66 protein-coding genes and 1 riboswitch (2 of these 67 running past the window's edge) are annotated in these 56674 nt (G+C 44.5%); of the genes, 55 read left to right on the top strand and 11 right to left on the bottom strand.

Annotated elements, in window-relative coordinates; all coding sequences use genetic code 11:
• The 5 genes from comGD to KXZ66_RS12975 form a co-directional block, all read left to right on the top strand.
• Positions 1–236 carry the 3' portion of a comG operon protein ComGD gene (gene comGD, locus KXZ66_RS12995; protein ID WP_021480021.1) on the top strand. The gene continues 196 nt to the left of window position 1, outside the view, so 236 of the gene's 432 nt are visible here — the last part of the coding sequence; its start codon lies off the left edge, out of view; its stop codon occupies positions 234–236.
• Positions 220–567: a ComG operon protein 5 gene (gene comGE / locus KXZ66_RS12990; RefSeq protein WP_021480020.1), complete on the top strand. Its 348-nt coding sequence runs from the start codon at positions 220–222 to the stop codon at positions 565–567. Before comGD ends, comGE begins: the two co-directional genes overlap by 17 nt.
• Positions 568–592: 25 nt before the next feature.
• Positions 593–976 (top strand): competence type IV pilus minor pilin ComGF, encoded by a 384-nt coding sequence (comGF, locus tag KXZ66_RS12985; RefSeq protein ID WP_031315212.1) that lies wholly within the window; start codon positions 593–595, stop codon positions 974–976.
• Positions 977–1351, top strand: coding sequence for a competence type IV pilus minor pilin ComGG (comGG, locus tag KXZ66_RS12980; RefSeq protein WP_021480019.1), 375 nt, complete (start codon positions 977–979; stop codon positions 1349–1351).
• A gap of 71 nt (positions 1352–1422) precedes the next feature.
• Positions 1423–1602 (top strand): YqzE family protein, encoded by a 180-nt coding sequence (locus KXZ66_RS12975; RefSeq protein ID WP_014480252.1) that lies wholly within the window; start codon positions 1423–1425, stop codon positions 1600–1602.
• Positions 1603–1643: 41 nt separating this feature from the next.
• Here the strand turns inward: KXZ66_RS12975 and KXZ66_RS12970 are convergent, their stop codons facing one another.
• Positions 1644–1970, bottom strand: a complete 327-nt coding sequence (locus tag KXZ66_RS12970) for a YqzG/YhdC family protein (RefSeq protein WP_021480018.1) — start codon at positions 1968–1970, stop codon at positions 1644–1646.
• Between the two features lie 270 nt (positions 1971–2240).
• On the opposite strand from KXZ66_RS12970, the gene tapA reads away from it, so the two are divergent.
• The 3 genes from tapA (at position 2241) to tasA (ending at position 4408) form a co-directional block, all read left to right on the top strand.
• Positions 2241–3002, top strand: a complete 762-nt coding sequence (gene tapA / locus KXZ66_RS12965) for an amyloid fiber anchoring/assembly protein TapA (RefSeq protein ID WP_077671431.1) — start codon at positions 2241–2243, stop codon at positions 3000–3002.
• A complete protein-coding gene (gene sipW, locus KXZ66_RS12960; RefSeq protein ID WP_003246088.1) occupies positions 2986–3558 on the top strand; it encodes a signal peptidase I SipW in 573 nt (190 codons plus the stop codon). The genes tapA and sipW overlap by 17 nt, the downstream gene beginning before the upstream one ends.
• A 64-nt stretch (positions 3559–3622) precedes the next feature.
• A complete protein-coding gene (gene tasA / locus KXZ66_RS12955; protein ID WP_014477324.1) occupies positions 3623–4408 on the top strand; it encodes a biofilm matrix protein TasA in 786 nt (261 codons plus the stop codon).
• A gap of 92 nt (positions 4409–4500) precedes the next feature.
• Here tasA and sinR read toward each other — a convergent pair whose 3' ends face one another.
• The 4 genes from sinR to KXZ66_RS12935 form a co-directional block, all read right to left on the bottom strand.
• Entirely contained in the window at positions 4501–4836 is a 336-nt protein-coding gene (gene sinR, locus KXZ66_RS12950) for a transcriptional regulator SinR (RefSeq protein WP_003226345.1), read from the bottom strand.
• A gap of 33 nt (positions 4837–4869) precedes the next feature.
• Complete coding sequence (sinI, locus tag KXZ66_RS12945) at positions 4870–5043, bottom strand: anti-repressor SinI (protein WP_014477323.1); 174 nt, start codon at positions 5041–5043, stop codon at positions 4870–4872.
• A gap of 183 nt (positions 5044–5226) precedes the next feature.
• Positions 5227–6021: a YqhG family protein gene (locus KXZ66_RS12940; protein ID WP_021480015.1), complete on the bottom strand. Its 795-nt coding sequence runs from the start codon at positions 6019–6021 to the stop codon at positions 5227–5229.
• Between the two features lie 20 nt (positions 6022–6041).
• Positions 6042–7715 carry a DEAD/DEAH box helicase gene (locus tag KXZ66_RS12935; protein ID WP_038829735.1) on the bottom strand — a complete coding sequence of 558 codons (1674 nt, stop codon included), beginning with the start codon at positions 7713–7715 and terminating at the stop codon, positions 6042–6044.
• A gap of 168 nt (positions 7716–7883) precedes the next feature.
• Positions 7884–7985: riboswitch (glycine riboswitch) on the top strand.
• Positions 7986–8156: 171 nt separating this feature from the next.
• Here KXZ66_RS12935 and gcvT point away from each other — a divergent pair.
• From gcvT to gcvPB, 3 genes are read left to right on the top strand one after another with little or no spacing between them, the layout of a single operon-like run.
• Positions 8157–9245, top strand: coding sequence for a glycine cleavage system aminomethyltransferase GcvT (gcvT, locus tag KXZ66_RS12930; protein WP_021480013.1), 1089 nt, complete (start codon positions 8157–8159; stop codon positions 9243–9245).
• Between the two features lie 29 nt (positions 9246–9274).
• Complete coding sequence (gene gcvPA, locus KXZ66_RS12925) at positions 9275–10621, top strand: aminomethyl-transferring glycine dehydrogenase subunit GcvPA (protein ID WP_021480012.1); 1347 nt, start codon at positions 9275–9277, stop codon at positions 10619–10621.
• A complete protein-coding gene (gene gcvPB / locus KXZ66_RS12920) occupies positions 10614–12080 on the top strand; it encodes an aminomethyl-transferring glycine dehydrogenase subunit GcvPB (RefSeq protein WP_021480011.1) in 1467 nt (488 codons plus the stop codon). The genes gcvPA and gcvPB overlap by 8 nt, the downstream gene beginning before the upstream one ends.
• 34 nt (positions 12081–12114) lie before the next feature.
• Here the strand turns inward: gcvPB and KXZ66_RS12915 are convergent, their stop codons facing one another.
• Positions 12115–12495 carry a rhodanese-like domain-containing protein gene (locus tag KXZ66_RS12915; protein ID WP_004398485.1) on the bottom strand — a complete coding sequence of 127 codons (381 nt, stop codon included), beginning with the start codon at positions 12493–12495 and terminating at the stop codon, positions 12115–12117.
• 190 nt (positions 12496–12685) lie between these two features.
• On the opposite strand from KXZ66_RS12915, the gene lipM reads away from it, so the two are divergent.
• The 3 genes from lipM (at position 12686) to KXZ66_RS12900 (ending at position 15051) form a co-directional block, all read left to right on the top strand.
• Positions 12686–13522, top strand: coding sequence for an octanoyltransferase LipM (gene lipM / locus KXZ66_RS12910; protein WP_047182867.1), 837 nt, complete (start codon positions 12686–12688; stop codon positions 13520–13522).
• 99 nt (positions 13523–13621) lie between these two features.
• A complete protein-coding gene (gene mntR, locus KXZ66_RS12905) occupies positions 13622–14050 on the top strand; it encodes a transcriptional regulator MntR (RefSeq protein WP_003236923.1) in 429 nt (142 codons plus the stop codon).
• 125 nt (positions 14051–14175) lie between these two features.
• Positions 14176–15051 (top strand): patatin-like phospholipase family protein, encoded by an 876-nt coding sequence (locus KXZ66_RS12900; protein WP_003230220.1) that lies wholly within the window; start codon positions 14176–14178, stop codon positions 15049–15051.
• On the opposite strand, the gene KXZ66_RS12895 is transcribed toward KXZ66_RS12900, so the two are convergent.
• Positions 15048–15443 carry an SA1362 family protein gene (locus KXZ66_RS12895; protein ID WP_003226367.1) on the bottom strand — a complete coding sequence of 132 codons (396 nt, stop codon included), beginning with the start codon at positions 15441–15443 and terminating at the stop codon, positions 15048–15050. The two genes, KXZ66_RS12900 and KXZ66_RS12895, sit on opposite strands and share 4 nt — an antisense overlap.
• A 39-nt stretch (positions 15444–15482) precedes the next feature.
• Positions 15483–16439 (bottom strand): DUF1385 domain-containing protein, encoded by a 957-nt coding sequence (locus KXZ66_RS12890; protein WP_032726146.1) that lies wholly within the window; start codon positions 16437–16439, stop codon positions 15483–15485.
• A 226-nt stretch (positions 16440–16665) separates the two neighbouring features.
• On the opposite strand from KXZ66_RS12890, the gene KXZ66_RS12885 reads away from it, so the two are divergent.
• The 27 genes from KXZ66_RS12885 to spo0A all read left to right on the top strand — a co-directional run bounded on the left by KXZ66_RS12885 (position 16666) and on the right by spo0A (position 39465).
• Positions 16666–17202 (top strand): YqhR family membrane protein, encoded by a 537-nt coding sequence (locus KXZ66_RS12885; protein WP_003230222.1) that lies wholly within the window; start codon positions 16666–16668, stop codon positions 17200–17202.
• Positions 17203–17288: 86 nt separating this feature from the next.
• Positions 17289–17735, top strand: coding sequence for a type II 3-dehydroquinate dehydratase (gene aroQ, locus KXZ66_RS12880; protein WP_003230223.1), 447 nt, complete (start codon positions 17289–17291; stop codon positions 17733–17735).
• Entirely contained in the window at positions 17732–18793 is a 1062-nt protein-coding gene (gene papA / locus KXZ66_RS12875) for an aminopeptidase PapA (RefSeq protein ID WP_014480240.1), read from the top strand. Before aroQ ends, papA begins: the two co-directional genes overlap by 4 nt.
• A 24-nt stretch (positions 18794–18817) precedes the next feature.
• Complete coding sequence (gene efp / locus KXZ66_RS12870) at positions 18818–19375, top strand: elongation factor P (protein WP_003226377.1); 558 nt, start codon at positions 18818–18820, stop codon at positions 19373–19375.
• 144 nt (positions 19376–19519) lie between these two features.
• Positions 19520–19801, top strand: coding sequence for a YqhV family protein (locus KXZ66_RS12865; RefSeq protein WP_004398639.1), 282 nt, complete (start codon positions 19520–19522; stop codon positions 19799–19801).
• A gap of 75 nt (positions 19802–19876) precedes the next feature.
• A complete protein-coding gene (gene spoIIIAA, locus KXZ66_RS12860) occupies positions 19877–20800 on the top strand; it encodes a stage III sporulation protein AA (protein ID WP_015714242.1) in 924 nt (307 codons plus the stop codon).
• Complete coding sequence (spoIIIAB, locus tag KXZ66_RS12855; protein ID WP_014477309.1) at positions 20794–21309, top strand: stage III sporulation protein SpoIIIAB; 516 nt, start codon at positions 20794–20796, stop codon at positions 21307–21309. The genes spoIIIAA and spoIIIAB overlap by 7 nt, the downstream gene beginning before the upstream one ends.
• 22 nt (positions 21310–21331) lie before the next feature.
• Complete coding sequence (gene spoIIIAC / locus KXZ66_RS12850; protein WP_003153142.1) at positions 21332–21538, top strand: stage III sporulation protein AC; 207 nt, start codon at positions 21332–21334, stop codon at positions 21536–21538.
• Between the two features lie 6 nt (positions 21539–21544).
• Entirely contained in the window at positions 21545–21946 is a 402-nt protein-coding gene (gene spoIIIAD / locus KXZ66_RS12845; protein WP_003230228.1) for a stage III sporulation protein AD, read from the top strand.
• Between the two features lie 18 nt (positions 21947–21964).
• On the top strand, positions 21965–23164 hold the full coding sequence (gene spoIIIAE / locus KXZ66_RS12840; RefSeq protein WP_151870176.1) for a stage III sporulation protein AE: 1200 nt from the start codon (positions 21965–21967) through the stop codon (positions 23162–23164).
• Positions 23165–23177: 13 nt separating this feature from the next.
• Positions 23178–23798: a stage III sporulation protein AF gene (gene spoIIIAF / locus KXZ66_RS12835; RefSeq protein WP_003230233.1), complete on the top strand. Its 621-nt coding sequence runs from the start codon at positions 23178–23180 to the stop codon at positions 23796–23798.
• The gene (gene spoIIIAG, locus KXZ66_RS12830) at positions 23791–24480 is read left to right on the top strand and encodes a stage III sporulation protein AG (protein WP_003230248.1); all 690 of its coding nucleotides are present in this window, start codon (positions 23791–23793) and stop codon (positions 24478–24480) included. The genes spoIIIAF and spoIIIAG overlap by 8 nt, the downstream gene beginning before the upstream one ends.
• Positions 24481–25137, top strand: a complete 657-nt coding sequence (gene spoIIIAH, locus KXZ66_RS12825; RefSeq protein ID WP_003230250.1) for a stage III sporulation ratchet engulfment protein SpoIIIAH — start codon at positions 24481–24483, stop codon at positions 25135–25137.
• A 155-nt stretch (positions 25138–25292) separates the two neighbouring features.
• Entirely contained in the window at positions 25293–25772 is a 480-nt protein-coding gene (gene accB, locus KXZ66_RS12820) for an acetyl-CoA carboxylase biotin carboxyl carrier protein (protein ID WP_003230252.1), read from the top strand.
• Positions 25773–25783: 11 nt separating this feature from the next.
• Positions 25784–27136, top strand: coding sequence for an acetyl-CoA carboxylase biotin carboxylase subunit (accC, locus tag KXZ66_RS12815; protein WP_003230253.1), 1353 nt, complete (start codon positions 25784–25786; stop codon positions 27134–27136).
• Positions 27137–27156: 20 nt separating this feature from the next.
• A complete protein-coding gene (gene yqhY, locus KXZ66_RS12810) occupies positions 27157–27564 on the top strand; it encodes a fatty acid biosynthesis protein YqhY (protein ID WP_003230254.1) in 408 nt (135 codons plus the stop codon).
• A gap of 263 nt (positions 27565–27827) precedes the next feature.
• On the top strand, positions 27828–28223 hold the full coding sequence (gene nusB / locus KXZ66_RS12805; RefSeq protein ID WP_003230256.1) for a transcription antitermination factor NusB: 396 nt from the start codon (positions 27828–27830) through the stop codon (positions 28221–28223).
• 11 nt (positions 28224–28234) lie between these two features.
• The gene (folD, locus tag KXZ66_RS12800) at positions 28235–29086 is read left to right on the top strand and encodes a bifunctional methylenetetrahydrofolate dehydrogenase/methenyltetrahydrofolate cyclohydrolase FolD (RefSeq protein ID WP_003230259.1); all 852 of its coding nucleotides are present in this window, start codon (positions 28235–28237) and stop codon (positions 29084–29086) included.
• Positions 29087–29223: 137 nt separating this feature from the next.
• On the top strand, positions 29224–30570 hold the full coding sequence (gene xseA, locus KXZ66_RS12795; RefSeq protein ID WP_015251733.1) for an exodeoxyribonuclease VII large subunit: 1347 nt from the start codon (positions 29224–29226) through the stop codon (positions 30568–30570).
• Positions 30567–30821, top strand: coding sequence for an exodeoxyribonuclease VII small subunit (locus KXZ66_RS12790; RefSeq protein ID WP_003226409.1), 255 nt, complete (start codon positions 30567–30569; stop codon positions 30819–30821). The genes xseA and KXZ66_RS12790 overlap by 4 nt, the downstream gene beginning before the upstream one ends.
• Complete coding sequence (locus KXZ66_RS12785) at positions 30811–31701, top strand: polyprenyl synthetase family protein (protein ID WP_032726127.1); 891 nt, start codon at positions 30811–30813, stop codon at positions 31699–31701. Before KXZ66_RS12790 ends, KXZ66_RS12785 begins: the two co-directional genes overlap by 11 nt.
• Before the next feature lie 174 nt (positions 31702–31875).
• A complete protein-coding gene (dxs, locus tag KXZ66_RS12780) occupies positions 31876–33777 on the top strand; it encodes a 1-deoxy-D-xylulose-5-phosphate synthase (RefSeq protein WP_003245985.1) in 1902 nt (633 codons plus the stop codon).
• The gene (locus KXZ66_RS12775) at positions 33774–34619 is read left to right on the top strand and encodes a TlyA family RNA methyltransferase (protein WP_219144586.1); all 846 of its coding nucleotides are present in this window, start codon (positions 33774–33776) and stop codon (positions 34617–34619) included. Before dxs ends, KXZ66_RS12775 begins: the two co-directional genes overlap by 4 nt.
• Positions 34620–34716: 97 nt before the next feature.
• On the top strand, positions 34717–35166 hold the full coding sequence (argR, locus tag KXZ66_RS12770) for an arginine repressor ArgR (protein ID WP_014114358.1): 450 nt from the start codon (positions 34717–34719) through the stop codon (positions 35164–35166).
• A gap of 34 nt (positions 35167–35200) precedes the next feature.
• The gene (gene recN / locus KXZ66_RS12765) at positions 35201–36931 is read left to right on the top strand and encodes a DNA repair protein RecN (protein WP_017696435.1); all 1731 of its coding nucleotides are present in this window, start codon (positions 35201–35203) and stop codon (positions 36929–36931) included.
• 174 nt (positions 36932–37105) lie between these two features.
• The gene (gene spoIVB, locus KXZ66_RS12760; RefSeq protein WP_021480004.1) at positions 37106–38386 is read left to right on the top strand and encodes a SpoIVB peptidase; all 1281 of its coding nucleotides are present in this window, start codon (positions 37106–37108) and stop codon (positions 38384–38386) included.
• Between the two features lie 275 nt (positions 38387–38661).
• Positions 38662–39465 (top strand): sporulation transcription factor Spo0A, encoded by an 804-nt coding sequence (spo0A, locus tag KXZ66_RS12755; protein WP_003226427.1) that lies wholly within the window; start codon positions 38662–38664, stop codon positions 39463–39465.
• A gap of 464 nt (positions 39466–39929) precedes the next feature.
• Here the strand turns inward: spo0A and KXZ66_RS12750 are convergent, their stop codons facing one another.
• Together KXZ66_RS12750 and KXZ66_RS12745 are read right to left on the bottom strand one after the other, a co-directional pair.
• The gene (locus KXZ66_RS12750) at positions 39930–41048 is read right to left on the bottom strand and encodes an NADH-dependent flavin oxidoreductase (RefSeq protein WP_049141220.1); all 1119 of its coding nucleotides are present in this window, start codon (positions 41046–41048) and stop codon (positions 39930–39932) included.
• Between the two features lie 72 nt (positions 41049–41120).
• A complete protein-coding gene (locus KXZ66_RS12745; RefSeq protein WP_014480226.1) occupies positions 41121–41273 on the bottom strand; it encodes a hypothetical protein in 153 nt (50 codons plus the stop codon).
• Positions 41274–41580: 307 nt separating this feature from the next.
• Between KXZ66_RS12745 and KXZ66_RS12740 the strand changes: the two genes are divergently transcribed.
• From KXZ66_RS12740 to prpB, 9 genes are all read left to right on the top strand, one after another.
• Positions 41581–41874, top strand: coding sequence for a lipoprotein (locus KXZ66_RS12740; RefSeq protein ID WP_003230284.1), 294 nt, complete (start codon positions 41581–41583; stop codon positions 41872–41874).
• A 14-nt stretch (positions 41875–41888) separates the two neighbouring features.
• Entirely contained in the window at positions 41889–42509 is a 621-nt protein-coding gene (locus KXZ66_RS12735) for an N-acetylmuramoyl-L-alanine amidase family protein (RefSeq protein ID WP_010886565.1), read from the top strand.
• 78 nt (positions 42510–42587) lie between these two features.
• Entirely contained in the window at positions 42588–43319 is a 732-nt protein-coding gene (locus KXZ66_RS12730; protein WP_049141221.1) for a glycerophosphodiester phosphodiesterase, read from the top strand.
• A gap of 126 nt (positions 43320–43445) precedes the next feature.
• Entirely contained in the window at positions 43446–44627 is a 1182-nt protein-coding gene (locus KXZ66_RS12725; protein WP_219144584.1) for an acetyl-CoA C-acetyltransferase, read from the top strand.
• A 24-nt stretch (positions 44628–44651) separates the two neighbouring features.
• Entirely contained in the window at positions 44652–45515 is an 864-nt protein-coding gene (locus KXZ66_RS12720; RefSeq protein WP_049141225.1) for a 3-hydroxybutyryl-CoA dehydrogenase, read from the top strand.
• A gap of 27 nt (positions 45516–45542) precedes the next feature.
• Positions 45543–46682, top strand: a complete 1140-nt coding sequence (locus tag KXZ66_RS12715; protein WP_032726112.1) for an acyl-CoA dehydrogenase — start codon at positions 45543–45545, stop codon at positions 46680–46682.
• Positions 46683–46715: 33 nt separating this feature from the next.
• Positions 46716–47834 (top strand): citrate synthase, encoded by a 1119-nt coding sequence (gene mmgD / locus KXZ66_RS12710; protein WP_046160570.1) that lies wholly within the window; start codon positions 46716–46718, stop codon positions 47832–47834.
• A 14-nt stretch (positions 47835–47848) separates the two neighbouring features.
• Complete coding sequence (locus tag KXZ66_RS12705) at positions 47849–49267, top strand: bifunctional 2-methylcitrate dehydratase/aconitate hydratase (RefSeq protein WP_151870182.1); 1419 nt, start codon at positions 47849–47851, stop codon at positions 49265–49267.
• A 17-nt stretch (positions 49268–49284) separates the two neighbouring features.
• Entirely contained in the window at positions 49285–50190 is a 906-nt protein-coding gene (gene prpB, locus KXZ66_RS12700; protein WP_004398772.1) for a methylisocitrate lyase, read from the top strand.
• Between the two features lie 41 nt (positions 50191–50231).
• Here prpB and KXZ66_RS12695 read toward each other — a convergent pair whose 3' ends face one another.
• Entirely contained in the window at positions 50232–50468 is a 237-nt protein-coding gene (locus KXZ66_RS12695; protein ID WP_043857790.1) for a DUF2627 domain-containing protein, read from the bottom strand.
• Between the two features lie 152 nt (positions 50469–50620).
• On the opposite strand from KXZ66_RS12695, the gene KXZ66_RS12690 reads away from it, so the two are divergent.
• The 5 genes from KXZ66_RS12690 to lpdA form a co-directional block, all read left to right on the top strand.
• Positions 50621–52699, top strand: a complete 2079-nt coding sequence (locus KXZ66_RS12690; protein WP_004398669.1) for a sigma-54 interaction domain-containing protein — start codon at positions 50621–50623, stop codon at positions 52697–52699.
• 124 nt (positions 52700–52823) lie between these two features.
• Entirely contained in the window at positions 52824–53723 is a 900-nt protein-coding gene (yqiS, locus tag KXZ66_RS12685; protein ID WP_151870183.1) for a phosphate butyryltransferase, read from the top strand.
• Positions 53724–53734: 11 nt separating this feature from the next.
• Positions 53735–54829 carry a branched-chain amino acid dehydrogenase gene (bcd, locus tag KXZ66_RS12680; protein WP_003230309.1) on the top strand — a complete coding sequence of 365 codons (1095 nt, stop codon included), beginning with the start codon at positions 53735–53737 and terminating at the stop codon, positions 54827–54829.
• An 18-nt stretch (positions 54830–54847) separates the two neighbouring features.
• Positions 54848–55939, top strand: coding sequence for a butyrate kinase (gene buk, locus KXZ66_RS12675; protein WP_151870184.1), 1092 nt, complete (start codon positions 54848–54850; stop codon positions 55937–55939).
• 20 nt (positions 55940–55959) lie between these two features.
• A protein-coding gene (gene lpdA / locus KXZ66_RS12670; protein ID WP_014477284.1) for a dihydrolipoyl dehydrogenase crosses the window boundary here: on the top strand, positions 55960–56674 show its 5' portion. It continues 710 nt past the right edge of the window; 715 of the gene's 1425 nt are visible here — the first part of the coding sequence; its start codon is at positions 55960–55962; the stop codon falls past the right edge of the window.

Raw genomic sequence — 56674 nt, 5'->3', positions numbered from 1 at the left:
AAAGAACAAAAATTTTCTTTCATAAAAAAGAATATCAATTAGTCATTGGTGATACGGTCATTGAACGTCCGTATGCAAGGGGACTTTCTATAGAACTGCTGACATTAAAAGACCGTTTGGAATTTAATGAGAAAGGGCACCCGAATGCAGGCGGAAAAATACGAGTAAATGGCCATGCCGTATATGATATAACAGTTTATCTAGGGAGCGGGAGAGTCAATGTGGAGAGAAAATAAAGGTTTTTCTACAATAGAAACAATGTCTGCGCTAAGCCTGTGGCTGTTTGTGCTGCTGACAGTCGTCCCCTTGTGGGACAAGCTGATAGCTGATGAAAAAATGGCGGAATCACGAGAAATTGGCTATCAGATGATGAATGAGAGCATTAGCAAATATGTCATGAGTGGTGAAGGAGCCGCGTCAAAAACGATTACAAAGAACAATCATATCTATGCAATGAAGTGGGAGGAGGAGGGCGAATATCAAAACGTATGTATCAAAGCCGCAGCTTATAAAGAGAAATCATTTTGCCTCAGCATCCTGCAGACAGAATGGCTACACGCTTCTTAACGTATTATTTTCGCTCTCAGTCTTTTTGCTCATATCAGGATCGTTAGCTGCGATTTTCCATCTGTTTTTATCTCGACAGCAGGAACATGAGGGTTTCACACAGCAAGAATGGATGATTTCGATAGAACAGATGATGAATGAATGCAAGGAATCACAGGCAGTTAAGACAGCCGAGCATGGGAGCGTGTTAATCTGCACCAATCTTTCCGGACAAGACATCCGTTTTGACATTTATCATTCAATGATAAGAAAAAGAGTGGATGGCAAAGGGCATGTTCCGATTTTAGATCATATTACTGCCATGAAAGCTGATATTGAAAATGGTGTTGTTTTGCTGAAAATTGAGAGTGAGGACCAAAAAGTGTATCAAACTGCTTTTCCAGTCTATTCGTATTTAGGAGGGGGGTGAATGTATCGTACAAGAGGGTTTATTTATCCAGCTGTTCTTTTTGTGTCAGCGCTTGTGCTGTTAATCGTGAACTTTGCTGCTGTTCAATATATTTCACGCTGCATGTTTGAGAAGGAAACAAAAGAGTTATACATAGGAGAGAATTTGCTTCAAAATGGTACGCTTCTTTCGATTCGGCACGTTCTAGAGAAACGGAAAGGCCAGGAGGGTACGCAGCAATTTCCATATGGACGGGTTTCTTATTACATTCATGATACATCGATAAAAGAACAAAAAGAAATCAACTTAAGAGTGTCAACTGAGTCGGGAACAGAAAGAACTGCACAGATCGTGTTTGATCAAAAACAGAAAAAACTGCTGAGATGGACAGAATAAAACAGTGTAAAGGGTATAAAAAAAGTCATGTGAGACAACACTTCATAATAATTGAATGATGAGGTGATCACGTGAAAACGAATGATTATGTTAAATATATGACTCAGCAATTTGTCAAATATATAGATACACCGAGAGATGAGCGAAAAGAACGAAAAGAGGTGCGGAAAGAAACAAAAACGCCTGCTTCTCAGCAGTGGTTCGGTATTTTACCCTATGGCTTCCGGCTTTGGCTGAAACGGAAAAAATAACCGCAAATAAACGAATAAGGTCCTTCAAAAAATGGAGGACCTTATTGATATTCTTCTAATATGGCGATTTTATTGACCTTTTGGCTATAAGGATCAAATGAAATCGTCACAAAAACGCCGAATTCTTTTGATCCTTCCCTCAGAGTTAAATGGTATTGCTTCACTGCTTCATCTTTTCTTTTACGGTCCCATACTTTTTGTTTGAACAGTACCTGTGCGAGCGGGTACCTTTTTTTTGCTTCTTTTACAGCAATCTCTTCCCATTTGGACATGTGACGGGAGGTTACAAGCGGTGTTTCTTCTGCGTGAGCGGCTGTGGTGCCAAAGACAAGAAGAGTTAGACAAATCATACATTGTTTGATCATCATGCTGTCACCCTTTCTTGTTTATTATTACCAAATAATAACGGGATATGCATTTAAATTCTCACATAACAATCCCAAAAATTTCAAAAAAATTGAAAAGATGAGCAATACTGAGCAAGACTTTGTAATATGATGAAAACATTCTTTTAAACGAACAAAATGAGTGATTTTGGTGTTTTTAAATCTATAAATCGTTGATTATACTCTACTTGTGTAGTTCTTTAAAAAGAACGATTGTCATATCAAGTTACAGTGTTTTACAGGAGGTAAGATATGTTTCGATTGTTTCACAATCAGCAAAAGGCGAAGACGAAACTGAAAGTTCTGCTAATCTTCCAGCTTTCAGTCATTTTCAGTCTGACTGCCGCAGTATGCTTACAATTTTCCGATGATACAAGCGCTGCTTTTCATGATATTGAAACATTTGATGTCTCACTTCAAACGTGTAAAGACTTTCAGCATACAGATAAAAACTGCCATTATGATAAACGCTGGGATCAAAGTGATTTGCACATATCAGATCAAACGGATACGAAAGGAACTGTATGCTCACCTATCACCTTATTTGCTGAGCTCGAAAATACAGGTGAGAAACTTAAGAAATCAAAGTGGAAGTGGGAGCTTCATAAGCTTGAAAATGCCCGAAAACCGTTAAAGGATGGGAACGTGATCGAAAAAGGATTTGTCTCCAATCAAATCAGCGATTCACTTTATAAAATTGAGACGAAGAAAAAAATGAAACCCGGCATTTATGCATTTAAAGTATATAAACCGGCAGGCTACCCGGCAAACGGCAGTACATTTGAGTGGTCGGAGCCTATGACGCTTGCAAAATGCGATGAAAAACCGACAGTCCCTAAAAAAGAAACAAAGTCGGACGTCAAAAAGGAGAATGAAACAACACAAAAGGATATACAGGAAAAAACAATGAAAGAAGAAACATCTCAAGAAGCTGTAACCAAAGAAAATGAAACTCAATCAGACCAGAAGGAAAGCGGGGAAGAGGATGAAAAAAGCAATGAAGCTGATCAGTAATATTTTATACGTGATCATCTTTACTCTTATTATTGTGCTGACACTTGTCGTGATTTCAACACGTTCATCCGGGGGAGAGCCGGCTGTGTTTGGGTATACATTGAAATCAGTTCTGTCAGGTTCGATGGAGCCGGAGTTCAATACAGGTTCCTTAATATTGGTCAAAGAAATCACTGATGTGAAAGAGCTCCAAAAAGGTGACGTTATTACATTTATGCAGGATGCAAATACGGCGGTCACCCACAGAATTGTTGACATAACAAAGCAAGGAGACCATTTGTTATTTAAAACAAAAGGTGATAATAATGCAGCAGCTGATTCAGCGCCTGTATCGGACGAAAATGTTCGCGCGCAATACACAGGTTTTCAGCTTCCATATGCCGGCTATATGCTTCATTTTGCCAGCCAGCCAATTGGAACGGCTGTATTATTGATTGTTCCCGGCGTGATGCTGTTAGTGTACGCTTTTGTGACGATCAGCAGCGCCATTAGAGAAATTGAAAGAAAGACAAAAGCCTTGGAAACAGATACAAAGGACAGCACCATGTCCACTTAACTTCAGTTGTAAACCTGGCAACAGGTTTCGATATAAAACATTCAATAAAAGGGGAGTTTTAACCATGGGTATGAAAAAGAAATTGAGTTTAGGAGTTGCTTCTGCAGCACTAGGATTAGCTTTAGTTGGAGGAGGAACATGGGCAGCATTTAACGACATTAAATCAAAGGATGCTACTTTTGCATCAGGTACGCTTGATTTATCTGCTAAAGAAAATTCAGCGAGTGTGAACTTATCAAATCTAAAGCCGGGAGATAAGTTGACAAAGGATTTCCAATTTGAAAATAACGGATCACTTGCGATCAAAGAAGTTTTAATGGCGCTTAATTATGGAGATTTTAAAGCAAATGGCGGCAGCAATACATCTCCAGAAGATTTCCTCAGCCAGTTTGAAGTGACATTGTTGACAGTTGGAAAAGAGGGCGGCAATGGCTACCCGAAAAACATTATTTTAGATGATGCGAACCTTAAAGACTTGTATTTGATGTCTGCTAAAAATGATGCAGCGGCTGCTGAAAAAATCAAAAAACAAATTGACCCTAAATTCTTAAATGCAAGCGGTAAAGTCAATGTAGCAACAATTGATGGTAAAACCGCTCCTGAATATGATGGTGTTCCAAAAACACCAACTGACTTCGATCAGGTTCAAATGGAAATCCAATTCAAGGATGATAAAACAAAAGATGAAAACGGGCTTATGGTTCAAAATAAATATCAAGGCAACTCCATTAAGCTTCAATTCTCATTCGAAGCTACACAGTGGAACGGCTTGACAATCAAAAAGGACCATACTGATAAAGATGGTTACGTGAAAGAAAATGAAAAAGCGCACAGCGAGGATAAAAATTAATAACAGCCATAAAAAGAGACGGCCCAGTATTCATATACTGGGCCGTCTCGATGGTTATTGACAAAAGAGGAGTTAGTGCCTCTGCTCAGGCACTACTCCTCTTTTTGGGATTTTCTCCATTTTTGATAATCTAAAAATTCACGAAATTGTTTTTTCGATACCCCGGATGTCATTGCATCGCGAACCAATTTCTCCCATTCACTATCTAATTGACCATCGTATTCGGTTTCATGTTTCTCATCGAGCAAAGTATGAACCGAGACGTCCAGAACAGCGGAGACTTTTTCGAGAAATTGAATGGAGGGGTTCGTTTGTAGATTTCGTTCTATTGAGCTTAAATAAGACTTCGCTACCCCAGCTTTTTCAGCTAGTTCTGATAGTGAGTAGCCTTTTTCTTTACGGTATTGTTTAATACGCTGGCCAATCAATGTCATCACCTTCCTTGTGATATTATAGCACATTCAGAAAGGATTTACGGTATGACTTCTGGCTGCCGGACCAGGATGAGCAGACTTTTTGTTTAAAAGTAAATATTTTCGTATTTCTTCCGGGCTGATATTTGCCTCTTTGGCTTCCATCATCAATTCAACCCATTCTTGATCCAATTCAAAGTGCTCTTGTTTTGCATTTTTCATGCAGTTTCTCCTCCTAAAATACTTGTTTATGTATTTCAGCCAGTCCGGCCATGACTCATTGTATGCTTCATTAGTCTCTGGAAGTCATTTCCCCTTTAAAAATGCCAGAATTTTTTTCCAATATACCTTTATTATAATCGCATTTTTTCAAAAAAAACGAGAACGATGTCGAATGAATAAAAGTTAGCTTGAAATATTATTTTGCAGATAAAATAATCCGCCATTTTCAATTTCAACTGATATCTTTGGTTGATACAAGGTTTTCAGCGCCTGTTTTTCTAGATGGTATTCTTCTGGTTTTTCTTCTATATGCTCGTAAAACTTATCAAGCAATATCATGTCATTTCTCCACCTATTAACCGCCTGTTCCGCCCAGTCGGACGGCTCCTGCATAGCGGATTTGGAAATATAGTTTTCCATACGCTTAAGTCCGCTTTCTGGTTTGATCATAGGTGAAATGGTGAAGCAATAGTCACATATTTGTGATGTCAGTGAAAGCTGAGTCAGCTTGCTTTGAAAATCTTCAATTATCGTTCCAGAGACTAGGTGAAGACCTAGTGACAATAACTTATCCTTTTTCATGTCGGACTGGTATGAAATCGTGACATTTATACCAAGCCAAGGCTGAAGTGGGACTTTGGCTCCGGCTGATTCAATTTTCTCATACATTCTGGTAAATCTCCCATTTTGTTTAACAGCTTTAAATATTTGAAAAAGACGCGGGGCCCCAAAATATATAAATTCACCATCTAGGTCTTTTGGCGCATTTTCTTTATCTGTAATAAAAGTGATTTTCATTGGATTCGGATCACCGCCTGTCTTCTCGCGCCAATGCCAGTAGAAAGGGCGGTTCATGATTTGTTTGTCCATTTCAACTGTAAGCTGCACTGTCATATAGCCTAAGCCTTGATCGACGATTTGGCAGCTGTTTGCTTGAAAAAAACGCAGCAGAAAATCGTGAACCTCTTGCTGTTTCACTAGTAAAACCTCCTTACAGGCTAAGATCCTCTTTTTTCAGCAGGCTGCTGTTTTTTATAAGACAAAAATGAGGTTAAGTTATCCATTTTTATTTTCATTTCTTCTTCTGTTGCTGAGTGATACAAAATGTCATGAAGGTGCTCTTCAAAATTGTTCACTTGAATTTTCGTTAAAATATCATCAAGTTCGCCGACCACTTTTTCAAACAAATGAATTTTTTCATATAAAAGCTTTAGAATATGCTCTTCCACCGTATGTTTTGTTGCCATGTTATAAATGTGCACGTCACGCTCCTGCCCGAGTCTGTGAATTCTTCCGATTCTTTGCTCAAGTCGCATCGGGTTCCATGGAAGATCATAGTTGATCATGTGATTGCAAAATTGCAGGTTAATTCCCTCACCGCCTGCTTCAGTTGCAATAAGGACTTGGATCTTTCCGCGGAAAAGATCCTTCATCCAGTCTTTTTTCCCACGTTTAAATCCGCCTCTAAACGGCACAGAACTGATGCCGTTTTGCTGAAGAAACCACTGCAAATAAATCTGGGTTGCACGGTATTCTGTAAAAATGATGACCTTATCGTCGATCTTTTTGATCAAATCAACGACTTGAAGCGCTTTAGAATTTTGTGTCACTTGATTAATGCGATCTATTAAAACTGAAATCGTATCCTCATCAATGGCAGGTGCTTGTTTCTCTTTTTGATCAAGCATCTTTTTCAGCGTCATATACACCGCTTCTCTGCTCGAGCAGCATTCTCTTTGCAAGGTCATAATCGAGAACATGCTGGCTGGTTTATTGATACTTTCCTTCAAACGAGAAATTTCATCATAAAGCGCCTGCTCTGATGGAGAAAATTCAATCGGCACTGTTTCAACATGGCGCTGTTTCCAATTCAGCCCGGTATCATGCCGCCTGTTACGGATCATGACTTTATTCACAAGATCTTTTAAATGTTCATGCGCTTCTAAACTGGATTTCTTCTTGGCGAACTCCTCCTGAAAGTGATTCTGACTGCCTAAATGGCCGGGTTTTAATAAGGACACCAAATTGAAAATCTCTTCGATACGGTTCTGGATTGGCGTCGCGGTAAGAAGCAGGCAATATTTTTTTACGAGATTCCGGACAAATTCATAGTTCTTCGTTTTGCTATTTTTCAGTTTGTGTGCCTCATCAATAATGACAAGATCATATGGGATTGACAGAACGATTTCGCGATGGGGCGAGCGCTTCGCGGTGTCTATTGATGAGACGACAATATCGCATTGCTCCCACACATAGCTTTTCTTTTGTTCAACAGCCGGAATCAAAAATTTTTCCTGAAGCTCTTTGACCCATTGTGACACAAGGGAAGCGGGCACAAGGATCAAAATTTTTTTTGCTAACCCGCGAATCATATATTCTTTTAGAATCAGTCCAGCTTCAACCGTTTTCCCGAGACCAACCTCGTCTGCTAAAATCGCTTTGCCGTTCATTTTTTCAACCACTTTTTGCGCCACCTCAAGCTGGTGGGGGAGCGGCGTAAAGGAAGGCAGATATAAAGGAGCCCGTAAACCTTCAAACTCTGGAATTGCTAATGTTTTCTGGATTTCTGCAGAGAGCTTGTACAGTTCCCAGTTTGCCCAAGGGCCATCGTTTTTCAGTCTTTCAGCAAATTCTTCAGGCCATTTTGCATCGTAGATCATTTCTGTATTCATTGCTTTGAAACCGCCTTTCTTATTCTTCGATTCTTAAGATGAATAATATTAGAAAAATCTGCCCAAATTGCTGTTGCCCAGCATATAGTGATGATGGTAGGATATGAGTATGTATTTGATGTAAGATATTGCTATAGTATGTCCATAACAGCATGAAAATATGAGCGAATGACAGCAAGGGGAGAGACCTGACCGAAAACCTCGGGATACAGGCGCCGAAGGAGCAAACTGCGGAGTGAATCTCTCAGGCAAAAGAACTCTTGCTCGACGCAACTCTGGAGAGTGTTTGTGCGGATGCGCAAACCACCAAAGGGGACGTCTTTGCGTATGCAAAGTAAACTTTCAGGTGCCAGGACAGAGAACCTTCATTTTACATGAGGTGTTTCTCTGTCCTTTTTTGTATGTTTTTTAGCTGCGCCGTTGATAAAGGGGAGGAATTAGATGCTGAAAAGAACGCCGTTATTTGACCTGTATAAGGAATATGGAGGAAAAACGATTGATTTCGGAGGCTGGGAGCTTCCTGTTCAATTTTCTTCTATAAAAAAAGAACACGAGGCTGTCCGAACTGCAGCCGGTTTGTTTGATGTATCTCATATGGGAGAAGTCGAAGTGTCAGGGAACGACAGTCTGTCTTTTTTGCAAAGATTGATGACAAATGATGTTTCCGCGTTAACGCCAGGCCGTGCTCAATATACAGCGATGTGTTACCCGGATGGCGGAACCGTCGATGATTTGCTTATCTATCAAAAAGGGGAGAACCGCTATCTGCTTGTCATTAATGCTTCTAATATAGATAAAGACTTGGCTTGGATGAAAGAACATGCAGCAGGTGATGTGCAGATTGACAATCAGTCAGATCAAATCGCGCTCTTGGCTGTACAGGGACCGAAAGCAGAAGCGGTCGTAAAAAATCTGACAGATGCAGATGTGTCTGCATTAAAGCCGTTTGCGTTTATTGATGAAGCCGATATCAGCGGCCGCAAAGCACTTATTTCACGCACTGGCTATACGGGAGAAGACGGGTATGAAATTTACTGCCGCAGTGATGATGCTATGCATATTTGGAAAAAAATCATCGATGCAGGGGATGCATACGGATTGATTCCATGCGGTCTCGGTGCACGTGATACACTCCGGTTTGAAGCGAAGCTCCCGCTCTACGGTCAGGAGCTGACCCGGGATATTACACCGATTGAAGCAGGTATAGGCTTTGCTGTAAAGCACAAAAAAGAGTCTGACTTTTTCGGTAAGTCAGTATTGAGTGAACAAAAAGAAAACGGAGCGAAGCGCAAACTTGTCGGTCTCGAAATGATTGAAAAAGGGATACCGCGGCACGGATATGAGGTTTTCCAAAATGGCAGGTCTGTCGGAAAGGTGACAACCGGCACGCAGTCACCGACATTAGGAAAAAACGTCGGCCTTGCCTTAATTGATTCGGAAACAAGTGAGATCGGGACTGTTGTAGATGTAGAGATTCGCAAAAAATTAGTGAAAGCAAAGGTTGTCAAAACACCATTTTATAAACGCTAATATTTTTTCTTGGAGAGAGGAGACAACACATGAAGCACCGTTATTTGCCCGCAACAGAAAAGGATAAACAGGAGATGCTTGCTACTATCGGCGTAAGCAGCATCGATGATTTATTTGCTGATATACCGGAAAACGTCAAATATAAAAAAGAGTATCAAATCAAAAAAGCGAAATCAGAAACAGAATTAACAAGAGAACTGACAAAGCTGGCCTCTAAAAATTGTGATACCGTACAATACGCTTCTTTCTTAGGAGCGGGTGTATATGACCACTATCAGCCTGTCATTGTGGATCATGTCATTTCGCGCTCTGAGTTTTATACCGCGTATACGCCTTATCAGCCAGAGATTTCACAAGGAGAGCTCCAGGCTATTTTTGAATTCCAAACGATGATCTGTGAACTGACAGGCATGGATATCGCAAACTCCTCGATGTATGACGGCGGAACAGCCTTGGCGGAAGCAGCAATGCTTGCTTCAGGCCACACGAAAAAGAAAAAAATCGTTGTGTCAAAAACCGTGCATCCTGAATCGCGAGAGGTGCTGAAAACGTACGCAAAAGGTCAGTATATTGATGTTGTTGAAGTACCCGCTGCGGATGGCGTTACGGATCTTGATGCATTGCGCCAAACCGTTTGCGAGAACACAGCCGCAGTGATCGTTCAGTACCCGAATTTTTTCGGCCGGATCGAGCCGTTAAAGGATATTGAGCCTATCGCCCATCAAGGGAAATCCATGTTTATTGTTTCAGCTAACCCGCTTGCGCTAGGTCTTCTCACTCCGCCGGGCAAGTTTCAATGTGACATCGTCGTCGGTGATGCGCAGCCTTTCGGCATTCCTTCAGCATACGGCGGCCCGCATTGCGGCTTTTTTGCTGTTACTAAAAAATTAATGAGAAAGGTGCCGGGCCGTCTCGTGGGACAAACGGAAGACGAAAACGGAAAAAGAGGCTTTGTGCTTACCCTGCAAGCCAGGGAGCAGCATATCCGTCGGGATAAAGCAACATCAAATATATGCTCGAACCAAGCTTTAAATGCGCTGGCAGCATCAGTGGCCATGACTGCTCTCGGAAAAAACGGCGTAAAAGATATAGCCCGCCAAAATCTCTTAAAAGCCAACTATGCAAAGCAAGAAGCAAAAAAAGCAGGTCTTACCGTTATATTTGACGGGCCGATGTTTAATGAATTTGTCATCAAACTGGATGAGCCGGTGAGAGCTGTGAACAAGCGTTTGCTGGCAAAAGGCATGATTGGCGGATATGATCTTGGGTTGACGTATCCGGAGCTGGACTGCCATATGCTGATTGCTGTAACGGAGCTGAGAACAAAAGAAGAAATTGACGCACTCATTCAGGAATTGGGGGATCGCCATGAGTAATCAGGACCAGGCACTTATTTTTGAACTTTCAAGAGAAGGCCGAATCGGCTATAGTCTGCCGGAGCTCGATGTACCGGAAATCGAATTGGGGGACCTCTTGTCAGACACCTATATTCGTGACGAAGACGCAGCGCTGCCGGAGGTTTCAGAGCTGGACATCATGCGCCATTATACAGCGCTGTCCAAACGCAATCACGGGGTGGATTCCGGTTTTTATCCTCTCGGTTCTTGCACGATGAAATATAATCCGAAAATCAATGAAAAAATCGCACGTATACCTGGTTTTGCTGCGATTCATCCCCTTCAGGATGAAGACACGGTGCAAGGCGCATTAGAGCTTTTATATGATTTAAGCAAGCACCTTGAAGAAATAACGGGAATGGATGAGGTTACGCTTCAGCCTGCTGCCGGAGCGCACGGCGAATGGACGGGGCTGATGATGATCCGTGCCTATCATGAAGCTCGCGGGGATTTCAAGCGGACGAAGGTCATTGTCCCTGATTCCGCGCATGGGACGAATCCTGCATCAGCAACAGTAGCAGGCTTTGAAACCGTTACGGTGAAATCGAATGAAAAAGGGCTTGTTGATTTAGAGGATTTAAAAAGAGCAGTGAATGAAGAAACTGCAGCTCTTATGCTGACGAATCCGAACACGCTCGGCTTGTTTGAGGAGCAGATTACAGAGATGGCGGAAATTGTACACCAAGCGGGGGGGAAACTGTATTATGACGGCGCTAATTTAAATGCCGTTTTAAGCAAGGCGAGACCTGGAGATATGGGATTTGACGTGGTGCACCTCAACCTGCATAAAACATTCACAGGCCCTCATGGCGGCGGAGGCCCCGGCTCAGGCCCTGTCGGCGTAAAAAAAGATCTGATTCCTTATTTGCCAAAGCCAGTTTTAGTCAAAAAAGAAGGGCGCTTTACGTTTGATTATGACCGCCCTCATGCGATTGGCCGAGTGAAGCCGTATTACGGCAACTTTGGCATTAATGTGCGAGCGTATACGTATATTCGCTCCATGGGGCCTGACGGATTAAAGGCTGTTACTGAGAACGCAGTGTTAAACGCCAATTATATGATGAGAAAGCTCGCGCCTTATTACGATCTTCCGTTTGACCGCCATTGCAAGCATGAATTTGTATTATCAGGGAAGCGGCAGAAAAAGCTGGGAGTGCGTACGCTTGATATTGCAAAACGGCTCCTTGATTTCGGCTATCATCCGCCGACAATTTATTTCCCGCTTAATGTTGAAGAATGCATCATGATCGAGCCGACGGAGACCGAATCAAAGGAAACACTGGACGCGTTTATTGATGCTATGATTCAAATCGCAAAAGAAGCGGAGGAGAATCCGGAGCTTGTTCAGGAGGCCCCGCATACAACGATTGTAAAAAGAATGGATGAAACAAAAGCGGCGAGACACCCGGTGCTCAGATACGAGGCGGAAGAAAGATAAATAAAAACAGCTGTCTACCAGACAGCTGTTTGCTTTATTTCTTCGCTTTAATCTTTCCGCCCCATTTTTTAAAGCCGCCTTTTAAATTGTAAATCTCAGTGCAGCCGTTTTTGCGCAGGGTTTGTGCCGCGCGTCCGCTGCGGACACTGTTTTGGCAGTACAGGTAAACAGGCTTGTCCGTACGGATCTCATTTTTTCTCTGTTTCAGCTGGGAAAGCGGGATGTTGCGGGCGCCTAAAATATGTCCGCCCTCAAACTCATTTGGCTCACGAACATCAATAAGCTGCGCTTTGCGGTAACCCGCGCGGAATTCTTCTTCGGTAAGTGTTTTCATAATTCGCTGCTGATAGACATATGAAGCAATCATATAGATGATAAATGCAGCAAAAATAATCAAAACGATCATATTAGACAATGTGATTCTACTCCTTTAGCATATAAAATCAAAACCCTGCTTCATAAAACAAGGTCATAGATCCGTTTTCGACAAATACTATTATAGTAAAGCACAGCGTGATTGTCATCTATAATGGAACTAAAATATTTTTCATTTTCCCGACAGTTTGATAAACTGATTCTATTAAAACGGTAAGGAAGGTCTTAAAATGCAAAAAGAAACTTGGCGGTTTATAGACTCAGGCAATGCAAGTCCCGCATTCAATATGGCGCTTGATGAAGCGCTTTTATATTGGCACAGCGAAAAGAAAATCCCCCCGGTTATCCGTTTTTACGGCTGGAATCCGGCGACACTTTCTGTAGGGTATTTTCAAAATATTAAAAAGGAAATCAATTTTGAAGCAGTACATAAATATAATCTCGGATTCGTCAGACGCCCGACCGGCGGGAGAGGTGTGCTGCACGATCAGGAACTGACATACAGCGTAATTGTTTCGGAAGAGCACCCCGAGATGCCGGCAACTGTTACTGAGGCTTACCGGGTTATTTCAGAAGGCATACTTCAAGGCTTTAGAAATCTCGGTCTGGACGCTTACTTTGCCATCCCGAGAACTGAAAAAGAAAAAGAAAGCTTAAAAAATCCGCGGTCATCTGTTTGTTTTGACGCGCCTTCATGGTATGAGCTAGTGGTTGAGGGGCGCAAGGTGGCGGGAAGCGCGCAAACGAGACAAAAAGGCGTGATTCTTCAGCATGGCTCCATTCTGCTTGATTTGGATGAGGATAAGCTGTTCGATCTGTTCTTATATCCGAGTGAAAGAGTAAGAGAACGGATGCAGCGCAATTTCAAAAATAAAGCGGTTGCCATTAATGAACTCACTGAAAAGCGGGTGACGATGGATGAGGCTCGTCAAGCCTTTAAAGAAGGATTTGAAACAGGTCTTAACATTCATTTGGAGCCATATGAACTTTCTCAGGAAGAGCTTGATTTTGTTCATCACTTGGCTGAAACAAAGTACGCTTCAGATGAATGGAATTATAAGCGGTAAACAGGGCTTTTGACCCGCGGAGCATCCTTGTTTTTTCAAGTTCATTAGTGTAAACTTGTAATGGTTTATAAAGTTAAGGTGCTTTTTGGGAGGGTTTCGATGACAACACCAAGTATGGAAGATTATATTGAACAGATTTATATGCTGATTGAAGAAAAAGGATATGCACGAGTTTCCGATATCGCGGAAGCATTGGCAGTCCATCCCTCCTCTGTAACAAAAATGGTTCAAAAACTAGATAAAGACGAATATTTAATTTATGAAAAATATCGCGGTCTCGTGTTAACGTCTAAAGGGAAAAAAATAGGCAAACGGCTGGTATACAGACATGAATTGCTTGAGCAGTTTTTAAGAATCATTGGTGTTGATGAAGAGAAAATATATAACGATGTCGAAGGAATCGAACATCATTTAAGCTGGAACAGTATTGATCGCATCGGGGATCTTGTTCAATATTTTGAAGAAGATGATGCCCGTAAAAAAGATCTGAAATCAATCCAAAAGAAAACAGAACATCATAATCAGTAAAAAGGCGGTCTCGAAGGAGGCCGTCTTTTTTGATACGCTGACGCCACCCGTCATTCGTTGGTCTATTTCTTCGCGTGTTTTCTTAAAATGGTAATAAACGATCGGATGGAGGGGGAGGGAATGAGATGTATATTGACGGTGTTTTTTCCGGCGGAGGAGTAAAAGGCATTGCGCTCGCAGGCGCTTATGAAGTGCTTGAGGAAAAAGGCTTCCGCTTTAAAAGAGTTGCGGGTACAAGCGCCGGCGCCATTATTGCCGCTTTCATTGCGTCAGGTTACACCAGTAAGGAAATCCACGCTTTAATTGAAGAAGTGGACGGAGAGAAATTGCTGGACCAGAGGTACTCATTTCTCCCCTTAAAGATGCTCCAGTGGGTGTCCATCTACTGGCGTCTTGGCTTATACAAAGGCGATACGATAGAAAAATGGATTGCTGATCTGTTAAGAGCGAAAGGCATAAGGGTTTTCGGCGATTTGCAGAAAGGGTCTCTGCGCCTTATTGCTTCTGATTTGACAAACGGCACCATGATTGTTTTGCCGGACGATTTGGCCCGTTACGGGTTAAATCCTGATATGTTCCCGGTTGCCAGAGCGGTCAGAATGAGCTGCAGCATCCCGTATTTCTTTGAACCGATAAAATTAAAAACGGACACAGGCACCGCCACGGTTGTCGACGGAGGCGTGTTAAGCAATTTTCCAATCTGGCTGTTTTCAAAGGAAAGAAAGCGCCCTGTGATCGGTGTCACACTTGCGCCGCGTGAAAGAGAGCGTCCGAAAAAAAATATCCGCAACGCTTTTGAACTGTTCGGCGCCCTGTTTGAAACGATGAAGGATGCTCATGACGCAAGGCACATTGCGTCACGCTATGAACAAAATATCATTTTTCTCCCTGTCGATGACGTAATGGCCACTGATTTTCATTTAACACAACAAAAAAAACTAGCCCTGATTGAGCTAGGTAAAAGACGGACAGAGCTGTTTTTAAAGCAGTGGACCTATTAAAAAAGCGCTCTGTTTTTCTTTTTATTTTTTTTCCCTTCTATAACAGTCAGCTGAGTCTGGCTTTTTTTCTTGAGAATCATCGGTTTAGGCTTGCTGGCGCTCGGAACGCTTCGCAGGTGGCTGACACGTCCCTTATGTCCGGCGCGGTGTTTTGCTTTTTGTTCTTTCATCCGGCGCCGCGATTGTTTCGCCGCTTTTTTGAAGGCTGCTCCTTCGCTGCCCGCATTTCGATTCATTACATATTTCACAATAAAATAAATAATGATACCTGCCACGATGACGGTTACCGCCATTTTTGCCATTTCTCCGGGATTGGTTACCAGCACATAGAGGAAACCGAACGCTCCCAGCGCAATTAATACAGCAATAATAGGTTGTACACGATGATTCATAACTGTCCACCTCCGAAAGTAATAGCAGGGCAACGGATTTTAGATGACGTTGTGAGAAGGCTTCTGATTTTGCTCAGACAATGCTTCGAGTCTGAGAAGTTCGTTAAAGCTTTCGATGGCAACTTCAACCTGGTCATCCTTAGGTTCCTTTGTGGTTAACAGCTGAAGCCAAAGTCCCGGGTACCCAAGTAATTTCAGACCGGGAATGTCACGCACTTTGTTTGTCAGCTGCAGAACTTCAAAGGATAGACCAAGCACGACCGGTATCAGTGCGACACGATCTATAACACGCAGCCAAAGCGGATCTGTCGGAACGAGTAAATAAACAAACATGCCGACAATAATCGTAAATAAAATAAAGCTTGATCCGCAGCGGTAATGAAGCCGAGATTGGTTTTGGACATTCTCCACAGTAATTGGCAAATTCTGTTCATAACAGTTTATGACTTTATGTTCGGCTCCATGATATTGAAACACTCTTTTAATAAGCGGTGTCATGGACAAAAAATAGATGTAACCGAGCAGCAAAATCAACTTAAACAGGCTTTCAACCGCGATTTGCGCCGTGTCCGAGGAAAAAATCGGCCTTGTCAGTTCCGCTAAGAAAACTGGAACCAATGTAAATACGAATTTACTGAACAAAAATGATAGGACGCCTATAACTGCGAGGCTGAGATACATAGACAGCCCGGAGGATTTTTTTTCTTCCTGCTCAAGTGTCTCGTCTTCAGATGGATCGAGCCCGTAACGTTCGCTTGAAAAATTCAAATGCTTTGTGCCGTTTGCACTCGCTTCGATAATGGCCGCGATCCCCCGTAAAAACGGTATCTTTTTCACGATGTTCAGTTTCGGGTTGTGTTTGCGTGGAAGCTTAAAAAAGTCAATGCTTCCATCCGTTCTTCTGATGGCTGTAACGTAATGATGCTTTCCGCCAAACATAACGCCTTCCACAACAGCCTGCCCGCCGTAAGCGGGCGGAACTTTATGTTTTGACATATTATCAACCTGCCTATTTCTTTAGGATTGCTAACCATTTCCTTTCACTCTATTGTACAGGAAACAGCGCTAAACCTCTAGATTGACAGGCTGAAAAAATTGCCATAGCCTTGCTTTTTCTACATGCATTATACCCTTTATTTTCAAATTTTACTCGCAGCTGTCAAAAAGTGTGAGCTTTTTTATTGACATTTCATTTTTTGGGCACACTTTAACTGGAGGTGCCATGATGACAAGCGAAAAAGATACAGAACAAAATGAAGAATTGAATGAGAAGCAAAAGCCGCCTGTTTCAATGGCCGGCAGAGTGGCGGCAACAGGTTTTTGCGGGGGCGTACTTTGGAGTTTCGTTGCTTATATCGCATATTTGTTTCATTTTTCCGAAATCAGCCCGAATATGATATTGCAGCCGTTTGTGCTCGGAGAGTGGAAAAAACATGGGCTGGGAACGGTAATCAGCATCATTTTGATTGGAGTAATTTCAATTGGCGCAGCGTTTCTTTATTTTCTTCTATTGAAACGTTTAAAAACAATGTGGCCGGGTATTTTATACGGCTTGGTGCTTTGGCTGCTCGTGTTTTTTGTTTTTAATCCGATTTTTCCAGATGTGCGCACGGTGACCGAACTGACATCAGATACAATTATTACGACCATTTGCATTTATTTGCTTTACGGGCTGTTTGTCGGGTATTCCATTTCATTTGAATACAATGAGCTGAATTCGGAAAAGCTTGCACGTGCGCTGGGAATGCATAGAGAATAGTGTATAATCCTTTTCCAGTATGATAAAATGTTCACGAGAAGTGAACATTTTTTACATGAGAAACCCTCGCGAAAAGGAGAGATTATGTGCCTCATTTTTTGATTTTAAACGGACCGAATGTTAACCGGCTTGGGAGTCGTGAGCCTGAAGTATTCGGCCGCCAGACACTGACCGATATTGAAACAGATCTTTTTCAGTTTGCTGAAGCCTTACATATCCAGCTCACTTTCTTCCAGTCTAATCACGAAGGTGATTTGATAGATGCGATACATGAGGCTGAGGAGCAATACAGCGGGATTGTTCTGAACCCCGGCGCCCTGAGTCATTACAGTTATGCGATCAGGGATGCTGTTTCAAGCATCAGTCTTCCTGTGGTAGAGGTGCATTTATCAAACTTATACGCCAGGGAAGAATTCAGGCATCAGTCGGTTATCGCTCCTGTTGCGAAAGGGCAGATTGTCGGTCTTGGAGCTGAAGGCTACAAGCTTGCTGTTCGCTACTTATTAAGCCAGCAAGGGGGAGAATCAAGATGAAGCTAGAGAAATTAAGAAACCTGTTTGGACAGCTGGGAATTGACGGCATGCTGGTTACAAGCAGCACGAATGTACGCTATATGACAGGGTTTACAGGTTCGGCGGGTTTGGCTGTTATATCGGGTGACAAAGCAGCGTTTATTACGGATTTTCGTTATACTGAGCAGGCGAAGGTTCAGGTAAAGGGTTTTGAGATCATTGAACATGGCGGCAGCTTGATTCAGACCACTGCCGACACTGTTGAATCGTTTGGCATCAAGCGTCTCGGCTTTGAACAGAACAGCATGACATATGGCACTTACGCTTCATACAGCGCCGTTATCAGTGATGCCGAATTAGTGCCTGTGGCTGAATCCGTGGAAAAGTTGCGCTTGATTAAGTCTAGTGAAGAGATTAAGATATTAGAGGAAGCTGCGAAGATTGCAGATGATGCCTTCAGACATATCTTGACGTTTATGAAACCCGGCATTTCTGAAATCGCTGTTGCCAATGAGCTGGAGTTTTATATGAGAAGCCAGGGAGCAGACAGCTCTTCTTTTGATATGATTGTCGCCTCAGGCCTTCGTTCGAGCCTTCCGCACGGTGTGGCCAGTGACAAACTGATTGAAAGCGGAGACCTTGTTACGCTTGATTTTGGCGCTTATTATAAAGGATATTGTTCTGATATTACCCGGACGGTCGCTGTAGGTCAGCCCAGTGATCAATTGAAGGAGATCTATCAGGTTGTATTTGATGCTCAGGCGCTTGGCGTCGCACATATTAAGCCGGGAATGACAGGAAAAGAGGCTGACGCCCTCACAAGGGATCATATTGCTGCAAAAGGCTACGGTGACTATTTCGGCCATTCAACCGGGCACGGGCTCGGCATGGAAGTTCATGAATCGCCGGGATTATCCGTCAGATCTTCAGCTATCCTTGAACCGGGTATGGTGGTCACAGTGGAGCCGGGCATTTACATACCAGAAACAGGCGGTGTCCGCATTGAAGATGACATCGTGATTACAGAAAACGGCAACCGGACAATCACCCATTCCCCAAAAGAACTTATTATTTTGTGATTGGAATATAGGAGGACATTAAACATGATTTCAGTTAACGATTTCCGTACAGGATTAACAATTGAAGTAGATGGCGGCATTTGGCGCGTCGTTGACTTCCAGCACGTAAAACCTGGAAAAGGTGCGGCATTTGTCCGCTCTAAACTCCGCAACCTTCGCACTGGCGCGATTCAGGAAAAAACATTCCGCGCTGGTGAAAAAGTAGCGAAAGCGCAAATCGAAACCAAAACAATGCAATATCTATATGCAAACGGAGATCAGCACGTATTTATGGATACTTCTTCTTATGAGCAGCTTGAACTGAGCGCAACTCAAATCGAAGAAGAATTAAAATACCTGCTAGAAAACATGTCTGTGCATATCATGATGTACCAGGATGAAACACTTGGTATCGAACTTCCAAACACAGTTGAGCTGAAAGTTGTTGAAACTGAACCTGGTATTAAAGGTGATACAGCGTCAGGCGGTACAAAACCTGCGAAAACTGAAACCGGGCTTGTTGTAAACGTGCCGTTCTTTGTGAATGAAGGCGACACACTTGTTGTCAATACATCAGACGGTTCTTACGTTTCAAGAGCATAGAAAGAAAAAAAGAAGTCTGTTCCCAAATGGGAGCAGGCTTTTTTTGTGCCCAAAAACAGAATCTTTCTTTTATACGAAAATGACAAGACTACTTCAGCAAGCTAGAGCATATCATATAAAAAAATGGGAGGTTGGGAGAGTGCTATGAAATTTTTACTTGGAAATATCAATTCTACTGTTTTAACAATGGCGGGATTACGAGTTTTATCCTCTATGATTGAGCTGACGGCAGCAATTGTCATGCTTGTGACCAACGATGTCCGGAAGGCGGTTGTGGTTAACAGCATTCTCGCTATTGTCGGTCCGTTGATTTTTATCATTACGATGACTGTCGGAATCTACCAAATTGCCGGGCAGCTTTCGTATGCAAAGCTGATTCTGATTTTTACGGGTGTTGTCTTGATTTTGGCGGGTGTTCATAAATAAAGAGAGGCTTGTCATAAAGTCTGCCTCACATCATACATTTTAAAGAAGCCAATCGGTAGAAAGGAGGAGGCTCTGTTGAATGAAATCGCTGAGGTTCTCCCTGAATCCATGAAAAACGCCCTTTCTGAAATACCGGAACAACAATGGCTGGAAATCGAAGAAGTCAGAATTCGGATCAACCGCCCTGTTGAATTGATTCGAAGAGGACAACCTGTGTATTTGTCCTATGCGGGCACGGCCGAGGATGCCCATCTGATCCTGAGCCGGCTCAGCAACTATAGTATGTATACACTTGAAGAAGAGCTGAAGAAAGGGTATGTCACGATCAGAGGCGGCCACAGAGTCGGACTGGCGGGCAGAGTGATTACGGAAAACGGAGGTGTGAAAGGCCTCCGTGACATCGCATCTTTTAATATACGAATTGCCCGGCAAAAGCTGGGGATTGCGGAGCCGCTGCTTCCATACTTATATCAAAGCAGCTGGCTGAATACGCTGATTATCGGACCGCCCCAAACCGGCAAAACAACACTTCTCCGGGACCTTGCGAGGCTCTCAAGCACCGGCAAAAAACCCATGCTGCCCGTAAAGACAGGAATCGTCGATGAACGGTCAGAAATTGCCGGATGTCTTCGCGGTATTCCGCAGCATCAATTTGGTCAGAGAATTGACGTGTTAGACGCCTGTCCAAAAGCTGAAGGGCTGATGATGATGATTCGATCCATGAGCCCTGAGGTGATGATTGTCGATGAAATCGGGCGTATGGAAGATACAGATGCACTTCTGGAGGCACTGCATGCCGGTGTTTCAGTAATCGTATCGGCGCATGGCTGGAGCATATCCGACCTGATGAAGCGGCCTTCATTGAAGCGTTTGTGGGAAGAAAGAGCCTTTGACCGCTATTTGGAATTATCAAGAGCAAAAGGGCCGGGCACAGTGAGCCAAATTTATGACAAAGACGGAAATGTGCTGTCTAGGACGACGGGCGTGAAAACATGCTGAAGCTGCTGGGCGCTGTATTCATTGTGGTAGCGACAACATGGACAGGTTTTGAGATGGCGAAGATTTATACAGAACGGCCGCGGCAAATCCGCCAGCTGCGTGCGGCGCTTCAATCCCTCGAGGCTGAAATCATGTACGGCCATACACCGCTTCATACTGCTTCACAGCAGATTGCCAAACAGCTCGCACAGCCTGTTTCAGCTCTTTTTTCCGCATTCAGTGATCAGCTGGACAAGGGAAGTGATTCCGCGAAAACGGCGTGGGAGCAAAGCTTAAAGAAGGTATGGGATACCCTGTCTTTGAAAAAAAGCGAATACGAAGTGCTGAAGCAGTTTGGCGAGACGCTCGGGATTCATGATCGAATCTCTCAGCAAAAGCACATCAAGCTGGCGCTGACACATTTGGAAGCCTCTGAAGCGGATGCTGAGCAGGCGCAAGCGAAAAATGAAAAGATGATAAAAAGTTTGGGCTTTTTAGCGGGCTTGTTACTCATTCTTCTATTGATGTAAACGTGAGGGGAGCAAAAATAAAATGGGAGTAGACGTGAATGTCATATTTCAAATTGCCGGAGTGGGAATCGTGGTCGCTTTTTTACACACGATATTGGATCAGATGGGCAAGAAAGAATACGCTCAGTGGGTGACGCTGTTAGGTTTTATCTATATTTTATTTATGGTCGCCACGATTGTAGATGACCTATTTAAAAAGATAAAAGCTGTGTTTTTATTCCAAGGATAGGGGGGCTTGCAGATTGACATTGTTCAAATTGTAGGTTTAGGGCTGATCGCCACCTTCCTTTCTTTAATTGTAAAAGAACAAAAGCCGACTTTTGCGTTTTTAATCGTCGTTTTTGCCGGATGTGCCATTTTTCTTTATTTGGTAGACCAAATCTACGACATTATTCGAATGATAGAAAAAATTGCGATTAATGCAAATGTCAACATGGTCTATGTTGAAACCATTTTAAAGATTATCGGAATCGCCTATATTGCTGAATTCGGGGCACAGCTCACAAAAGATGCCGGTCAAGGAGCCATCGCCTCGAAAATAGAATTGGCGGGGAAAATTTTAATACTCGTAATGGCTGTGCCTATTTTAACCGTCATTATCGAAACGATTCTCGGACTTATACCTTCTATGTCATAACCGAAAGGAGGCGGTAGATTGAAGCGCTCTCAATGGGTTTTGCTTTTGGCCGTGCTGATCATAGCAGGCCGTGCAGAAATTGTACAAGCAGCTGGTAATGCAGACCAAACGGAAGACCATGCTGAAACAGCCGAGCAATTAGCGGAAAGGACAGCAGCCTCGCTTGAAACAGATAAGATCGGGGAATTTTGGAATGACATTATGACAGAATACGGCGGACTGCTGCCGGAAAGCCAAAAAGGCAGCTTAATGGAGTTTATCAATGGCGATAAATCATTCTCACCGCAAGAATGGCTGAAAGCTCTCTTTTCTTATTTGTTTCATGAAGTGCTTGCCAACGGAAAGCTGCTGGGCACATTGATTTTGCTCACGATTTTTTGCGTCATTCTGCAGCTTTTGCAAAATGCTTTTCAGCAAAGCACCGTCAGTAAGGTCGCTTACTCAATTGTGTACATGGTGCTGATTATCCTTGCGCTTAATAGCTTTCATGTGGCAATTAACTATGCAACTGAGGCGATTCAGACGATGACCAGCTTTATCCTGGCGCTCATTCCGCTCCTCTTGGCGCTTTTGGCTTCCTCAGGCGGAGCTGTATCTGCTGCCTTCTTTCATCCTGTTATCCTCTTCCTGATGAACACGAGCGGTCTCTTGATTCAGAATATCGTCATGCCGCTGATTTTTTTATCAGCGATTCTGAGCATTGTCAGCACTATGACTGAACAATACAAAGTAACGCAGCTGGCCAACCTGCTCAGAAATATCGCCATCGGAGCACTGGCTGTTTTTCTTACCATCTTTCTCGGCGTCATCTCTGTTCAGGGAGCCTCAGCTGCAGTGACAGACGGCATTACGCTCAGGACGGCTAAATTTATAACCGGAAATTTTATTCCTGTGCTTGGCCGAATGTTTACAGACGCAACAGATACAGTAATCAGCGCCTCTTTACTGCTGAAAAATACGGTAGGGATTCTCGGTGTCGCTATTTTGATCTGTATCGCGGCATTTCCGGCAATCAAAGTGCTTTCCCTCGCTTTTATTTATAAGCTGGCAGCCGCGATTCTTCAGCCGCTAGGAGGCGGGCCCGTCATCACCTGCCTCGACGTCATCAGCAAAAGCGTCATTTATATTTTTGCAGCTCTGGCCATTGTGTCTCTCATGTTTTTTTTAAGCCTTACTGTCATAATCACAGCCGGAAACCTCACGATGATGATGAAATGAAGGAGGCAGGCGAATGAGTTTTTTAACGGAATGGCTTACCACCATCGTGTTGTTTATCCTATTTGCAATTGTGATTGATATGCTGCTGCCGAGCTCCAGCATGCAAAAGTACGCAAAAATGGTAGTCAGCCTGCTCTTGATTGTCGTCATGCTTACGCCGATTTTTAAACTTTTCAAGACAGACCCCGAAGTCATCTTTGAATACCTCACAAAAAACGGGCAGTCAGAGTCTGCCGACATAAAAAATCAAATCAATTCAAAAAAAATAGAAATACAAGCTTCCCAGCGCGCATATATTCTAGAAGAAATGGCTGTCCAACTAAAAAAGAAAGCGGAGGAGAGATTCAGTCATGATGAATATAAAGTAGGCCGCATCAAACTCACGGCAGGAGAAAAGGTAGATTCAGAAGAGGATATTAAAACAATCAGCGTGTATATGGCCCCGTCTTCTGAAAAAACGGTCCAAACGGTCGCGCCGGTCCACATTGATACAGATCATGCATACGTAACAAAAGAAGCAGCCGAACAAAAAGAAGCCAAACAGATACAAACGCAGCTCGCGGACATTTGGGAAATCGGAAGTGAGAAAATTACGGTTCATATGGAAGGCGGGGAGAGTGTCGGCAATGAATAAAAACGGATTATGGAATGTATTGAAAAAGCAGTTTCTTCCGGGACAAACGAAGGACGGCGAAAAGCCGAAGCTGACCAAATATCATTACTTTCTATTCGTTTTTGTTCTCGGAGTTTCCTTTATGCTTGTCAGCCAGCTGTTTTCTTCACCTGAGAAAACTGAAAACGCCAAAACGATAACGGCCGTATCATCACAACATTCCGCAGACAGCAAAGAGAAAACAGCTGAAGTGTTTAAAGCCTCAAAATCTGATAAACCTAAAGACTCGATCGATGACTATGAAAAAGAATACGAAAATCAGCTGAAAGAAATCCTTGAAACAATCATTGGTGTGGACGATGTCTCGGTTGTCGTGAATGTAGATGCAACGTCGCTGAAAGTATACGAAAAAAACAAATCAAACAAAAATACAACCACTGAAGAAACTGACAAAGAAGGCGGGAAAAGAAGCGTTACAGACCAATCATCGGAGGAAGAAATCGTCATGATCAAAAACGGCGATAAAGAAACACCTGTCGTCGTCCAAACGAAAAAACCTGATATACGCGGTGTACTCGTTGTTGCTCAAGGAGTGGACAACGTTCAAATAAAACAAACCATTATCGAAGCGGTGACACGGGTCCTGGATGTTCCAAGCCACCGGGTTGCGGTTGCCCCTAAAAAAATAAAGGAGGATTCATAAATGCTTAAAAAACAAACCGTTTGGCTATTAACAATGCTCAGTCTTGTCGTGGTGTTAAGCGTCTACTATATCATGTCGCCGGAAAGCAAAAACGCCGTGCAGATGCAAAGTGAAAAAAGTGCGTCTGACAGCGGAGAGGTCGCAACTGAAAAAGCGCCTGCCAAGCAAGACACGAAGGAAAAAAGCGGTACAGAAACTGAAAAAGGAAAAGAAGATGGAACAAAGGGAACGAAAGATTCATCAGCAGACAAGGAAACATCCGCTGAAGCCAGTGAAAAAGGAACTGTTGTTACGGAAACAGCCGATGATGATCTGTTTACAACGTACCGTCTTGATTTAGAAGATGCCAGAAGCAAAGAAAGAGAAGAGCTGAATGCCATTGTGTCAAGCGATGATGCAACAGCCAAGGAGAAAAGCGAAGCATACGATAAAATGACGGCTCTCAGTGAAGTGGAAGGAACAGAAAAACAGCTTGAAACGCTGATTAAAACACAAGGTTACGAGGATGCGCTTGTTAATGCTGAAGGAGATAAAATCAATATTACAGTCAAATCAGACAAACACTCCAAATCGAAGGCGACAGCCATTATAGACCTTGTGGCAAAAGAAATCAAAACAATGAAAGATGTCGCTGTCACATTTGAACCATCCAAGTAAGAAAGAGGAAAAAGAAGCCCGCTAAACAAGCGGGCTTTTTGCGTTGCTGTCATATTAGAGTTGAATTCAAAAGTCCGCTCCTGTAAGATGAACATAGTATGTACTTTTAGTAGTAACCTATAAAAAAGAAATTTCATACATAGGAGTGCGATTGAATGTTAAATATCAAAGAAATCCACGAGCTGATTAAAGCAATTGACGAGTCTACAATTGACGAATTCGTATATGAAAATGAAGGTGTATCCTTAAAACTGAAAAAACACGAAGCAGGCACGGTTCAAGTCATGCAGCAGGCACCGGCAGCACCTGTACAAGCACAGGCTCCGCAGGCAGTTCAGCCGCAAGCGCAGCAAGCAGCGGCACCTGCCCAAGAAGCACCAAAGCAAGATGAGAATCTGCATAAAATCACTTCACCAATGGTAGGAACATTTTATGCTTCTTCATCACCGGAAGCTGGCCCGTATGTAACAGCCGGTTCAAAAGTAAATGAAAACACAGTTGTCTGCATTGTAGAAGCAATGAAGCTTTTCAACGAAATCGAAGCAGAAGTGAAAGGCGAAATCGTTGAAGTATTAGTAGAAAACGGCCAGCTGGTCGAATACGGACAACCTCTATTTCTTGTAAAAGCGGAGTAAGGAGACTGAACATGATTAAAAAGCTATTGATCGCCAACAGAGGAGAAATTGCTGTCAGAATCATCAGAGCCTGCAGAGAGCTCGGAATTGAGACTGTCGCTGTTTATTCAGAAGCTGATAAAGATGCCCTTCATGTTCAAATGGCCGATGAAGCTTTTTGTATCGGACCGAAAGCATCAAAAGACAGCTATTTAAACGTTACAAATATTGTGAGTGTTGCAAAGCTGACTGGCACGGACGCCATTCATCCGGGATACGGATTTTTAGCTGAAAATGCTGATTTCGCTGAATTATGTGAAGAAGTGAATGTCACGTTTGTCGGCCCGAGCGCTGACGCCATTTCAAAAATGGGAACAAAAGACGTTGCGCGGGAAACGATGAAACAGGCCGGCGTGCCAATCGTACCGGGTTCACAGGGAATTATAGAAAATGTGGAAGAAGCGGTTTCGCTTGCTAATGAAATTGGGTATCCTGTAATTATAAAAGCCACCGCAGGCGGAGGCGGAAAAGGAATTAGGGTTGCCCGCACTGAAGAGGAACTGATTAATGGCATTAAGATTACACAGCAGGAAGCGGCAACTGCATTCGGAAATCCAGGTGTATACATCGAAAAATACATAGAAGATTTTCGCCACGTTGAGATCCAAGTGCTTGCTGATAACTACGGAAATACGATCCATTTGGGCGAACGCGACTGCTCGATCCAAAGACGCCTGCAAAAGCTTTTGGAAGAATCACCATCTCCTGCCCTTGATTCAGAAATCAGGGAGCAGATGGGAGATGCAGCGGTAAAGGCTGCAAAAGCGGTTGGCTATACAGGTGCTGGAACAGTTGAATTTATCTATGACTACAATGAACAGCGCTATTACTTCATGGAAATGAACACGAGAATTCAGGTAGAGCACCCAGTCACAGAAATGGTGACGGGAACTGACCTGATCAAGGAACAAATCAAAGTGGCATCAGGAATGGAACTGAGCCTCAAGCAAGAAGATGTTGAATTTGAAGGCTGGGCCATCGAATGCCGAATCAACGCAGAAAACCCAAGTAAAAATTTCATGCCGTCACCTGGTGAAATTAAAATGTACCTGCCTCCTGGCGGTCTTGGTGTCCGTGTCGATTCAGCTGCGTACCCTGGCTATTCCATCCCACCGTACTATGACAGCATGATTGCAAAGGTCATCACATACGGGAAAACGAGGGATGAAGCGATTGCCCGCATGAAGCGCGCATTGAGCGAATTCGTCATCGAAGGCATTGAGACAACAATCCCTTTCCATTTAAAACTGCTTGAACACGAAACATTTGTGAGCGGAGAGTTTAATACGAAATTTTTAGAAACATATGATGTAATGGGCTCATAATTTTTACGGAGGTGAATTGAATGAAAGACAACAGCTTGCTTAAAATGGATCACGAAGATACGCATTTGGGTAAGGTTGAGATTGCACCGGAGGTCATTGAGGTCATTGCCGGCATTGCAGCATCAGAAGTTGATGGGGTTGCCGAAATGCGCGGAAACTTTGCGACAGGCGTCGTTGAGCGCTTTGGCAAAGTGAATCATGGCAAAGGTGTCAAAGTCGACCTGGCGGATGACGGAATTACGATCGATGTATACTGTGTCGTTACATTTGGCGTTTCGATTCCGAAAGTTGCAGCATCCGTTCAGGAAAACATTCGTCAAACCTTATTAAATATGACGTCTCTTTCGATTAACGAGATCAATATTCACATCGTCGGCATTCAATTTGACACAAAAGCCCAAGAAGTCCAAATCGACGAAGAAATGTAAATGGCTTAACACGAAACCAAGGGGAGGGCGGCCCTTTGGTTTTTTTACACGTTACCCTTTATTTCAAAGCATGAAGAAAGCCGGCTTACATAGCCGAGTTTCTTCATGAATGTGAAATCCGAATAATCATATTAAGGTGTGTGAAAATATTCGGTAATAGGGTAAAAAAACCTTGATTTCAATATGCGGATACGAAAAAAATATGTTATGATCTCTTTGTGGCTTAACGACAAGCGGATAAAGAGGATCAAAGGAGAAAGAAAATGAAAAGAAGAACAGCAAGAGAAAAAGCTTTGCAGGCACTATTTCAAATTGATGTCAGCGATATTGCAGTGAATGAAGCCATAGAACACGCACTGGATGAAGAAAAAACAGATCCTTTCTTTGAACAGCTTGTACACGGGGTATTGGAACACCAAGACCAGCTGGATGAAATGATCTCCAAGCATCTGGTGAATTGGAAGCTCGATCGGATTGCCAATGTTGACCGTGCGATTTTGCGCCTGGCAGCATATGAAATGGCATATGCCGAAGACATTCCGGTGAATGTCTCCATGAACGAAGCGATTGAGCTGGCAAAACGGTTTGGTGATGACAAAGCGACAAAGTTTGTAAACGGGGTTCTTTCTAACATTAAATCTGATATTGAACAATCATAGGAGGAAAGAAAATGACTGCAACAATCATCGACGGAAAAGAAACGGCTAGAGAAAAACGCGAACAATTGGCAAAAGAGGTAGAAGAGCTTAAAAAGCAAGGCGTCACTCCCGGACTGGCGGTTATTTTGATTGGAGATGATCCTGCTTCTCACTCTTACGTGCGAGGAAAGAAAAAAGCGGCAGAAACAATGGGAATGAATTTCAAGCTCGATCAATTTGACAGCAGCCTCACAGAAGCTGAACTGCTTTCCATTATTGATCAATATAACCAAGACCCTGAGTTTCATGGCATTCTCGTTCAGCTTCCGCTCCCAGACCATATTTCTGAAAAAGCGGTGATCGAACGTATCTCCCCTGATAAAGATGTAGACGGTTTTCATCCGTTAAACGTAGGGAAAATGCTGCTTGGCGAAGATACGTTTCTTCCTTGCACGCCTCATGGAATTGTTGAGCTTTTGAAGAAAACCAATATTGACCTTTCCGGTAAAGAGGTTGTTGTAGTCGGCCGAAGCAACATTGTCGGCAAACCTGTCGGCCAGCTTTTATTAAATGAAAACGCGACGGTTACTTACTGTCATTCAAGAACAGAAAATATTACTGAACATACGAAAAAAGCGGACATCCTGGTGGTGGCAGTCGGCAGAGCCAACTTCATCAGTGCAGACCAGATCAAAGAGGGCGCTGTTGTCATTGACGTCGGCGTTAACCGTCTGGAAAACGGAAAGCTTTGCGGAGACGTTGAATTTGAAGGGGCAAAGGAAAAAGCGTCCTTCATCACGCCGGTTCCGGGCGGAGTAGGTCCGATGACCATCACGATGCTTGCGCATAATACTGTTAAATCTGCGAAACGTACGTTATCATAGATAATTGGAGATATTCACAGGCGAAATGTTTGCCCGCCTTGAATATGAGCACGATACCCGCTTCTTGAGGCTCCTAAAGCCAGGGCGGGTTTTCTTTAGTTATGGTGCAGGAATGCTTAGGAGAGGAGTTTTTAGACATGGGTGAAGCAGCGTATGTGACCGTCTCAGCGCTGACAAAGTATATAAAACGAAAATTCGATGTAGATCCTCACCTTGAAAATATTTGGATTAAAGGCGAATTGTCGAATGTAAAGATACACACACGAGGGCATATTTATTTCACTTTAAAAGACGAAAACGCAAGAATGCAGTCGGTGATGTTCGCGAGACAAAGCGAGCGTCTGCCTTTTAAACCTGAAAACGGAATGAAAGTGCTGGTAAGAGGCGGAATTTCCGTATATGAACCGAGCGGAAACTATCAATTATATGCCAAAGAAATGCAGCCTGACGGGGTTGGAGCGCTTTATTTAGCGTACGAAGAATTAAAAAAGAAGCTTGCCGGAGAAGGTTTATTTGACGACCGCTACAAAAAACAAATCCCCGCATTTCCAGCCACAATCGGGGTTGTGACATCTCCAACGGGTGCCGCTGTCAGAGACGTTATTACAACTCTAAAAAGAAGATATCCCCTTGTAAAAGTCATTGTTCTTCCAGCGCTCGTACAAGGTGAAAATGCGAGCAGATCCATCGTTACGCGCATTGAAGAGGCAAATGAAAAAGAGATTTGCGACGTATTAATTGTCGGGAGAGGCGGCGGTTCGATAGAAGAACTGTGGGCATTCAATGAAGAAATTGTAGCACGCGCCATCTTTGCTTCCAATATTCCGATTATATCGGCAGTCGGACATGAGACGGATTTTACGATCAGTGATTTTGTCGCCGATATCAGAGCTGCGACGCCGACAGGAGCAGCTGAGATTGCTGTGCCTCATACCACTGATTTAATCGAACGGACAAAAACAGCGGAAGTCAGAATGACAAGAGCAATGCAGCAGCATCTCGGCCAGAAAAAAGAACGGATACAAACGCTGCAATCGTCCTATGCCTTTCGTTTTCCAAAGCGTTTGTATGCCCAAAAAGAGCAGCAGTTTGACCTCGCGTACCAGCAGTTTCAAGCACAGCTGACCGCTCTTTTAGATCGGAAAAGCAGACAGCTGGAGCGTGAAACGTACAGATTAGAGGCACTGCATCCTCATGAACAGCTGAAACAAGCAAGAACACGATACCAGGAACAAACAAATCAGCTGAGAAAAAATATGAATATCCAAATGAAGCAGCTGCATTCCCAATTTCAAACCGTTCTTGGCAAGCTGAATGCACTAAGTCCTCTTCAAGTGATGGAGAGAGGATACAGCTTGGCTTATAAAGAAGATAAACTCATTAAAAGTGTCAGTCAAATAGAAGAGCAGGACCGGCTTGAAGTCAAGCTGAAGGATGGCGTGCTGACCTGTGAAGTATTAGAAAAGAGAGGGGAAGAAAAATGACAGACGTGAAAAAAAATGAAAACATGACATTTGAAGAAGCGATGAAAGGGCTTGAGAGCATTGTATCAAAGCTTGAAGAGGGAGATGTGCCTCTAGAGCAAGCCATTAACTATTTCCAAGAAGGCATGGCTCTGTCAAAAATGTGCCATGAAAAGCTGCAAAAAGTCGAAAAGCAAATGGACTTCATTTTAAAAGAAGACGGCGAACTGGCACCTTTCAGTGTTCAGGAGGAAGACGAAGGTGACAAATAAATTAACGAGCTTTCTGGCGGACCGGAAAAAAACAATTGAAAATCAGCTTTCTGTCTATACAGAAAAGCTTGATATGCCGGACTCATTAAAGAAGTCTATGCTGTATTCTCTACAGGCCGGCGGAAAGCGGTTGCGGCCTCTGATTGTACTGGCTGTTTTAAACGCATATGGAAAAAGCGAAAAAGACGGCATTCCGGTGGGCTGTGCTGTCGAAATGATTCACACGTATTCGTTAATTCATGATGATCTTCCATGCATGGATGATGACGATTTGCGCCGTGGGAAGCCGACAAACCATAAAGTGTTTGGTGAAGCGACGGCAGTATTAGCGGGTGACGGGCTGCTCACAGAAAGCTTTAAGCTGATTACCTCCCACGTGTCAGACGAGGTGTCAGCAGAAAAGCGCCTGCGGCTTGTGAATGAACTGATTTCAGCGGCAGGCACCGAAGGCATGGTCGGTGGGCAAGTAGCTGATATGGAAGCGGAAAACCGACAAGTCACGCTTGAAGAGCTCGAATCCATTCATGAACGGAAAACTGCCAAGCTCCTTGGCTTTTGTGTAATCGCCGGTGCTATTTTGGCTGATGCGCCTGAGGAAGACATTGAAACACTGCGTACCTTCAGCAGCCACATTGGAATCGGATTTCAAATCAGAGACGATATTTTAGATTTAGAAGGCAGTGAAGAGAAAATCGGCAAACGTGTCGGCTCGGATACCACAAATGACAAATCGACATACCCGTCGCTTCTTTCATTGGAAGGGGCCAAACATAAATTGGATGTTCATATAAAAGAGGCGAAGCGATTGATCGACGGACTCTCTCTTCAAAAAGACCTTTTATATGAGCTTTGTGATTTAATTGCGGCAAGAGATCACTAAAACGATCCTAATTTGAAGCGGCTGCACGAGATATGGTAAAATGTAAGCAGTTTATATGAAAAATGAAAAGGAAAAGCGCGTTTGTCTTTTTTTATGTCTGAGATTATTGTCAGCTCGGCATGCAAAAGACATGTATCATTGCAGAAATTCATGCTGAAAGTGAGTTGATCCGCTTTGGATCTTTTATCAATACAGGACCCGTCGTTTTTAAAAAACATGTCCATTGATGAATTAGAGAAATTAAGTGATGAAATCCGTCAGTTTTTAATTACAAGTTTATCCGCTTCCGGCGGCCACATCGGCCCAAACTTAGGTGTCGTAGAGCTTACTGTTGCCCTGCATAAGGAATTTAACAGCCCGAAAGACAAATTTTTATGGGATGTAGGCCATCAATCGTATGTCCATAAGCTGCTGACAGGACGCGGAAAAGAATTTGCGACGCTTCGCCAGTACAAAGGGCTTTGCGGATTTCCAAAGCGGAGTGAAAGCGAGCACGATGTTTGGGAAACCGGGCACAGCTCGACTTCTCTGTCAGGCGCGATGGGAATGGCAGCTGCCCGTGATATTAAAGGAACGGATGAATATATTATTCCGATCATTGGTGACGGCGCGCTGACCGGCGGAATGGCGCTCGAAGCCCTTAACCACATCGGCGACGAGAAAAAAGACATGATTGTCATCCTTAATGATAATGAAATGAGTATTGCACCGAATGTCGGTGCCATTCACTCTATGCTCGGACGGCTCCGTACTGCGGGGAAATACCAGTGGGTCAAAGATGAGCTTGAATACTTATTTAAAAAGATTCCGGCAGTTGGGGGCAAGCTTGCCGCCACGGCGGAACGAGTCAAAGACAGCCTGAAATACATGCTCGTCTCCGGAATGTTTTTCGAGGAGCTCGGTTTTACGTATTTGGGCCCGGTGGACGGACATTCTTATCATGAGCTGATTGAGAATCTTCAATACGCCAAAAAAACGAAAGGCCCTGTTCTTCTGCATGTCATCACGAAAAAAGGGAAGGGGTACAAACCGGCTGAGACCGATACGATTGGGACATGGCATGGTACCGGACCATATAAAATTAATACCGGTGACTTTGTAAAGCCGAAAGCCGCAGCTCCTTCGTGGAGCGGTCTTGTCAGCGGAACTGTGCAGCGAATGGCGCGCGAGGACGGACGCATTGTAGCCATTACGCCGGCTATGCCTGTCGGTTCAAAGCTTGAAGGTTTCGCAAAGGAATTCCCTGACCGGATGTTCGACGTAGGAATCGCAGAACAGCATGCCGCAACGATGGCGGCAGCTATGGCAATGCAGGGTATGAAGCCGTTTTTGGCGATTTACTCAACCTTCCTGCAAAGGGCATATGACCAAGTTGTCCATGACATCTGCCGCCAAAACGCCAATGTGTTTATTGGAATTGACCGTGCAGGACTCGTTGGCGCTGATGGAGAGACACATCAAGGCGTGTTTGATATTGCGTTTATGCGCCACATTCCAAACATGGTCTTAATGATGCCGAAAGACGAAAATGAAGGCCAGCACATGGTTCATACAGCACTTAGCTATGACGAAGGCCCGATAGCGATGCGTTTTCCGCGCGGAAACGGACTCGGCGTAAAAATGGATGAACAGTTGAAAACGATTCCGATCGGTACGTGGGAGGTGCTGCGTCCGGGGAACGATGCTGTCATCTTAACATTCGGCACAACAATCGAAATGGCGATTGAAGCAGCCGAAGAGCTGCAGAAAGAAGGCCTTTCCGTGCGCGTTGTGAATGCGCGTTTTATTAAGCCGATTGATGAAAAGATGATGAAGAGTATCCTAAAAGAAGGCTTGCCAATTTTAACAATTGAAGAAGCGGTCTTAGAAGGCGGTTTCGGAAGCTCGATTTTAGAATTCGCTCATGATCAAGGTGAATATCATACTCCGATCGACAGAATGGGTATACCTGATCGGTTTATTGAACACGGAAGCGTAACAGCGCTTCTTGAGGAAATTGGACTGACAAAACAGCAGGTGGCAAATCGTATTAGATTACTGATGCCGCCAAAGACACACAAAGGAATTGGATCATGACGTCAAAGAAAGAACGATTAGATGTATTATTAGTGGAAAGAGGGCTGGCGGAAACGCGTGAAAAAGCCAAAAGAGCCATTATGGCGGGGATCGTCTATTCAAACGAAAACCGCTTGGACAAGCCTGGAGAAAAAATTGACCGCGACCTTCCGTTAACTGTCAAAGGAAACCCGCTGAGGTATGTGAGCAGGGGCGGCTTAAAGCTCGAAAAAGCGTTGAAGGAATTTCCCGTCTCTGTCAAAGATAAAATTATGATTGATATTGGCTCCTCCACCGGCGGTTTTACGGACTGCGCTTTGCAAAATGGAGCTAAACAGTCATACGCTGTGGATGTAGGCTATAATCAGCTTGCATGGAAGCTTAGACAGGATGAACGGGTCGTCGTGATGGAACGGACGAACTTTCGTTATGCAACACCGGCAGACTTTACAAAGGGCATGCCGGAGTTTGCCACAATTGATGTGTCCTTTATTTCACTGCGGCTCATCCTGCCTGTCCTAAGGACTTTACTCGTACCGGGCAGCGACTGCATGGCTCTAGTTAAGCCTCAGTTTGAAGCGGGACGGGAATCCGTCGGCAAAAAAGGGATTGTCAGAGATCCTAAAGTGCATGCTGATGTGCTCAAGCGAATGATCAGTTTTTCTGCCGCTGAAGGCTATATCTGTAAAGGCTTGTCATTTTCTCCAATCACGGGAGGAGACGGAAATATTGAGTTTCTCCTTCATTTGCATTGGCCGGGAGAGGGACAGGAAGGTCAGGAGCTGCCGGAAGAAGAGATCATGTGCGTTGTAGAAGAAGCACATAAGACGTTAAAAGAAAAAAAAGCAGATGTACCGGAATAATAGGGCGCTATTATTCCTTTTTTCTGCATTCATGTACAATGTGCAGAGAATCATATAACATAAAAGAACAGATAAGCTTGGAAATAGAGGTGCTTACATGAACAAAGGCCAGAGGCATATTAAAATCAGAGAGATCATTACAAGCAATGAAATCGAAACGCAGGATGAATTGGTCGACATGCTAAAGCAGGATGGATACAAAGTAACGCAAGCCACGGTATCACGGGATATTAAAGAACTTCACCTTGTAAAAGTGCCTACAAATAACGGTTCTTACAAATACAGTCTTCCGGCGGACCAGCGTTTCAATCCGCTGTCTAAGCTAAAGCGGGCCTTGATGGACGCATTTGTGAAAATAGACTCTGCAAGCCATATGATCGTACTGAAAACGATGCCGGGCAATGCTCAGGCAATCGGGGCGCTGATGGACAATTTGGACTGGGATGAAATTATGGGGACCATTTGCGGAGATGACACGATTTTAATTATTTGCCGGACTCCTGAAGATACAGACGGTGTAAAAAACAGACTGCTTGAACTGCTGTAACAGAATCTAACAAAGATAAGAGGTGTAATGCTGTTTGTTAGCTGAACTATCGATTAAAAACTTTGCCATTATTGAGGAACTGACGGTTTCTTTTGAACGCGGGCTTACGGTTTTAACAGGAGAAACCGGAGCCGGCAAATCCATTATCATAGATGCCATTTCTCTTTTAGTCGGAGGCCGCGGATCATCTGAATTTGTTAGATATGGGGAAGCAAAAGCCGAACTTGAAGGGCTGTTTCTGTTGGAGAGCGGCCATCCTGTTTTAGGCGTATGCGCTGAGCAGGGAATCGACGTTTCAGACGAAATGATCGTCATGAGAAGGGATATCAGCACGAGCGGGAAAAGCGTTTGCCGTGTCAATGGCAAGCTTGTCACGATTGCCTCGCTAAGAGAGATCGGCAGGCTTTTATTAGATATTCACGGGCAGCACGATAACCAGCTGTTAATGGAAGACGAAAATCATCTCCAGCTTTTGGACAAGTTTGCCGGGGCCGAAGTGGAAAGCGCGCTCAAAACGTATCAGGAAGGGTACCAGCGGTATATGAAGCTGCTCAAAAAGCTTAAGCAGCTTTCTGAAAGCGAACAGGAAATGGCCCATCGTCTTGATCTTATTCAATTTCAGCTCGAAGAAATCGAATCGGCAAAGCTTGAGCTTAACGAAGATGAACAGCTCCAAGAAGAGCGCCAGGAAATTTCAAACTTTGAGAAGATATATGAATCGCTGCAAAATGCATATAACGCGCTTCGCAGTGAGCAGGGCGGATTGGACTGGGTCGGAATGGCTTCAGCGCAGCTTGAAGATATCTCTGATATTAACGAACCGCTGAAAAAACTGTCTGAAAGTGTTTCGAACTCCTACTATTTGCTTGAGGATGCCACATTTCAGATGAGAAATATGCTGGATGAGCTTGAATTTGATCCGGAACGCCTGAACTATATTGAGACACGACTTAATGAAATCAAACAGCTGAAACGAAAATACGGTGCCACTGTTGAAGACATTTTGGAATATGCTTCTAAAATTGAAGAAGAGATTGACCAAATTGAAAACAGGGACAGCCACCTTCAAAGCTTGAAAAAGGAGCTTGACTCCGTCGGCAAAGATGTCGCAGTGGAAGCGGCAAATGTGTCACAAATCCGAAAAACATGGGCGAAAAAGCTGGCTGATGAGATTCATCGGGAATTAAAAAGCCTGTACATGGAAAAATCAACTTTTGATACGGAATTTAAGGTCAGAACAGCGTCACGCAATGAAGAGGCGCCGCTTGTAAACGGCCAGCCCGTTCAGCTGACTGAACAAGGGATTGACCTGGTGAAGTTTTTAATTTCAACCAATACAGGCGAGCCGCTGAAATCCCTTTCGAAAGTCGCTTCAGGTGGAGAGCTGTCACGGGTGATGCTTGCCATAAAAAGCATTTTCTCCTCACAACAGGATGTGACATCGATCATTTTTGACGAGGTTGATACCGGTGTAAGCGGCAGGGTCGCACAGGCAATCGCTGAGAAGATCCATAAGGTGTCAATAGGTTCACAAGTGCTGTGCATTACACACCTGCCTCAGGTGGCTGCCATGGCCGATACGCATCTTTATATTGCGAAGGAGTTAAAAGACGGCAGAACGACGACACGTGTCAAGCCGCTCTCTAAGCAGGAAAAGGTAGCGGAAATCGGGCGCATGATTGCAGGTGTCGAAGTAACCGACTTAACGAAACGCCATGCGAAAGAACTTTTAAAACAAGCGGATCAAGTCAAAACAACTGGGTAAGCTGCGCGAGAAGCGCAGCTTATTTTTTTCGTGTACATCCATTCGTTCATCAGTATATCCAATGTTTTTCTTCATATGACAGTTATAAATAAGCCGTCAGAAGGCAAAATTAAATGATGTAGCAGCAAGTCATAAAGAAGGTGTGGGATAGGAGCGAGGAGAGTGAAGTAGTGAATGCCCGATAACATCAGAAAAGCAGTAGGTTTAATTCTCCTTGTTTCGTTATTAAGTGTAGGTTTATGCAAACCGCTAAAAGAATATTTACTGATTCCAACGCAAATGAGAGTATTTGAAACCCAAACACAAGCGATTGAAACGAGTTTATCGGTAAACGCTCAGCCATCAGAATCCTCAGAAGCGTTTACAGTAAAGAAAGATCCGCATGAAATCAAGGTGACGGGCAAAAAATCAGGTGAGTCAGAATTGGTATACGATCTTGCCGGATTTCCAATAAAAAAAACAAAAGTGCATGTTCTTCCTGATTTAAAGGTTATACCTGGCGGACAATCAATCGGTGTAAAACTTCATTCCGTCGGTGTTCTTGTCGTCGGATTTCATCAAATCAATACAAGTGAAGGCAAAAAATCTCCGGGAGAAACGGCTGGAATTGAAGCGGGCGACATCATTATTGAGATGAATGGACAGAAAATTGAAAAAATGAATGATGTAGCCCCATTTATTCAAAAGGCTGGGAAAACTGGTGAATCTTTAGATTTACTGATCAAACGTGATAAACAGAAAATCAAAACGAAGCTGATCCCAGAAAAGGATGAAGGAGAAGGCAAATACAGAATCGGGTTATATATCAGAGATTCTGCTGCCGGCATCGGCACTATGACCTTTTATGAACCGAAAACAAAAAAATACGGAGCACTTGGCCACGTGATTTCCGATATGGACACAAAGAAACCAATTGTAGTGGAGAATGGAGAAATCGTTAAATCCACTGTAACATCAATTGAAAAAGGGACAGGCGGTAATCCGGGAGAAAAACTGGCGCGATTTTCCTCAGAACGCAAAACGATCGGGGATATTAACAGAAACAGCCCGTTTGGGATTTTCGGCACACTGCATCAGCCGATTCAAAACAACATATCAGATCAAGCATTGCCGGTTGCGTTTTCTACCGAAGTCAAAAAAGGGCCGGCTGAAATTTTAACGGTTATTGATGATGACAAAGTAGAAAAATTCGATATTGAAATCGTCAGCACAACGCCGCAAAAATTCCCTGCGACAAAAGGAATGGTGTTGAAAATTACCGATCCAAGGCTGTTGAAAGAAACAGGAGGCATCGTACAGGGGATGAGCGGAAGCCCGATTATTCAAAATGGAAAAGTGATCGGTGCTGTCACCCATGTATTTGTAAATGACCCGACAAGCGGCTACGGTGTTCATATTGAATGGATGCTGTCAGAAGCAGGAATCGATATTTATGGAAAAGAAAAAGCAAGTTGACTGCCGGAGTTTCCGGCAGTTTTTTTATTTTGATCCCTCTTCACTTCTCAGAATACATACGGTAAAATATACAAAAGAAGATTTTTCGACAAATTCACGTTTCCTTGTTTGTCAAATTTCATTTTTAGTCGAAAAACAGAGAAAAACATAGAATAACAAAGATATGCCACTAATATTGGTGATTATGATTTTTTTAGAGGGTATATAGCGGTTTTGTCGAATGTAAACATGTAGCAAGGGTGAATCCTGTTAACTACATTTGGGGAGGAAGAAACGTGGAGAAAATTAAAGTTTGTGTTGCTGATGATAATCGAGAGCTGGTAAGCCTGTTAAGTGAATATATAGAAGGACAGGAAGACATGGAAGTGATCGGCGTTGCTTATAACGGACAGGAATGCCTGTCGCTGTTTAAAGAAAAAGATCCCGATGTGCTCGTATTAGATATTATTATGCCGCATTTAGACGGACTTGCGGTTTTAGAGAGGCTGAGGGAATCAGATCTGAAAAAACAGCCGAATGTCATTATGCTGACAGCCTTTGGACAGGAAGATGTCACGAAAAAGGCCGTCGATTTAGGCGCGTCCTACTTTATTCTCAAACCGTTTGATATGGAAAACCTTGTCGGCCATATCCGCCAGGTCAGCGGAAATGCCAGCAGTGTGACGCATCGTGCGCCATCATCGCAAAGCAGTATTATACGCAGCAGCCAGCCTGAACCAAAGAAGAAAAATCTCGACGCGAGCATCACAAGCATTATCCATGAAATCGGCGTCCCAGCCCATATTAAAGGCTATCTCTATCTGCGCGAAGCAATCTCAATGGTATACAATGACATCGAATTGCTCGGCAGCATTACAAAAGTCCTCTATCCGGACATCGCCAAAAAATTTAACACAACCGCAAGCCGTGTAGAAAGAGCGATCCGCCATGCAATTGAAGTGGCATGGAGCAGAGGAAACATTGATTCCATTTCCTCGTTGTTTGGTTATACTGTCAGCATGACAAAAGCTAAACCGACAAATTCGGAATTCATTGCAATGGTTGCGGATAAGCTGAGATTAGAACATAAGGCTTCTTAAACATGAGCTTATTAAGTGGTCATTAAATCAAACGTCTTTTATTTATTAGTTTGCGCTGATAAATAGGAGGCGTTTTGTTTTGGGGACATTTGTAGTATGGGAGAAGAATATTAAGTATCCGCATATAGTAAAGGATAGGTTTGAAAAGTAAGGAAAGCAAATGGCGGTATTACCTGCACTCTTGGTCCATTCATACATCTTATAGGATCACGAAGCATGATCGACCCTAAATATGTCCGTTATAAAATGAAACCTTTCTCCTGCAAAATCGTAAGTAAGGCGTATTCATGTAAAAAGGAGACGTACGAATGAAAAAGAAAAAAGCAAGAAAGCGTGAGGGGTTTTTCCTGGACTTTCTTTTCGAAGTTGGTGGGGAGCTCTTTCTTTTGCTGTTTAGATGTGTACACAAACTATTTATATAAAGGGAAAAAGACTGCCGAATCGTTTCGGCAGTCTTTTGCACATTAATCTTTATAAGGCACCCAGCCTGGCGTGTTCACAATTGCTTGCCATAGCGGTTCAGGCAAATGATATTTATCTTTATCTGTGCCTTTGATCACTGTTTCGATTTGCTTTTCACGGCCTTCTTTTACTTTTACCGTCCAGTCAGGGTCAACTAGAATTTCGCGTCCCATAGCGACTAGCGGAATACCGTTTTCGATGACGGCAAGCGCGTCATCAGCGGAATGGATGGAACCGACGGCGATCAGCGGCACTTTGTTTCCGACACGTTCATTCAATAAGTCCATGCGTGTGCGAGTCGGATCTGCACCGCGGCGCGCTTTTGAGTTCACGTCCATCAGTGAGATATGAAGATAGTCCAATTCTTTATCCCCTAAAGCATCAACAAGCGTATAAGTTTCAGTCATTGTCAATCCCGGTGTCTCAGGTTCTTCCGGAGACAGACGGTAGCCGACTAAGAACGCACCCTTCGCATGTTCTGAAGCGGCTTTTTTCACTTCATCGACAATAGCGAGCGGGAAGGCTAATCGTTTTTCATCGCTTCCTCCCCAGCGATCCGTGCGCTGGTTGGTTTTCGGAGAATAAAACTGCTGAATTAAGTAGCCGTTTGCACCGTGAATTTCGACACCGTCAAAGCCCGCTTCAATGGCACGTCTTGTCGCTTCTCCAAACGCCTTCACAATGTTTTCCACTTCTTCTTCTTTTAATGCGCGAGCAATTTGTTTGCCGTTATCAAACACGTCACTTGGCCCCACAACATCTTGTTGAGGAACAAGCTCAGACGGGCACTCAATACCGCCGTGATGAATTTGTACAACAGCTTTAGCGCCTTGTGCCTGAATGGCTTGTGCTAACTTTTTTAAACCTGGAATGTTGGAATCGTCATGGATGGCCGGCTGCCCGGGGAATGCTTTTCCGTCCGGTGTAACATTTGCGCAGGCTGTAATCACCATTCCCATCTCTTTTGAACGGGGGATGATGTAGTCGAGCTCCGCTTCAGATATTGTACCGTCTTCATTAGAAGCGTAATGAGTCATTGGTGCTACTGCGATCCGGTTGTCGATTGTGACGCCGCTTTTAAACGTAAATGGTTCAAAAAGTGGCTTATACTTAGGATTCATTTGATCATCTTCTTTCGTTTGGATTCGCACATATTCTAGCCTATATGTAAAAATTAATGCAATTGATCTGCTTTACCGACTGAATATCTTGAGTGCAGAGTGATGTTTTCGCCGCTCTTTTTCGGGGCCTTTGTAGCCGCCGCTGATTTGGTGGCCGATGGAGCATGTGATGACAGCTGCCGCCAGCAGCAGAACGAATTTTTTCATGGCTTTAACTTCTTTCAATAAAGTAAATATCCTTTAAAAGGTTACGCTTGGCTGACCCACCCGTCAAACGATTTGCTCACCCTATTCTCAAATTTTTTAAAATGAATAAAAAGTTGCTTCTTTCCGCTAATTTTTTCTAATTGACGCCTCAATTAGAGCCATCCTCATAGACAAATCTGCTCGTTATCTTTCTAACAACAGGAAATGATCGGGTCGTATAGCCCTTTTGAAAATCATGGAACTTGCTCGCCTGCATTCGCGTTGTCTTTACAAATTCGCCATTCTGGTCAAAGATAAAAGCCAAACATCAGGAAGAGGTGGTCATGTGAAACAAACGGTTCTTTTGCTGTTTACTGCGCTCTTTCTTTCGGGGTGCAGTGTTGCAAGTGCGGATGACTCAGTGCCAAGGTTTACCGAAGAGGGAAAATACATTGGCTCGGCTGATCCTCATACGATTGCGGTTTCTCTTAATGGAGAAGAAACCATGATACAAGTTCCGAAGGATAAACGTGATGAATGTGAATCACTGCCAGATCAGACACATGTCCTGGTGAAATATACAAAGAAGGATAATGGAACTTTACAGCTGGAAGATATTCAGCTGCGAAAGAACTCGTGACCGGAGGGAGTAAGTTGAGAATGTTATGGAGGAGCTTGGCGCTGTGCGGATTGGCTTTGACGCTCGCGCCTTGTGCACAGGCAGCAGAGCCGATAGAAGGGAAAACAGTGTATATTGATGCCGGACACGGCGGTGAAGACAGTGGAGCGGTCGGAAACGGGCTCTTTGAAAAGGATATTAATTTGGCTGTCTCAGAGCATGTGACAGACAAACTAAAAGAGGAGGGAGCCAATCCTGTTGCATCCCGGTCTGACGATCATTTTCTGACCTTGGAGGAAAGAGTGGCTAAGGCAAGTGCCAATCAGGCTGACCTTTTTGTCAGCATCCATGTGAATTCAGGGGTAGCTTCAGCTTCAGGAACAGAAACGTATTTTCAATCTGATTATGAAGGGGAGAACAGCCGGCGTCTGGCATCCGATATTCAGTCACAGCTCGTTTCATCCTTACAAACGAGAGACAGGGGCGTGAAAGAATCAGACTTTTACGTCATTACATATTCACAAATGCCAAGTGTGTTGGCGGAGCTTGGGTTTATCACTAACAGTTCTGATGCGGACAAGCTGGGAAGTGAAGAATACCAGCAAAAGGCCGCAGATGCGATTGTCAACGGCATTGATTCTTATTATGATCAGTAGATTGATACAGCCTTAATCCTAGAGTGGAGCCGACAAAATAAGTATAATGGAGAAAACTTTAGGGTTTGAGGTGAAACGATGACAAAGATTTTTGCCCACCGGGGGGCATCAGGTCAATTTCCCGAAAATACAATGCTTGCATTTGAAAAAGGAATTGAAGCCGGAGCGGATGGGATAGAGCTTGATGTACAGCTGACGAAAGACGGACGCATTGTTGTGATTCATGATGAAAGACTTAATCGCACGACATCACTTAAAGGATTCGTGAAGGATACAGCCTATGATGAGGTGAAGACTGCGAATGCGGCCGCTGGTCACGATCAAGCGTACAGCGATATAAAAGTGCCGCTGCTAGAAGATGTGCTCTCGTGGGCGGTAAAAAAGGATTTTCTCATCAACATTGAATTAAAAAACAGCGTGATCCGCTATGAGGGAATGGAAGAAAAAGTGCTGGAGGCAGTGAAGCGATTCAATGTAGAGGACAGAGTCATCCTATCCACGTTTAATCATGACAGCTTGGCGCTATGCTCCCGGCTTGCGCCGCATATCGAACGGGCAGTATTAACTTCAGATGTGCTTTATCAGGCAGATCGATATATCGCGTCTATTCCGGCTTCCGGCTATCACCCGAAGTTAAACAGCCCAGGGGTCACAGATGAAGTGCTGAAGAAAATGAGGAACAGTTCGATTAAGGTAAGGCCGTATACAGTCAATCGTCCGGAAGATATGAAGTGTCTCATTGAAGCGGGAGCAGACGGCATGTTTACCGACTTTCCAGAAAAGGCTTCGGCATTGCTGAAAAATGAATAGTTGTTAGAAGGAGGCTGTTTGATGCAGCCTTCTTTTTTCATTCATTCATGCCCGTTTCAAAGCATACATTCATAGAAGACAACTAGAAATTGTAAGCGCTGTCTATCTTCTGAATGAGGTGAAACCATGAGGAAAACAGTCATTGTAAGTGCTGCAAGAACTCCATTTGGCAAATTCTGCGGAGTTTTGAAAGAGGTGAAAGCTGCTGAGCTTGGGGGCATTGTGATGAAGGAGGCGCTGCAACGGGCTGGAGTCTCTGGAGATGATGTAGAAGGAAACGTCATGGGCATGGTTGTCCAGGCCGGCTCAGGGCAGATACCTTCCCGTCAAGCTGCCCGTCTGGCGGGAATGCCTTGGAGTGTGCCGTCAGAAACACTGAATAAAGTCTGTGCTTCCGGCCTTCGCGCTGTCACTTTATGTGATCAAATGATTCGGGCGCAGGATGCGGACATACTTGTTGCGGGGGGAATGGAAAGCATGAGCAATATTCCGTATGCCGTTCCCGCCGGGCGCTGGGGAGCACGGATGGGGGACGGCGAGCTTAGGGACTTAATGGTGTATGACGGATTAACGTGCGCATTTGACGAGGTGCACATGGCTGTTCACGGAAATACAGCTGCCATGGAATATGCAATCTCACGAAGAGAGCAGGACGAATGGGCGTTGAGAAGTCATGCAAGGGCAGCTAAGGCCGCCGATGAAGGGAAGTTTCAGGATGAAATTGTTCCCGTCAACTGGATCGGTCGAAAAGGAAAACCAAACGTTGTTGATAAAGATGAAGCGATTCGCCGTGACACAAGTCTGGATCAGCTCGCGAAACTTGCTCCTATTTATGCAAGTGACGGTTCTATCACAGCCGGCAATGCTCCTGGGGTCAATGACGGAGCCGGCGCGTTCGTGCTGATGTCTGAGGAAAAAGCTGCTGAGCTTGGCAAACGGCCTCTGGCTACAATTCTTGGTTTTTCAACTACGGGAATGCCAGCGCACGAGCTGGCGGCAGCGCCGGGATTTGCCATTAACAAGCTTCTGAAAAAGAACGGTTTAACTGTCCAAGATATTGACTTGTTTGAAGTAAATGAAGCTTTTGCTTCAGTTGTTTTGACATGTGAAAAAATCGTAGGTTTCGATCTTGAAAAAGTAAATGTAAATGGCGGTGCGATCGCGCTCGGCCACCCGATCGGCGCGAGCGGTGCGAGAATTCTCATGACGCTTGTTTATGAATTAAAGCGACGGGGAGGGGGTCTGGGCGTTGCCGCTATTTGTAGCGGGGCAGCACAGGGAGACGCCGTCTTAGTGCAGGTTCATTAAAACATGATGAAAAAGGGGATTTGAATGGAAATCAAACAAATCATGGTAGCTGGCGCAGGTCAGATGGGAAGCGGAATTGCTCAAACAGCTGCCGACGCGGGCTTTTATGTGCGGATGTATGATGTGAATCCAGAGGCCGCGGAGGCAGGATTGAAACGGCTGAAGAAACAGCTGGCCCGTGATGCTGAGAAAGGAAAAAGGACCGAGACGGAAGTGAAGAGCGTAATCAGCCGCATTTCGATTTCTCAAACGCTTGAGGAGGCAGAGCATGCGGACATTGTGATTGAGGCTATCGCAGAAAACATGGCGGCAAAAACTGAGATGTTTAAAACACTTGATCGCATTTGCCCGTCTCATACGATTTTGGCCAGCAATACATCTTCCTTGCCTATTACAGAAATCGCTGCTGTAACAAACCGGCCTCAACGGGTTATTGGCATGCATTTTATGAATCCCGTCCCTGTAATGAAGCTGGTTGAAGTGATTCGCGGCTTGGCTACATCAGAAGAAACGGCCTTAGATGTTATGGCATTAGCGGAAAAGATGGGGAAAACAGCGGTAGAAGTCAATGATTTTCCTGGGTTTGTTTCCAACCGTGTGCTTCTTCCAATGATTAATGAAGCCATTTATTGCGTGTATGAGGGAGTGGCGAAGCCGGAGGCAATAGACGAAGTGATGAAGCTGGGCATGAATCATCCGATGGGTCCGCTTGCATTAGCGGATTTTATCGGACTGGATACGTGTTTATCAATTATGGAAGTCCTTCACTCAGGCCTTGGCGATTCCAAATACCGTCCTTGCCCGCTGCTCCGCAAGTATGTCAAAGCAGGCTGGCTTGGCAAAAAGAGCGGACGCGGTTTTTATGACTATGAGGAGAGGACTTCCTAAAGTCTATTCCATCCGGGGGTGGCCGAGTTGCATGTAACCCAAGAGCAAGTCATGATGCGAAAAATGGTGCGTGATTTTGCACGAAAAGAAATTGCTCCCGCTGCGGAAATCATGGAGAAAACGGACGAATTTCCCTTTCAGCTGATCAAAAAAATGGGTGAACACGGACTGATGGGAATACCGGTGCCGGAACAATACGGCGGTGCCGGGGCGGACGTTGTTTCTTATATTTTGGCGATTCATGAGATTTCTAGAATCAGTGCGGCTGTCGGCGTGATACTCTCCGTTCATACCTCAGTCGGCACGAATCCGATTCTGTATTTCGGCAACGAAGAACAAAAGATGAAATATATACCAAAGCTCGCGTCAGGAGACCATTTGGGCGCATTTGCACTAACGGAGCCTCACTCGGGGTCGGATGCCGGGAGCCTCCGCACAACAGCAATCAAAAAGAACGGCAAATATCTATTAAACGGATCGAAAATATTCATAACGAATGGCGGAGCAGCTGATATCTATATCACATTTGCTTTAACAGCTCCAGATCAAGGCAGGCACGGGATTTCGGCTTTTATTGTTGAAAAAAACACACCCGGTTTTACCGTTGGAAAAAAAGAAAGAAAGCTGGGGCTTTATGGCTCCAATACTACGGAACTGATTTTTGATAATGCAGAAGTGCCTGAAGCCAATTTGCTTGGCAAAGAGGGGGATGGCTTTCACATTGCCATGGCGAATTTAAATGTCGGCCGGATCGGCATTGCGGCACAGGCCCTCGGAATTGCAGAGGCGGCTCTTGAGCATGCCGTTGATTATGCGAAGCAGCGAGTGCAATTTGGAAGGCCGATCGCAGCCAATCAAGGCATATCATTTAAGCTGGCTGACATGGCGACTAGGGCAGAGGCGGCAAGACATCTTGTCTACCACGCCGCAGACCTTCATAACCGCGGCCTAAATTGTGGAAAAGAAGCGTCTATGGCTAAACAATTTGCTTCCGATGCAGCCGTGAAGGCAGCGTTAGACGCCGTTCAAATTTATGGGGGATATGGCTATATGAAGGATTATCCAGTTGAGCGCCTGCTTCGCGATGCAAAGGTGACGCAAATTTATGAAGGGACGAACGAGATTCAAAGACTGATTATTTCCAAGTATTTGCTTGGCGGAACCTGATAGACAAAAAACGCAAAAACGGAGGTTGAGGATATGGAGGAGAAACAGCAATATTCTCCAGGGTTGGACGGTGTGATTGCGGCAGAAACTCATATTTCTTATCTTGACACGCAGTCCAGCCAGATTTTGATAAGAGGCTATGATTTAATAGAACTTTCTGAAACAAAAAGCTATCTGGAGCTTGTCCATTTATTGCTGGAGGGCAGACTGCCAGAAGAAAGTGAAATGGAGACGCTGGAACGTAAAATAAACAGTGCCGCAAGCCTGCCTGCTGATCATCTCCGTCTGCTTGAGCTGCTCCCTGAGGACACTCATCCAATGGATAGTCTGCGTACCGGCCTGTCGGCACTTGCTGGCTATGATCGGCAAATTGATGATCGGTCTCCTTCCGCAAACAAAGAACGCGCCTATCAGCTTCTTGGGAAAATGCCTGCCCTCACTGCTGCCAGCTACAGGATCATTAATAAGAAAGAACCGATTCTTCCGCTTCATACCTTATCCTACAGTGCGAATTTTCTATACATGATGACAGGGAAATTGCCGTCTTCATTGGAAGAACAGATTTTTGACCGGTCGCTCGTCCTGTACAGTGAGCATGAGATGCCGAATTCAACCTTTGCGGCCAGGGTCATTGCATCTACACATTCAGATCTTTATGGGGCTTTGACTGGGGCTGTCGCTTCCCTGAAAGGGAATCTTCACGGAGGAGCAAACGAAGCTGTGATGTATTTGCTTTTGGAGGCAAAAACGACATCTGATTTTGAGCAGCTTCTGCAAACAAAACTGAAAAGAAAAGAAAAAATCATGGGCTTCGGCCACCGGGTGTATATGAAAAAAATGGACCCAAGAGCACTCATGATGAAAGAGGCGCTGCAGCAATTATGCGATAAAGCCGGTGACCATCGTTTATATGAGATGTGTGAAGCGGGTGAGCGGCTGATGGAGAAGGAAAAAGGGCTTTACCCGAATTTGGATTACTATGCTGCCCCGGTGTATTGGATGCTCGGCATACCGATTCCTTTATATACGCCGGTCTTTTTCAGCGCGAGAACGTCCGGTTTATGCGCCCATGTGATCGAACAGCATGCCAATAATCGGCTCTTCCGTCCCCGTGTCAGTTACATGGGCCCGCGATATCAAACAAAATCATGAAAGGAGCTGGTAGAATGCCGAAAACGGATCGTGTAATCGTAGAAATCACAGACTATGTGCTTGAAAAAGAGATTACTAGTGCCGAAGCGTATACAACAGCGGGGCATGTATTGCTGGATACCTTGGGCTGCGGGATCTTGGCGCTACGGTATCCGGAATGCACAAAGCTGCTTGGCCCGATTGTTCCAGGAACGACTGTGCCGAATGGAAGCAAAGTGCCGGGAACGTCATATGTTCTCGATCCTGTGAGGGCAGCGTTTAATATCGGCTGCATGATTCGCTGGCTCGATTACAACGATACGTGGCTGGCGGCGGAGTGGGGGCATCCATCCGATAACTTGGGAGGAATCCTTGCCACTGCTGATTATGTATCAAGAGTGAGGCTGTCTGAAGGAAAAGAGCCGTTAACAGTACGCGACGTACTTGAGATGATGATCAAAGCACACGAGATTCAAGGTGTGCTGGCGTTAGAAAACAGCTTAAATCGAGTTGGCCTTGACCATGTGCTGTTTGTCAAAGTTGCGACAACCGCTGTTGCGGCAAAGCTTTTGGGCGGCGGAAGAGAAGAAATCAAAAATGCGCTTTCGAATGCATGGATTGACAATGCAGCATTGAGGACATACCGCCATTCACCGAATACAGGCTCGCGTAAATCATGGGCGGCAGGAGATGCAACGAGCAGAGGTGTTCATTTGGCGCTGATGTCGTTAAAAGGGGAAATGGGTTATCCGACAGCCCTGAGTGCACCTGGTTGGGGGTTCCAAGACGTTTTATTCAATAAGAAAGAGATCAAGCTTGCCCGTCCGCTTGACGCTTATGTCATGGAAAATGTGTTATTTAAAGTGTCTTATCCTGCGGAATTTCACGCCCAGACAGCGGCGGAGTGCGCCGTCATTCTTCACCCGCAGGTAAAGAACCGGATTGACGAGATAGACCGAGTTGTCATCAGAACGCATGAATCCGCTATCCGTATCATTGATAAAAAAGGCCCGCTCCACAATCCGGCAGACCGTGATCACTGTCTCCAATACATTACAGCAATCGGTTTGCTTTTTGGTGATATCACCGCACAGCATTATGAAGCTGAAACAGCGAATGATCCGAGAATAGATAAACTTCGTGATAAAATGGAAGTGACTGAAAATAAAACATATACCGAGGATTATTTGAAGCCTGATAAACGCTCCATCTCAAATGCCGTTCAGGTTCATTTTAAAGATGGAACGAGCACGGAAATGGTGGAATGTGAGTTTCCCCTCGGCCATCGTTTTCGAAGAGAGGAAGCAGTGCCGAAACTGCTGGAAAAGTTTTCTGACAATCTCAAAACCCATTTTCCTGATAAACATCACAAACACATTTATGAGCGCTGTACCAGCTATGAGACATTACAAACGATGCGCGTAAATGAATTCGTAGACATGTTCTGCATGTAAAAGGGGGATTTTGTTTCATGTCGTGGATCGTCAATAAGCAATCGTCACAAGAGGAGCTTGCCGGGCGTTTCCGCAAGCTGATGTCAGCACCGGACATTCTTCAAATTCCCGGCGCCCATGACGGGATGGCCGCTTTGCTTGCGAAAGAAGCCGGTTTTTCTGCTATTTATTTGTCCGGTGCTGCCTATACAGCCAGCAGGGGGCTGCCTGATTTAGGGATCATCACATCGGCAGAGATAGCTGAACGGGCCAAAGATCTTGTGCGTGCAGCTGATCTGCCTTTGCTTGTGGATATCGATACGGGATTTGGCGGTGTCTTAAATGCCGCCCGAACAGCCCGGGAGATGCTTGAAGCCAGGGTAGCAGCCGTTCAAATGGAAGACCAGCAGCTCCCAAAAAAATGCGGACATTTAAATGGCAAACAGCTAGTTCCGATAAAGGAAATGGCGCAAAAAATAAAAGCCATTAAACAAGCGGCACCCTCCCTTATTGTTGTTGCCCGTACTGATGCCAGGGCGCAGGAAGGGCTTGATGCCGCAATAAAACGTTCAGAGGCTTACATTGAGGCGGGAGCGGACGCAATTTTCCCGGAAGCGCTACAGGCGGAGAATGAATTCCGCCAGTTTGCTGAGCGTATCCCCGTTCCGCTCCTTGCGAATATGACTGAATTTGGGAAAACGCCGTATTATCGTGCCGATGAATTCGAAGATATGGGGTTTCACATGGTGATATATCCTGTCACCTCGCTTCGAGCGGCGGCAAAAGCTTGTGAGCGGATGTTTGGTTTGATGAAGGAGCACGGCTCACAAAAAGAAGGACTTCATGATATGCAGACACGAAAAGAACTGTACGATACGATTTCTTATTATGATTATGAAGCGTTAGACAAAACGATTGCCAAGACCGTTTTGCCTGACGAATAGTGCAACAAAAAAAGCCGGAGCATCCTCCGGCTTTTTTGCAGCTATCGTTTTCTGAATCGCGGGCTGACTTGATTGCGTTTTCTGTCTCTGTATAAAATGAACCCGGCCAGCACATAGAGGCCGATCGCAAAAAAGATGAATCCTGACAACCCTTGGAGCCAAAGAGCTGAAAATGGCTTGATTGTATGGCCGAAAAGTGTATCTCTCATCAGTTTAATGCCTAAAGCAGAAATAGCCCCGGGGGTGACTAATATTAAAAGCGCAAGAAGTCGGCTCATCTTCAGAAAACCCCTTTATCTTTTCATTTCCTTTATTGTCCAGCGGAAAAAATATTTTGTCAAGAGAAGAAAACGTGGTAACATAGGGTTGTGCAAATTATTGCAACGGAATAAATAGGTGTGCAAATTTTTTCATACAAAGGGGTATCGGGATGCAAAAGGTACTGATAGTAGGTGCCGGCAAAAGGGGAACGGCGTTATTACATATTCTGATTAAAACAGCCATCATAGATATCATTGCCGTAGTTGACAAAGACCCCGAGGCGCCGGGATTGAAAGAAGCAGAACAGTATGGGATTGCCGTATCATCTGATTGGAAACCTTACATACAACAAAAACCGGATATCGTCATTCATACCACCGGCGATCAAGCCGTGTTTGACGAGCTCCTTCAAAGAAAGCATGAAGATACCATTGTCATGCCGGGAAAAATGGCATACATCGTTTTTCAGCTGATGGAAGAAAAGCAGCACCTGATTCAAATGCTAAAAGAGCAAACCTATAAATATGACAGAATTTTTAATTCCACCCATGATGGAATGATTTTTATTGATATCAATGAAGAAATCATTCTCTTTAACCATATGGCCGAAAAAATGGTCGGAAAAAAACGTGAGGAAGTCATTGGGCGCCCAATAAAAGAAGTGATTCCGAGCACGAAGATGCCGCGGATTTTAAAAACAAGAGTGCCTGAATACAACCAGAAGCAACTGTTAGGCGATCATTTGCAAATTGTGACCACAAGACTGCCGATTATTGATGAAGGCGGACGTCTGCTCGGGGCTCTTTGTGTGTTTAAAGATATCACTGATGCGGTCGAGCTGGCAGAGGAAGTGACCAACTTAAAGCAGGTCCGTACGATGCTGGAGGCGATTATTCAATCCTCCGATGAGGCGATTTCTGTCGTTGATGAAAACGGCATCGGCCTGCTAATCAATAAAGCATATACGAAAATGACGGGGCTTTCTGAAAAAGAAGTCATCGGCAAGCCTGCAAACACTGATATTTCCGAAGGCGAAAGCATGCATTTAAAGGTGCTTGAAACAAGACGTCCTGTCCGCGGTGTCAGAATGAAGGTCGGCCCGAATGAAAAAGAGGTCATCGTTAATGTAGCACCGGTGATTGTGGACGGGATTTTGAAAGGCAGCGTCGGCGTGATTCACGATGTTTCCGAAATTAAAATGCTGACAGCGGAGCTTAATCGCGCCAGACAAATTATTCGCACGCTTGAAGCGAAATACACGTTTGACGACATTATCGGCAAAAGCGAGCAAATGCTGGTTGCGCTTGAGCAGGCGAAGCTCGGTGCGAAAACACCGGCAACCATCTTGCTGCGCGGGGAATCAGGAACAGGAAAAGAACTGTTCGCCCATGCCATCCATAACGAAAGTGACCGGAAATACAATAAATTTATTCGCGTGAATTGTGCAGCCCTTTCTGAAAACCTGCTCGAATCAGAATTGTTCGGCTATGAGGATGGTGCGTTTTCAGGAGCGAAGCGCGGCGGTAAAAAGGGTTTATTTGAGGAAGCAAATAACGGCAGTATTTTCTTAGATGAAATCGGTGAGCTGACACAAAATATGCAGGCCAAATTGCTACGCGTCCTTCAAGAAAAGGAAATCGTCAGAGTGGGCGGCACGAAAGCGATCCCTGTCAACGTCAGAGTGATCGCGGCGACAAATGTAAATATTGAAAAGGCGATGGCGGACGGAACATTCCGGGAAGACCTGTATTACCGGATCAATCGCTATCCGATCTCCATCCCGCCTTTGCGGCAGCGGTTGGAGGACATTGAAGCATTGAGCGTCAGACTTATCCAAAAGATCAACCGGGATTACGGCAGGAATGTAAAAGGGCTCTCACAGCAAGCCTTGCGCGCCTTATCTGCCTACCATTGGCCTGGGAATGTCCGGGAGCTTGAAAATGTCCTTGGACGAGCCATGATTTTTCTGAATCCGCATATGGAATGGATTGAAAAAGATCACTTGCCTGTATTCGAACTTGAGCAAAAAGAAAATGACACAGATCAGGGAACAGGTTTTGATTTTCCGGATATTGAAGGCGAAAAGCTGTCTGTCGCAGTAGAAAAATTTGAAGCGCATTTGATCCAGCAAACGCTTGAAAAGCATCATTTTAACCGGACAAAAACAGCAAAAGCTCTCGGTGTCAGCATTCGGAACTTATATTACAAAATGGATAAATATGGCCTTGCAAATGAAGGCATGCAATAATTTGCAGAATAAACGCAAACATCTGCACGAATGTTTCGGTATACCTGGTATGACAGCACCCTTAAGAGCTGGCATGGAACTTGCATAATAAAAGGCGGAGTCGAAACAAGGAAGGTGGTAACAGATGAAGCTGAAAGATTTAATCGGCAAAGCGTCGATACACAAAAATAAGACCATTGCGGTTGCTCATGCTGAGGATGAGGAAGTGATCCGGGCTGTAAAGCTGGCAGCCGAGCACCTATCCGCCCGTTTCTTGTTAACGGGCGACAGCAAAAAACTGAACGAGCTGACATCATCCATGCAAGGGCATCAAGTGGAAATCGTCCATGCCAATACTCCTGAGGAATCGGCGAAATTAGCGGTTCGTGCTGTGCATCATAAAACAGCGGACGTTTTAATGAAAGGCAATGTGCCGACTTCTGTTTTGCTTAAAGCGGTATTGAACAGACAGGAGGGGCTTCGGTCAGCAAGTGTCCTTTCCCACGTGGCTGTCTTCGATATACCGAATTTTGACCGGCTGATGTTTGTGACAGATTCGGCAATGAATATTGCTCCTTCGCTGGAAGAGCTTCGGCAGATTTTGCAAAATGCCGTTCATGTGGCCCATGCAGTGGGGAACAATATGCCAAAAGCAGCTGCCCTTGCAGCGGTCGAAACGGTGAACCCTAAAATGGAAGCGACCGTGAATGCAGCTGCTCTAGCTCAAATGTACAAAAGGGGCCAGATCAAAGGCTGCATTGTTGATGGACCGCTTGCTTTGGATAACGCAGTTTCACAAATTGCCGCGGCCCAGAAAAAAATTTCGGGAGACGTAGCGGGCAACGCAGATATCCTTCTCGTCCCAACAATTGAGGCCGGCAATATTTTATATAAATCACTGATTTATTTTGCCAAGGCCAGCGTGGCGGCTGTCATTACAGGAGCAAAAGCACCGATTGCCTTAACAAGCAGAGCGGACTCTGCTGAAAATAAACTGTATTCCATTGCGCTGGCAATATGCGCATCTGAAGAATACACACATTAGGAGGAACGAACATGGAACTTTTTAAATATATGGAGAAATACGATTACGAACAATTGGTATTCTGCCAGGATGAACAATCTGGATTAAAAGCGATTATCGCCATTCATGATACAACGCTTGGTCCGGCGCTTGGTGGAACGAGAATGTGGACATATGAAAATGAAGAAGCGGCAATTGAAGATGCGCTCAGATTGGCTAGAGGCATGACCTATAAGAACGCGGCGGCCGGCTTAAACCTTGGCGGCGGAAAAACAGTCATTATCGGCGATCCGCGCAAAGACAAAAATGAAGAAATGTTCCGCGCGTTTGGCCGCTATATTCAAGGGCTGAACGGCAGATACATCACGGCTGAAGATGTGGGCACAACGGTCGAGGATATGGATATCATTCATGATGAGACAGACTATGTCACAGGGATTTCTCCTGCTTTCGGCTCTTCTGGAAATCCGTCCCCAGTCACAGCGTACGGGGTGTACAGAGGAATGAAGGCAGCAGCTAAAGCTGCTTTTGGAACCGACTCTCTTGAAGGAAAAACCATTGCTGTACAGGGTGTTGGGAACGTAGCCTATAACCTTTGCCGCCACCTGCATGAAGAAGGAGCAAACTTAATCGTTACGGATATCAACAAACAATCTGTACAGCGTGCAGTTGAAGATTTTGGCGCCCGTGCTGTAGATCCTGATGACATTTATTCACAAGACTGCGATATTTATGCGCCGTGTGCCCTTGGTGCGACTATTAACGACGACACCATTAAACAGCTGAAGGCGAAAGTGATCGCAGGTGCGGCTAACAACCAATTAAAAGAGACACGCCATGGTGATCAAATTCACGAAATGGGCATCGTTTATGCACCGGATTACGTGATTAACGCGGGCGGTGTTATCAACGTGGCAGATGAGCTTTACGGCTATAATGCAGAACGTGCATTGAAAAAAGTTGAAGGCATTTACGGCAATATCGAGCGTGTACTAGAGATTTCTCAGCGTGACGGCATTCCTGCATATTTAGCGGCTGACCGCTTGGCAGAGGAACGAATTGAACGCATGCGCCGCTCAAGAAGCCAGTTTTTGCAAAACGGCCACAGTGTATTAAGCAGACGTTAAGAAATTGATCTGGAGGTTATGAAAGTGCTACATGACGAAAAACGCATTCTCACAATTAATCCAGGCTCAACTTCAACGAAAATCGGTGTTTTTCATAACGAAAGAAGCATTTTTGAAAAAACATTGAGACACAACATAGAAGAGCTGCAGCGATTTGACCGAATTATTGATCAGTATGAATTTCGTAAAAACCATATTCTCGAAACGCTTCATGAACAGGGAATCAATATCTCAAAGTTTGATGCAGTCTGCGCAAGAGGCGGCCTTCTCCGGCCAATTGAAGGCGGGACCTACGTAGTGAATGATGAGATGATTGAGGATTTGAAAAGCGGCTACGCCGGTCAGCATGCTTCTAATCTCGGCGGCATTATCGCGCGGGAAATCGCTGATGGCCTGAATATCCCTTCGTATATCGTCGACCCTGTTGTCGTAGACGAAATGTCAGTGCTTGCGAAAGTTTCAGGCATGCCTGAAATTGAACGGAAAAGCATTTTCCATGCGTTAAACCAAAAAGCTGTCGCTCGTAAAGCGGCAGCCTCTCTTGGCAAACGATATGAGAACATGAAAATGATTATTACCCATATGGGCGGAGGTATTACAATTGGCGTCCATGACCGCGGGCGAGTGGTAGATGTCAATAACGGCCTGCACGGCGAGGGACCATTCAGTCCTGAACGAGCAGGAACAGTGCCTGCGGGAGATCTTGTTGATCTATGTTTTTCAGGGGAATATACAAAAGAAGAAATCATGAAAAAGCTTGTTGGCACCGGCGGACTTTTCGGCTATCTCGGTACAAATGATGCAGTAAAAGTAGAACAGATGATTCAAGGGGGCGATGAAAAAGCCCGCTTCATTTATGATGCCATGGCATATCAGGTAGCAAAGGAAATCGGGGCAGCCAGCGCGGCGTTAAAAGGCGAAGTTGAAGCGATTGTGCTGACGGGAGGCCTTGCGTACGGCAAAAGCTTTGTTTCTGCTATCAGATCATACATAGATTGGATTTCAGACGTTTTAGTCTATCCGGGTGAAAATGAACTGCAGTCTCTTGCCCAAGGGGCGCTCAGAGTATTGCAGGGCGAAGAGCAATCCAAACAATATCGTATTGAATAGACAGACAGGAGTGAGTCACCATGGCAACTGAGTATGACGTAGTCATTCTGGGCGGCGGTACCGGCGGTTATGTTGCGGCCATCAGAGCCGCTCAGCTCGGCTTAAAAACAGCCGTTGTGGAAAAGGAAAAACTCGGAGGAACATGTCTGCATAAAGGCTGTATCCCGAGTAAAGCGCTGCTTAGAAGCGCAGAGGTATACCGGACAGCTCGTGAAGCCGATCAATTCGGGGTGGAAACGGCTGGCGTGTCCCTCAACTTTGAAAAAGTGCAGCAGCGTAAGCAAGCCGTTGTTGATAAGCTTGCAGCGGGTGTAAATCATTTAATGAAAAAAGGAAAAATTGACGTGTACACCGGATATGGACGTATCCTTGGACCGTCAATCTTCTCTCCGCTGCCGGGAACAATTTCTGTTGAGCGGGGAAATGGCGAAGAAAATGACATGCTGATCCCGAAACAAGTGATCATTGCAACAGGATCAAGACCGAGAATGCTTCCGGGTCTTGAAGCGGACGGTAAGTCTGTACTGACTTCAGATGAGGCGCTCCAAATGGAGGAGCTGCCACAATCAATCATCATTGTCGGCGGAGGGGTTATCGGTATCGAATGGGCGTCTATGCTTCATGATTTTGGTGTGAAGGTAACGGTTATTGAATACGCGGATCGCATATTGCCGACTGAAGATCTAGAGATTTCAAAAGAAATGGAAAGTCTTCTTAAGAAAAAAGGCATCCAGT

The sequence above is a fragment of the Bacillus sp. LJBS17 genome, assembly GCF_019334685.1.
Lineage (GTDB): Bacteria > Bacillota > Bacilli > Bacillales > Bacillaceae > Bacillus > Bacillus subtilis.
The sequence above is the reverse complement of the archived record's forward strand: the minus strand, read 5'-3'. Positions and strand labels throughout refer to the sequence as shown.

Bases quoted from the DNA above. Each gene is read 5' to 3' on its own strand.
- folD (WP_003230259.1), top strand. From the start codon at position 28,235: ATGACTGCAACAATCATCGACGGAAAAGAAACGGCTAGAGAAAAACGC.
- papA (WP_014480240.1), top strand. From the start codon at position 17,732: ATGAAGCTAGAGAAATTAAGAAACCTGTTTGGACAGCTGGGAATTGAC.
- KXZ66_RS12720 (WP_049141225.1), top strand. From the start codon at position 44,652: ATGGAAATCAAACAAATCATGGTAGCTGGCGCAGGTCAGATGGGAAGC.
- KXZ66_RS12970 (WP_021480018.1), bottom strand. From the start codon at position 1,970: ATGATGATCAAACAATGTATGATTTGTCTAACTCTTCTTGTCTTTGGC.
- KXZ66_RS12865 (WP_004398639.1), top strand. From the start codon at position 19,520: ATGAAATTTTTACTTGGAAATATCAATTCTACTGTTTTAACAATGGCG.
- KXZ66_RS12695 (WP_043857790.1), bottom strand. From the start codon at position 50,468: ATGAGCCGACTTCTTGCGCTTTTAATATTAGTCACCCCCGGGGCTATT.
- KXZ66_RS12895 (WP_003226367.1), bottom strand. From the start codon at position 15,443: ATGAATCATCGTGTACAACCTATTATTGCTGTATTAATTGCGCTGGGA.
- efp (WP_003226377.1), top strand. From the start codon at position 18,818: ATGATTTCAGTTAACGATTTCCGTACAGGATTAACAATTGAAGTAGAT.
- accC (WP_003230253.1), top strand. From the start codon at position 25,784: ATGATTAAAAAGCTATTGATCGCCAACAGAGGAGAAATTGCTGTCAGA.
- sinI (WP_014477323.1), bottom strand. From the start codon at position 5,043: ATGAAAAATGCAAAACAAGAGCACTTTGAATTGGATCAAGAATGGGTT.
- gcvPB (WP_021480011.1), top strand. From the start codon at position 10,614: ATGAGTAATCAGGACCAGGCACTTATTTTTGAACTTTCAAGAGAAGGC.
- KXZ66_RS12750 (WP_049141220.1), bottom strand. From the start codon at position 41,048: ATGAATCCTAAGTATAAGCCACTTTTTGAACCATTTACGTTTAAAAGC.
- KXZ66_RS12890 (WP_032726146.1), bottom strand. From the start codon at position 16,439: ATGTCAAAACATAAAGTTCCGCCCGCTTACGGCGGGCAGGCTGTTGTG.
- KXZ66_RS12730 (WP_049141221.1), top strand. From the start codon at position 42,588: ATGACAAAGATTTTTGCCCACCGGGGGGCATCAGGTCAATTTCCCGAA.
- argR (WP_014114358.1), top strand. From the start codon at position 34,717: ATGAACAAAGGCCAGAGGCATATTAAAATCAGAGAGATCATTACAAGC.
- comGG (WP_021480019.1), top strand. From the start codon at position 977: ATGTATCGTACAAGAGGGTTTATTTATCCAGCTGTTCTTTTTGTGTCA.
- mntR (WP_003236923.1), top strand. From the start codon at position 13,622: ATGACAACACCAAGTATGGAAGATTATATTGAACAGATTTATATGCTG.
- spoIIIAH (WP_003230250.1), top strand. From the start codon at position 24,481: ATGCTTAAAAAACAAACCGTTTGGCTATTAACAATGCTCAGTCTTGTC.
- spoIIIAF (WP_003230233.1), top strand. From the start codon at position 23,178: ATGAGTTTTTTAACGGAATGGCTTACCACCATCGTGTTGTTTATCCTA.
- KXZ66_RS12900 (WP_003230220.1), top strand. From the start codon at position 14,176: ATGTATATTGACGGTGTTTTTTCCGGCGGAGGAGTAAAAGGCATTGCG.
- gcvPA (WP_021480012.1), top strand. From the start codon at position 9,275: ATGAAGCACCGTTATTTGCCCGCAACAGAAAAGGATAAACAGGAGATG.
- accB (WP_003230252.1), top strand. From the start codon at position 25,293: ATGTTAAATATCAAAGAAATCCACGAGCTGATTAAAGCAATTGACGAG.
- yqiS (WP_151870183.1), top strand. From the start codon at position 52,824: ATGAAGCTGAAAGATTTAATCGGCAAAGCGTCGATACACAAAAATAAG.
- spoIVB (WP_021480004.1), top strand. From the start codon at position 37,106: ATGCCCGATAACATCAGAAAAGCAGTAGGTTTAATTCTCCTTGTTTCG.
- spoIIIAB (WP_014477309.1), top strand. From the start codon at position 20,794: ATGCTGAAGCTGCTGGGCGCTGTATTCATTGTGGTAGCGACAACATGG.
- KXZ66_RS12725 (WP_219144584.1), top strand. From the start codon at position 43,446: ATGAGGAAAACAGTCATTGTAAGTGCTGCAAGAACTCCATTTGGCAAA.
- spoIIIAC (WP_003153142.1), top strand. From the start codon at position 21,332: ATGGGAGTAGACGTGAATGTCATATTTCAAATTGCCGGAGTGGGAATC.
- buk (WP_151870184.1), top strand. From the start codon at position 54,848: ATGAAAGTGCTACATGACGAAAAACGCATTCTCACAATTAATCCAGGC.
- KXZ66_RS12690 (WP_004398669.1), top strand. From the start codon at position 50,621: ATGCAAAAGGTACTGATAGTAGGTGCCGGCAAAAGGGGAACGGCGTTA.
- KXZ66_RS12790 (WP_003226409.1), top strand. From the start codon at position 30,567: ATGACAGACGTGAAAAAAAATGAAAACATGACATTTGAAGAAGCGATG.
- tapA (WP_077671431.1), top strand. From the start codon at position 2,241: ATGTTTCGATTGTTTCACAATCAGCAAAAGGCGAAGACGAAACTGAAA.
- yqhY (WP_003230254.1), top strand. From the start codon at position 27,157: ATGAAAGACAACAGCTTGCTTAAAATGGATCACGAAGATACGCATTTG.
- tasA (WP_014477324.1), top strand. From the start codon at position 3,623: ATGGGTATGAAAAAGAAATTGAGTTTAGGAGTTGCTTCTGCAGCACTA.
- nusB (WP_003230256.1), top strand. From the start codon at position 27,828: ATGAAAAGAAGAACAGCAAGAGAAAAAGCTTTGCAGGCACTATTTCAA.
- prpB (WP_004398772.1), top strand. From the start codon at position 49,285: ATGTCGTGGATCGTCAATAAGCAATCGTCACAAGAGGAGCTTGCCGGG.
- lipM (WP_047182867.1), top strand. From the start codon at position 12,686: ATGCAAAAAGAAACTTGGCGGTTTATAGACTCAGGCAATGCAAGTCCC.
- mmgD (WP_046160570.1), top strand. From the start codon at position 46,716: ATGGAGGAGAAACAGCAATATTCTCCAGGGTTGGACGGTGTGATTGCG.
- KXZ66_RS12775 (WP_219144586.1), top strand. From the start codon at position 33,774: ATGACGTCAAAGAAAGAACGATTAGATGTATTATTAGTGGAAAGAGGG.
- gcvT (WP_021480013.1), top strand. From the start codon at position 8,157: ATGCTGAAAAGAACGCCGTTATTTGACCTGTATAAGGAATATGGAGGA.
- xseA (WP_015251733.1), top strand. From the start codon at position 29,224: ATGGGTGAAGCAGCGTATGTGACCGTCTCAGCGCTGACAAAGTATATA.
- KXZ66_RS12705 (WP_151870182.1), top strand. From the start codon at position 47,849: ATGCCGAAAACGGATCGTGTAATCGTAGAAATCACAGACTATGTGCTT.
- comGE (WP_021480020.1), top strand. From the start codon at position 220: ATGTGGAGAGAAAATAAAGGTTTTTCTACAATAGAAACAATGTCTGCG.
- sipW (WP_003246088.1), top strand. From the start codon at position 2,986: ATGAAGCTGATCAGTAATATTTTATACGTGATCATCTTTACTCTTATT.
- KXZ66_RS12935 (WP_038829735.1), bottom strand. From the start codon at position 7,715: ATGAATACAGAAATGATCTACGATGCAAAATGGCCTGAAGAATTTGCT.
- spoIIIAG (WP_003230248.1), top strand. From the start codon at position 23,791: ATGAATAAAAACGGATTATGGAATGTATTGAAAAAGCAGTTTCTTCCG.
- KXZ66_RS12885 (WP_003230222.1), top strand. From the start codon at position 16,666: ATGATGACAAGCGAAAAAGATACAGAACAAAATGAAGAATTGAATGAG.
- bcd (WP_003230309.1), top strand. From the start codon at position 53,735: ATGGAACTTTTTAAATATATGGAGAAATACGATTACGAACAATTGGTA.